General features: G+C 51.4%; 56 protein-coding genes (1 of these 56 running past the window's edge). 26 read left to right on the top strand and 30 right to left on the bottom strand.

Translation table 11 applies throughout. The features are described from left to right. Positions 1-560, bottom strand: partial view of a NarK family nitrate/nitrite MFS transporter gene (locus FDW96_RS06985; RefSeq protein ID WP_042307965.1) — the 5' portion only. It extends 832 nt beyond the left edge of the window; only the first 560 of its 1,392 coding nucleotides appear in the window; the start codon lies at positions 558-560; its stop codon lies off the left edge, out of view. Between the two features lie 339 nt (positions 561-899). Here FDW96_RS06985 and narX point away from each other — a divergent pair, with 339 nt between their 5' ends. Further along, positions 900-2,696 (top strand): nitrate/nitrite two-component system sensor histidine kinase NarX, encoded by a 1,797-nt coding sequence (gene narX / locus FDW96_RS06980; RefSeq protein ID WP_042307964.1) that lies wholly within the window; start codon positions 900-902, stop codon positions 2,694-2,696. Further along, positions 2,689-3,339: a two-component system response regulator NarL gene (gene narL / locus FDW96_RS06975; protein WP_038641125.1), complete on the top strand. Its 651-nt coding sequence runs from the start codon at positions 2,689-2,691 to the stop codon at positions 3,337-3,339. The genes narX and narL overlap by 8 nt, the downstream gene beginning before the upstream one ends. Positions 3,340-3,360: 21 nt before the next feature. Here narL and FDW96_RS06970 read toward each other — a convergent pair whose 3' ends face one another. Next, positions 3,361-4,704, bottom strand: coding sequence for a YchO/YchP family invasin (locus FDW96_RS06970; RefSeq protein WP_252362863.1), 1,344 nt, complete (start codon positions 4,702-4,704; stop codon positions 3,361-3,363). Between the two features lie 250 nt (positions 4,705-4,954). Here FDW96_RS06970 and FDW96_RS06965 point away from each other — a divergent pair, with 250 nt between their 5' ends. Continuing rightward, entirely contained in the window at positions 4,955-5,308 is a 354-nt protein-coding gene (locus FDW96_RS06965; RefSeq protein ID WP_061381224.1) for a DsrE/DsrF/TusD sulfur relay family protein, read from the top strand. Between the two features lie 260 nt (positions 5,309-5,568). Beyond that, complete coding sequence (locus FDW96_RS06960) at positions 5,569-5,814, top strand: DUF1883 domain-containing protein (protein WP_038641131.1); 246 nt, start codon at positions 5,569-5,571, stop codon at positions 5,812-5,814. A gap of 54 nt (positions 5,815-5,868) precedes the next feature. On the opposite strand, the gene FDW96_RS06955 is transcribed toward FDW96_RS06960, so the two are convergent. After that, the gene (locus FDW96_RS06955) at positions 5,869-6,564 is read right to left on the bottom strand and encodes a gamma-glutamylcyclotransferase (protein ID WP_038641133.1); all 696 of its coding nucleotides are present in this window, start codon (positions 6,562-6,564) and stop codon (positions 5,869-5,871) included. A gap of 196 nt (positions 6,565-6,760) precedes the next feature. Next, entirely contained in the window at positions 6,761-6,991 is a 231-nt protein-coding gene (gene chaB, locus FDW96_RS06950) for a putative cation transport regulator ChaB (protein ID WP_038641135.1), read from the bottom strand. Between the two features lie 274 nt (positions 6,992-7,265). On the opposite strand from chaB, the gene chaA reads away from it, so the two are divergent. After that, positions 7,266-8,366 carry a sodium-potassium/proton antiporter ChaA gene (gene chaA / locus FDW96_RS06945; RefSeq protein ID WP_042307955.1) on the top strand — a complete coding sequence of 367 codons (1,101 nt, stop codon included), beginning with the start codon at positions 7,266-7,268 and terminating at the stop codon, positions 8,364-8,366. Positions 8,367-8,422: 56 nt separating this feature from the next. Here chaA and FDW96_RS06940 read toward each other — a convergent pair whose 3' ends face one another. Both FDW96_RS06940 and FDW96_RS06935 read right to left on the bottom strand, forming a co-directional pair. Beyond that, positions 8,423-10,114, bottom strand: coding sequence for an amidohydrolase (locus tag FDW96_RS06940; protein WP_137365416.1), 1,692 nt, complete (start codon positions 10,112-10,114; stop codon positions 8,423-8,425). A gap of 28 nt (positions 10,115-10,142) precedes the next feature. Further along, a complete protein-coding gene (locus FDW96_RS06935; protein ID WP_137365415.1) occupies positions 10,143-10,733 on the bottom strand; it encodes a TetR/AcrR family transcriptional regulator in 591 nt (196 codons plus the stop codon). Positions 10,734-10,805: 72 nt separating this feature from the next. On the opposite strand from FDW96_RS06935, the gene bdcA reads away from it, so the two are divergent. After that, the gene (gene bdcA, locus FDW96_RS06930) at positions 10,806-11,519 is read left to right on the top strand and encodes an SDR family oxidoreductase (protein ID WP_137365414.1); all 714 of its coding nucleotides are present in this window, start codon (positions 10,806-10,808) and stop codon (positions 11,517-11,519) included. 46 nt (positions 11,520-11,565) lie between these two features. Here the strand turns inward: bdcA and kdsA are convergent, their stop codons facing one another. The 6 genes from kdsA to hemA are packed head-to-tail and all read right to left on the bottom strand — an operon-like array spanning position 11,566 to position 16,871. Further along, positions 11,566-12,420 (bottom strand): 3-deoxy-8-phosphooctulonate synthase, encoded by an 855-nt coding sequence (gene kdsA, locus FDW96_RS06925; RefSeq protein WP_038641145.1) that lies wholly within the window; start codon positions 12,418-12,420, stop codon positions 11,566-11,568. Between the two features lie 35 nt (positions 12,421-12,455). Further along, positions 12,456-13,265 carry an invasion regulator SirB1 gene (sirB1, locus tag FDW96_RS06920; protein ID WP_006684256.1) on the bottom strand — a complete coding sequence of 270 codons (810 nt, stop codon included), beginning with the start codon at positions 13,263-13,265 and terminating at the stop codon, positions 12,456-12,458. Between the two features lie 3 nt (positions 13,266-13,268). Then, a complete protein-coding gene (gene sirB2 / locus FDW96_RS06915) occupies positions 13,269-13,661 on the bottom strand; it encodes an invasion regulator SirB2 (protein ID WP_042307950.1) in 393 nt (130 codons plus the stop codon). Next, on the bottom strand, positions 13,658-14,491 hold the full coding sequence (prmC, locus tag FDW96_RS06910; protein WP_079223838.1) for a peptide chain release factor N(5)-glutamine methyltransferase: 834 nt from the start codon (positions 14,489-14,491) through the stop codon (positions 13,658-13,660). Before prmC ends, sirB2 begins: the two co-directional genes overlap by 4 nt. Then, positions 14,491-15,573 (bottom strand): peptide chain release factor 1, encoded by a 1,083-nt coding sequence (gene prfA / locus FDW96_RS06905; RefSeq protein ID WP_003020786.1) that lies wholly within the window; start codon positions 15,571-15,573, stop codon positions 14,491-14,493. The genes prmC and prfA overlap by 1 nt, the downstream gene beginning before the upstream one ends. A gap of 41 nt (positions 15,574-15,614) precedes the next feature. Continuing rightward, on the bottom strand, positions 15,615-16,871 hold the full coding sequence (hemA, locus tag FDW96_RS06900; RefSeq protein ID WP_137365413.1) for a glutamyl-tRNA reductase: 1,257 nt from the start codon (positions 16,869-16,871) through the stop codon (positions 15,615-15,617). A gap of 211 nt (positions 16,872-17,082) precedes the next feature. On the opposite strand from hemA, the gene lolB reads away from it, so the two are divergent. From lolB to dauA, 4 genes are all read left to right on the top strand, one after another. Then, positions 17,083-17,706: a lipoprotein insertase outer membrane protein LolB gene (lolB, locus tag FDW96_RS06895; RefSeq protein ID WP_003020792.1), complete on the top strand. Its 624-nt coding sequence runs from the start codon at positions 17,083-17,085 to the stop codon at positions 17,704-17,706. Continuing rightward, entirely contained in the window at positions 17,703-18,554 is an 852-nt protein-coding gene (gene ispE, locus FDW96_RS06890) for a 4-(cytidine 5'-diphospho)-2-C-methyl-D-erythritol kinase (protein ID WP_061381218.1), read from the top strand. Before lolB ends, ispE begins: the two co-directional genes overlap by 4 nt. 265 nt (positions 18,555-18,819) lie before the next feature. Continuing rightward, positions 18,820-19,767 (top strand): ribose-phosphate diphosphokinase, encoded by a 948-nt coding sequence (prs, locus tag FDW96_RS06885; protein ID WP_001518537.1) that lies wholly within the window; start codon positions 18,820-18,822, stop codon positions 19,765-19,767. Positions 19,768-19,891: 124 nt separating this feature from the next. Beyond that, positions 19,892-21,574, top strand: coding sequence for a C4-dicarboxylic acid transporter DauA (gene dauA / locus FDW96_RS06880; RefSeq protein WP_079223829.1), 1,683 nt, complete (start codon positions 19,892-19,894; stop codon positions 21,572-21,574). A 100-nt stretch (positions 21,575-21,674) separates the two neighbouring features. On the opposite strand, the gene FDW96_RS06875 is transcribed toward dauA, so the two are convergent. Then, positions 21,675-23,138, bottom strand: coding sequence for an aspartate aminotransferase family protein (locus FDW96_RS06875; protein ID WP_137365412.1), 1,464 nt, complete (start codon positions 23,136-23,138; stop codon positions 21,675-21,677). Positions 23,139-23,153: 15 nt separating this feature from the next. Continuing rightward, positions 23,154-24,539 carry a diaminobutyrate--2-oxoglutarate transaminase gene (locus FDW96_RS06870; RefSeq protein WP_042307938.1) on the bottom strand — a complete coding sequence of 462 codons (1,386 nt, stop codon included), beginning with the start codon at positions 24,537-24,539 and terminating at the stop codon, positions 23,154-23,156. A gap of 608 nt (positions 24,540-25,147) precedes the next feature. On the opposite strand from FDW96_RS06870, the gene lysC reads away from it, so the two are divergent. Then, the gene (lysC, locus tag FDW96_RS06865; protein WP_137365411.1) at positions 25,148-26,509 is read left to right on the top strand and encodes a lysine-sensitive aspartokinase 3; all 1,362 of its coding nucleotides are present in this window, start codon (positions 25,148-25,150) and stop codon (positions 26,507-26,509) included. Positions 26,510-26,632: 123 nt separating this feature from the next. Here lysC and ychH read toward each other — a convergent pair whose 3' ends face one another. Then, positions 26,633-26,914 carry a stress-induced protein YchH gene (gene ychH, locus FDW96_RS06860; protein ID WP_003833480.1) on the bottom strand — a complete coding sequence of 94 codons (282 nt, stop codon included), beginning with the start codon at positions 26,912-26,914 and terminating at the stop codon, positions 26,633-26,635. Positions 26,915-27,188: 274 nt separating this feature from the next. On the opposite strand from ychH, the gene pth reads away from it, so the two are divergent. Together pth and ychF are read left to right on the top strand one after the other, a co-directional pair. Next, positions 27,189-27,773, top strand: coding sequence for an aminoacyl-tRNA hydrolase (gene pth, locus FDW96_RS06855; protein ID WP_016153302.1), 585 nt, complete (start codon positions 27,189-27,191; stop codon positions 27,771-27,773). A 115-nt stretch (positions 27,774-27,888) separates the two neighbouring features. Further along, positions 27,889-28,983: a redox-regulated ATPase YchF gene (ychF, locus tag FDW96_RS06850; RefSeq protein WP_137365410.1), complete on the top strand. Its 1,095-nt coding sequence runs from the start codon at positions 27,889-27,891 to the stop codon at positions 28,981-28,983. Between the two features lie 90 nt (positions 28,984-29,073). On the opposite strand, the gene FDW96_RS06845 is transcribed toward ychF, so the two are convergent. The 5 genes from FDW96_RS06845 to ycgZ all read right to left on the bottom strand — a co-directional run bounded on the left by FDW96_RS06845 (position 29,074) and on the right by ycgZ (position 30,847). Beyond that, positions 29,074-29,622, bottom strand: coding sequence for a LuxR C-terminal-related transcriptional regulator (locus tag FDW96_RS06845; protein ID WP_227255169.1), 549 nt, complete (start codon positions 29,620-29,622; stop codon positions 29,074-29,076). Further along, entirely contained in the window at positions 29,576-29,869 is a 294-nt protein-coding gene (locus tag FDW96_RS06840; protein ID WP_137365409.1) for a hypothetical protein, read from the bottom strand. The genes FDW96_RS06845 and FDW96_RS06840 overlap by 47 nt, the downstream gene beginning before the upstream one ends. A 122-nt stretch (positions 29,870-29,991) precedes the next feature. Further along, complete coding sequence (locus FDW96_RS06835) at positions 29,992-30,258, bottom strand: biofilm/acid-resistance regulator YmgB/AriR (protein ID WP_038641176.1); 267 nt, start codon at positions 30,256-30,258, stop codon at positions 29,992-29,994. A gap of 34 nt (positions 30,259-30,292) precedes the next feature. Beyond that, a complete protein-coding gene (locus FDW96_RS06830; protein ID WP_042307926.1) occupies positions 30,293-30,565 on the bottom strand; it encodes a hypothetical protein in 273 nt (90 codons plus the stop codon). 45 nt (positions 30,566-30,610) lie between these two features. Further along, complete coding sequence (gene ycgZ, locus FDW96_RS06825; RefSeq protein WP_042307924.1) at positions 30,611-30,847, bottom strand: regulatory protein YcgZ; 237 nt, start codon at positions 30,845-30,847, stop codon at positions 30,611-30,613. A gap of 311 nt (positions 30,848-31,158) precedes the next feature. Between ycgZ and FDW96_RS06820 the strand changes: the two genes are divergently transcribed. The 3 genes from FDW96_RS06820 to FDW96_RS06810 all read left to right on the top strand — a co-directional run bounded on the left by FDW96_RS06820 (position 31,159) and on the right by FDW96_RS06810 (position 34,927). Continuing rightward, complete coding sequence (locus tag FDW96_RS06820) at positions 31,159-32,370, top strand: diguanylate phosphodiesterase (RefSeq protein WP_137365408.1); 1,212 nt, start codon at positions 31,159-31,161, stop codon at positions 32,368-32,370. Between the two features lie 220 nt (positions 32,371-32,590). Next, positions 32,591-33,322, top strand: coding sequence for a MerR family transcriptional regulator (locus FDW96_RS06815; protein WP_042307920.1), 732 nt, complete (start codon positions 32,591-32,593; stop codon positions 33,320-33,322). Positions 33,323-33,652: 330 nt separating this feature from the next. Continuing rightward, the gene (locus FDW96_RS06810) at positions 33,653-34,927 is read left to right on the top strand and encodes a Glu/Leu/Phe/Val dehydrogenase (protein WP_042307917.1); all 1,275 of its coding nucleotides are present in this window, start codon (positions 33,653-33,655) and stop codon (positions 34,925-34,927) included. A 48-nt stretch (positions 34,928-34,975) separates the two neighbouring features. Here FDW96_RS06810 and FDW96_RS06805 read toward each other — a convergent pair whose 3' ends face one another. From FDW96_RS06805 to FDW96_RS06780, 6 genes are read right to left on the bottom strand one after another with little or no spacing between them, the layout of a single operon-like run. After that, positions 34,976-35,671 carry a helix-turn-helix transcriptional regulator gene (locus FDW96_RS06805; RefSeq protein WP_137365407.1) on the bottom strand — a complete coding sequence of 232 codons (696 nt, stop codon included), beginning with the start codon at positions 35,669-35,671 and terminating at the stop codon, positions 34,976-34,978. 18 nt (positions 35,672-35,689) lie between these two features. Then, positions 35,690-36,205 (bottom strand): fimbrial protein, encoded by a 516-nt coding sequence (locus tag FDW96_RS06800; protein ID WP_137365406.1) that lies wholly within the window; start codon positions 36,203-36,205, stop codon positions 35,690-35,692. Between the two features lie 13 nt (positions 36,206-36,218). Continuing rightward, on the bottom strand, positions 36,219-37,148 hold the full coding sequence (locus tag FDW96_RS06795; protein WP_137365405.1) for a fimbrial protein: 930 nt from the start codon (positions 37,146-37,148) through the stop codon (positions 36,219-36,221). A gap of 27 nt (positions 37,149-37,175) precedes the next feature. Further along, positions 37,176-39,686: a fimbria/pilus outer membrane usher protein gene (locus FDW96_RS06790; protein WP_137365676.1), complete on the bottom strand. Its 2,511-nt coding sequence runs from the start codon at positions 39,684-39,686 to the stop codon at positions 37,176-37,178. Positions 39,687-39,715: 29 nt separating this feature from the next. Next, entirely contained in the window at positions 39,716-40,393 is a 678-nt protein-coding gene (locus FDW96_RS06785; RefSeq protein ID WP_137365675.1) for a molecular chaperone, read from the bottom strand. Between the two features lie 51 nt (positions 40,394-40,444). Continuing rightward, the gene (locus FDW96_RS06780; protein ID WP_137365404.1) at positions 40,445-40,975 is read right to left on the bottom strand and encodes a fimbrial protein; all 531 of its coding nucleotides are present in this window, start codon (positions 40,973-40,975) and stop codon (positions 40,445-40,447) included. A gap of 357 nt (positions 40,976-41,332) precedes the next feature. Here FDW96_RS06780 and FDW96_RS06775 point away from each other — a divergent pair, with 357 nt between their 5' ends. The 6 genes from FDW96_RS06775 (at position 41,333) to FDW96_RS06750 (ending at position 48,045) form a co-directional block, all read left to right on the top strand. Then, positions 41,333-41,995 (top strand): winged helix-turn-helix transcriptional regulator, encoded by a 663-nt coding sequence (locus FDW96_RS06775; RefSeq protein ID WP_170974689.1) that lies wholly within the window; start codon positions 41,333-41,335, stop codon positions 41,993-41,995. Between the two features lie 39 nt (positions 41,996-42,034). Further along, a complete protein-coding gene (locus FDW96_RS06770) occupies positions 42,035-42,685 on the top strand; it encodes a winged helix-turn-helix transcriptional regulator (RefSeq protein WP_252362856.1) in 651 nt (216 codons plus the stop codon). Positions 42,686-43,009: 324 nt separating this feature from the next. Continuing rightward, positions 43,010-44,080: a dihydroxyacetone kinase subunit DhaK gene (gene dhaK / locus FDW96_RS06765; protein WP_061381208.1), complete on the top strand. Its 1,071-nt coding sequence runs from the start codon at positions 43,010-43,012 to the stop codon at positions 44,078-44,080. A gap of 11 nt (positions 44,081-44,091) precedes the next feature. Then, positions 44,092-44,724, top strand: coding sequence for a dihydroxyacetone kinase subunit DhaL (gene dhaL / locus FDW96_RS06760; RefSeq protein WP_137365672.1), 633 nt, complete (start codon positions 44,092-44,094; stop codon positions 44,722-44,724). A gap of 10 nt (positions 44,725-44,734) precedes the next feature. Beyond that, positions 44,735-46,165 carry a dihydroxyacetone kinase phosphoryl donor subunit DhaM gene (dhaM, locus tag FDW96_RS06755; protein ID WP_137365403.1) on the top strand — a complete coding sequence of 477 codons (1,431 nt, stop codon included), beginning with the start codon at positions 44,735-44,737 and terminating at the stop codon, positions 46,163-46,165. 167 nt (positions 46,166-46,332) lie between these two features. Further along, positions 46,333-48,045, top strand: coding sequence for an alpha,alpha-trehalase (locus tag FDW96_RS06750; RefSeq protein ID WP_137365402.1), 1,713 nt, complete (start codon positions 46,333-46,335; stop codon positions 48,043-48,045). 45 nt (positions 48,046-48,090) lie between these two features. On the opposite strand, the gene FDW96_RS06745 is transcribed toward FDW96_RS06750, so the two are convergent. Next, positions 48,091-48,345, bottom strand: coding sequence for a GlsB/YeaQ/YmgE family stress response membrane protein (locus tag FDW96_RS06745; protein WP_006684222.1), 255 nt, complete (start codon positions 48,343-48,345; stop codon positions 48,091-48,093). A gap of 197 nt (positions 48,346-48,542) precedes the next feature. Here FDW96_RS06745 and FDW96_RS06740 point away from each other — a divergent pair, with 197 nt between their 5' ends. Then, positions 48,543-49,277 (top strand): flagellar brake protein, encoded by a 735-nt coding sequence (locus FDW96_RS06740; RefSeq protein WP_042307898.1) that lies wholly within the window; start codon positions 48,543-48,545, stop codon positions 49,275-49,277. A gap of 11 nt (positions 49,278-49,288) precedes the next feature. Here the strand turns inward: FDW96_RS06740 and emtA are convergent, their stop codons facing one another. Beyond that, positions 49,289-49,900, bottom strand: a complete 612-nt coding sequence (emtA, locus tag FDW96_RS06735) for a membrane-bound lytic murein transglycosylase EmtA (RefSeq protein WP_042307896.1) — start codon at positions 49,898-49,900, stop codon at positions 49,289-49,291. 98 nt (positions 49,901-49,998) lie between these two features. On the opposite strand from emtA, the gene ldcA reads away from it, so the two are divergent. Together ldcA and FDW96_RS06725 are read left to right on the top strand one after the other, a co-directional pair. Next, positions 49,999-50,913: a muramoyltetrapeptide carboxypeptidase gene (gene ldcA / locus FDW96_RS06730; RefSeq protein WP_137365401.1), complete on the top strand. Its 915-nt coding sequence runs from the start codon at positions 49,999-50,001 to the stop codon at positions 50,911-50,913. A 97-nt stretch (positions 50,914-51,010) separates the two neighbouring features. Then, entirely contained in the window at positions 51,011-52,744 is a 1,734-nt protein-coding gene (locus FDW96_RS06725) for a potassium/proton antiporter (protein ID WP_042307893.1), read from the top strand. Positions 52,745-52,845: 101 nt separating this feature from the next. On the opposite strand, the gene dadX is transcribed toward FDW96_RS06725, so the two are convergent. Both dadX and FDW96_RS06715 read right to left on the bottom strand, forming a co-directional pair. Next, the gene (gene dadX, locus FDW96_RS06720) at positions 52,846-53,916 is read right to left on the bottom strand and encodes a catabolic alanine racemase DadX (RefSeq protein ID WP_061381204.1); all 1,071 of its coding nucleotides are present in this window, start codon (positions 53,914-53,916) and stop codon (positions 52,846-52,848) included. Between the two features lie 12 nt (positions 53,917-53,928). Then, positions 53,929-55,227, bottom strand: a complete 1,299-nt coding sequence (locus tag FDW96_RS06715; protein WP_042307891.1) for a D-amino acid dehydrogenase — start codon at positions 55,225-55,227, stop codon at positions 53,929-53,931. A gap of 322 nt (positions 55,228-55,549) precedes the next feature. On the opposite strand from FDW96_RS06715, the gene FDW96_RS06710 reads away from it, so the two are divergent. Continuing rightward, positions 55,550-57,082 (top strand): SpoVR family protein, encoded by a 1,533-nt coding sequence (locus tag FDW96_RS06710; RefSeq protein ID WP_006684212.1) that lies wholly within the window; start codon positions 55,550-55,552, stop codon positions 57,080-57,082. The last annotated feature ends 589 nt before the right edge of the window (positions 57,083-57,671 follow it).

Below are 57,671 nucleotides of genomic sequence, written 5' to 3'. Positions count from 1 at the left end.
AGCGGAGCAACCAACTGCATTACGCTGACACCCATATTGCCCAGACCACCGTTCAGACCCAGTGCACCGCCCTGTTTTTGTTTTGGAAAGAAGAAGCTGATATTCGCCATGCTTGATGCAAAGTTCGCACCGGCAAAACCGCACAGCAAGGAGATAATAATAAAGGTACTAAATGGCGTGGTGGTATCCTGCACCGCAAAACCTAACCATACGCATGGGATGATCAGGATGCCGGTGCTGAATGCTGTCCAGCGACGTCCACCAAACAGGGGAACCATAAAGGAGTACGGCACACGCAGCAGCGCGCCGGAAACCGACGGCAACGCCGTCAACATGAACAATTGCTCCGTGGTGAAATTAAAGCCAACTTTCGGTAAGTTCACCGCCACGGCGCTAAATAACATCCACACGCAAAACGCCAGCAGTAAGCAAGGGACGGAAATCCACAGGTTACGGCTGGCGATTCGTTGACCACGCTGTTGCCAGAAGACAGGATCTTCCGGCCGCCATTCTGTAATTACAGCTCCAGATGCCCTTTCCGGGGCAGATGAGTGACTCATAGACACCTCTGATACTTGTTTCGATGCCTGCAACCTTAGGGTTTACAGCTGGAGGTAAGTTGATATAAATCAAAGGAAAAGGTGTCATTATTCATGCCTAAAATTTGTCATCACCCTAAATGAGTACATTACTTCGGTAAAAAAGATGTGGTTTTTCACGCTTCTGTCGTCTTCTACTCCCCCTGACCCATGCCCCCCCCCTCAGCTGGCAATTAAGAGGTAGCCCGTTTGAGGTATGGGTATACTCCAGTGTATCGCCGAGAATAACGCCACTGCCTGCAGCAGAACCGTTATTCAAAAGGGTTTCTGTTCTACGAAGACCCGAAGGAACAAGTCACCATGTTTAAACGTTGTCTCTCCCCGCTTACGCTGGTCAACCAGGTGGCGCTGATTGTTTTATTGTCTACTGCCATCGGCGTGGCAGGTATGGCTGTCTCCGGTTGGCTGGTTCAGGGCGTTCAGGGTAGCGCCCATGCAATTAACAAAGCCGGCTCGCTGCGTATGCAGAGTTATCGTCTGCTGGCGGCGGTACCCCTGGAAGCCGACGATCAACCGCTACTGGATGAAATGGAGAAAACGGCGTTTAGTCCAGAGTTAACGCGGGCCGCACAGCGCGATGGACAACAGGCGCAGTTAAAAGCATTACAGGATTACTGGCACACTGAGCTGGCGCCAGGGCTTGCCCACGCGCAAACGCCTGATGCGGTGGCGCAAGATGTAACGCGCTTTGTCGTTGGGCTGGATAAGCTGGTTACCGCCTTCGACCATACCACCGAATTGCGGATTGAACGCGTCGTCCTGTTACATCGCCTGATGGCGGCATTTATGGCCTTACTGCTGGTCTTCACTATTATCTGGCTACGCGTACGCCTGCTGGAGCCGTGGAAACAGCTATTGGCGATGGCGCGAGCCGTCAGCCAACGTGATTTTACCCAACGTGCGCATATCAGCGGGCGTAATGAGATGGCGGCTCTGGGCTCGGCGCTGAATAATATGTCGGAAGAGCTGGCTGAAAGTTATGCGGTACTGGAACAGCGTGTGCAGGAGAAAACGGCCGGGCTGGAGCATAAAAATCAGATCCTCTCTTTTCTGTGGCAAGCCAACCGCCGTCTACATTCTCAGGTGCCATTGTGCGAACGCCTCTCTCCGGTGCTGAACGGCCTGCAAAATTTGACCCTGCTGCATGATATTGAGCTGCGGGTTTATGATCTGGAAGATGAAGATAATCATCAGGAATTTACCTGTCAGTCCAATGTCAGTTGCGATGAGAAAGGATGTCATCTATGCCCACGCGGTACGCTGCCCGCGATAGACGGTGGTATCACGCTGAAATGGCGGCTGACCGACGCACATACCCAGTATGGTATCCTGCTCGCTACGTTGCCGAACGGACGCCATCTCAGCCACGATCAGCAACAACTGGTCGATACCCTGGTTGAGCAACTGACCGCAACGCTGGCGCTCGACAGACATCAGGAACGCCAGCAGCAGTTGATCGTGATGGAAGAGCGTGCCACCATTGCGCGCGAACTCCATGATTCTATTGCACAATCGCTTTCATGCATGAAGATGCAGGTTAGCTGTTTGCAGATGCAGGGCGATGCGCTGCCCGAGAATAGCCGCGAACTGCTTAGCCAGATTCGTAATGAACTGAACGCCTCGTGGGCGCAACTGCGTGAGCTGTTAACGACCTTCCGTTTACAGCTCACCGAACCCGGATTGCGACCCGCGCTGGAAGCCAGCTGTCAGGAATACAGCGCCCGCTTCGGTTTTGCGGTTAAGCTGGATTATCAGTTGCCGCCGCGCCTGGTCCCTTCGCATCAGGCGATTCACTTATTGCAAATTGCTCGTGAAGCCCTGAGCAACGCCCTGAAGCACTCCCATGCCGATGAAGTCGTCGTGACGGTGGTGCAAAATGGTAAGCAGATCAAACTCACAGTACAAGATAACGGCTGCGGCGTACCGGAAAACGCCGAACGCAGTAACCACTACGGCATGATAATAATGCGCGACCGTGCGCAGAGCTTGCGCGGCGATTGCCGTGTACGCCGTCGTGAGACAGGCGGTACTGAAGTTACTGTCACTTTTATTCCCGAAACAAACTTCACAGAAGTCCAAGGAGATACCCATGAGTAATCTGGAACCGGCAACCATCCTGTTGATCGACGATCATCCGATGCTGCGAACCGGTGTAAAACAGCTTGTCAGCATGGCGCAGGATATCACCGTTGTCGGTGAAGCCAGCAATGGCGAACAGGGTATCGAGCTGGCTGAATCTCTTGATCCCGATCTGATCCTGCTGGATCTCAACATGCCTGGTATGAACGGTCTGGAAACCCTCGACAAGCTGCGTGAAAAGTCCCTGTCTGGCCGCATCGTGGTGTTTAGCGTATCCAATCATGAAGAAGATGTCGTTACCGCACTGAAACGCGGCGCGGATGGTTACCTGCTGAAAGATATGGAGCCGGAAGATTTACTGAAAGCATTACAGCAGGCCGCCGCTGGTGAAATGGTGCTGAGTGAAGCCTTAACGCCGGTTCTGGCCGCCAGCCTGCGCGCCAACCGCGCAACGTCTGACCGTGATGTCACCCAGTTGACGCCGCGCGAGCGCGATATTCTCAAGCTTATTGCCCAGGGCCTGCCTAACAAGATGATTGCCCGCCGCCTGGACATCACCGAAAGCACGGTAAAAGTTCATGTGAAGCACATGCTGAAGAAAATGAAGCTCAAATCACGCGTAGAAGCGGCGGTTTGGGTGCATCAGGAACGCATTTTCTGATAACGCAGTCGTGCATCATGGTTAACGAGGATCATTTGCCGAAACGCTGATAAACGGTTCGGTCAGTGATAGCGTGATCTCATTGGAAGAGACACGCTGGCCCAGTTCATCTTCTACCACTACCGACAGCCGCCAGCGGTTTGTCGCCCCTTCTCTACTGTCCCACTTCGGCATAATAATCGTCCAGCCCTGTGCGCTTCGGGTACTGCTGCCAGCGGTTAAGCTCAGCGCCTGAGTATCACCCTGCCATGCAAGATGGCGAATCCCATGCAGGCTGCGCACTTGTACCTTCAGCGCCACCGTTTCTCCAGGCTTGAGATCCCAGGGCGGCGTGGCCAAAAATACCGACAGGGTTTTACGCTGGCGATACTCCATCGTCGGCAAACTATTCCGCTGCGGATCGTCATAACGACTGCCGCGCAGCGAGCGGCTGTTTGCCACTTCGCTGACCATCAGCTGTTTTTTTAACGGAACGCCGAAACGATAATTCAGCGTTAATCCAACGTTATTCTGACTGACGCCATTTTCACCCTGCTTATGCTGGGCAGTCATCGTAATCAGCGGCACCGGCGTATAACTCAGCCCGAGGTTCACCGCCACCGGATTATGATACCCGGTTCCTGAATGAAACAGATCCACCCGGTCGCCAAAATACTGTTCAACGCTGACGCTGGTATTGAGATGTTGATAGAACGGCATCCGCATTTGCGCGGTCAGGTCGTAGCCGCGGGCCATCCGTTGTTCCTGCGTGGTGGAACGCTCCTGCCATGAGGAAAACGGTTGATAGTAGTTAGCGGATAAACGTAAATACTCGCCCCACGCTTCTGCACCTAAGCCGCCCCGGGGCAGATTTTCATCCAACAGATTGTCATAAAACGTGTTGTAACCCAGTAGCCAGCCGTCGTGTACCCAGCGCTGCCCAATTCCCGCATTACTGACTAAGCCCTCATCCTGTTGCGTTAAGCCTAACTGGCTCCAGGTAAGATAGCGTTGATTGTCCTGCCACGGAATAAACCAACTTCCCCGACTGCCGGTAAAGCTGCCCTCTTTATCAACCTGCAACCCGACGCTGGCGTTTCCCCAGGGAGAGAGCCAGGATTCCAGTTGTTGATTCACCTGTTCGCTAACCGTGTCACGTACCTGACCAAACGCGAACTGCTTCGCCTGTTCGCCGGTATCAAGGCCGTTATCGGTCATACTGGCTTCACCAAATGCTTTCACCATTTCGGCAAAATGCTTTTCGCCTGCCCGCGATTCCGGCGCCATACCGAGATCGGGCAAGCCATCGCTATTGTTATCGAATGGGTTTTCAGCCTGGTGAACAAAAGAGGATTGTGCGTTGGCATTACCCCCTGCCAGTGGCAAGAGTGCAAATACGGCGAGAGGAAAATAAATAATACGGCTCAAATCGTTAGTTATTTCTTAAATCAATTAATTAGGCACACTTAACCTAAACCATAACGTCTTCAGCAATTAATTGCAGCTTTTATCCCTGTTTTCGGGATTTTCTGACCCGAATAATAAGGGGCCCTCACATGCTTTCTTTTCGATATCTGGTACAGGGAGTACCATACACACCAGGAATTATCCCTCCCATCCGACAACAGGAGTCAAAATGCAAAAGATAGTGATCGTCGCGAACGGTGCGGCCTATGGAAGCGAATCGTTATTTAACAGCCTGCGTCTGGCCATCGCCTTGCGTGAACAAGAAGCCTGTCTCGATCTGCGTCTGTTTTTAATGTCGGATGCGGTTACGGCGGGATTACGCGGTCAGAAGCCGGCGGAAGGATACAATATCCAGCAAATGCTGGAGATCCTGACAGCGCAAAATGTTCCGGTAAAACTGTGCAAAACCTGCACTGACGGTCGGGGGATCACCGACCTGCCTTTAATTGATGGTGTAGCCGTGGGCACGCTGCCAGAACTAGCCCAATGGACGCTGGCTGCAGATAAAGTATTGACCTTCTGACAGCGCTTGCAGGCACGCGCACTGAAAGTGCCGGAAATTTCCGGATTTAATCTTAGATGGGCGCGGTTTCGTTGAACGTTAGCACGCCCTTTCAACCGTTTTGAGGAATTTTGTCACTTTTGTTTAATCGTTATGCCATTTTTTGATCAAAATCAGCATCCTGTTGCTCCCCCTTTGGTGTTATGCAATGAGTGAAATGTGAACAACATCACGCAGCACTTTCGACAGAAAGTACGTTGTTTTCAAGAACGGGGTGAAAAATGGCATTAGTGAAAGCGAGTTTAAAGTTATTTGGTGGCGATACGGTGGTAGTGCGCTGTTCCGAGCGCTGCCACATCCACCTGATGAGCGAGAAAAATCACGTCAAAGACACGCAGTCCGACATCTTAAGCGTGCAGGATCGTGATAACGCATGGTTGACCGTACCTTATACCGGCGTCTGGAACGTGCTGATCGACAGCCACAGTCAGTCGCTTGAGCATTCGATTAGTTTTATTGCAGCGTAATCGTGAAATGCCCGATAAGCACCTGGCTGTCGGGCACACTACACTCCGCCGACGCTATGCAAAACCTGGTCGTATAATCCCTTCCGGCAGGTTCTCTCCCAACAACCGTTTGACCGTAATCACCAGATCGTTAAGACAATCATCCTGCATTCCCAGCTTCACCAGTTCTTGTTCCAGAGAGAACAGATATTGGGCATTGGTGCCTAAAGGTCCACTGGCCGCAGCGATAAGCGGCGCAATCACCTGCGCGCGTGTATCCGACTCAAACAGTGGATGGCGCGGATCCATAATAAAGACTAGCGCGTTCACCGTCCGTCCGTCATCCAGCGCCAACTGACACCAGGTCGGCAGGTAGCAACCGGTGATCATTTCACGCTTCCACAGCAGAGAAAGTTCTTGTTCCAGCGACGCGTCCGGTAAGCGATAAGCCACACCTGTAGTGCGTCCCCCCTCTTTCAGAGCCAGCATCCGTCCCGGCTGACAGGCCGTTCCACGCCCCGCCGTCAGACGCAGGCAAAATGCACGGTGCCAACCGACCAATGTCCCGGTACAGGACTCTTCAAATTCTAAGGCCGGGTTCCACATCAACGATCCATAACCGAAGATCCACACCGGTCCATCATCTGGTCGACAAGCAAGCGTGGCGGCCAGTGAGGCTGCCCGTTGTTCCGCTGACCAGAGTAGTGATTCTTCAATAGCGCCAAATGCCGTCTTACAGTCGGCATTCAATAAAAAATCACGCGTTAACACCTTACACCTCCGCCACTGCTGCTTCCCTGCGACAACTTTTTTGACGCCTTCCAGGCCTTTTTACTGCTCATTTTGAAACCAATAGCTGGACAATAGGCAATTCACCGCTCGCTTGCAAGCCAGCAGCGACGCGGCGTAGCACGATTCGCTAACGGCTGATTCGGGCTAATTGATAAAGGCATTATAATTGATACTGTTACGTCTTTTTATGCCATTTATCATCATCACCTTTTTGATAATCATTTTTCACCGCGGCCCATGCCACCTTGTGTGCCGTCTCTTCTCGGGTAGCATCATCGCGACGATCAGATTTATCTTTGTACTGTTCCCAGGCGCTGTTGAAGGCTTCTTTATAGATGTCCTGAGCATGGGATGGCAGAACATGCTGTACGCTGTCAGGCAGATCGCTTTTCGATTTATAGGGCATTGTGAACTCCTCTTTTTGGGCTAAACCTTAAGTGTGGTTAACAATGCTGCGATGCGCCAATAATGAACATTTTTAAAATATTTCCTCATCTAACCTTCTGTTAATTAAATACTCTATAAACAAGAAGTTTGTTTTTGACCACTTAGAGAAGAAAAATAAGCGATGCGGTAAAATTTCGTAAAATGTCACCTACAAAACCGCTTTTTCTGTTATTTTTTACATTCTTTAATACTTTTATAATTATAAATACCTGCAGAGATGGAGAATTAGCTTAATGACACAAGTACATGAGGCGGTAAAAACCCGCCACAAGGAGACCTCTCTCGTCTTCCCGATTTTGGCGCTGGTAGTACTGTTCTTATGGGGGAGCAGTCAGTCACTACCAGTGGTCATCGGCATTAATGCGCTTGCCCTTATTGGTATATTAAGTAGCGCATTCAGCGTTGTCCGTCATGCGGACGTATTAGCACATCGACTTGGCGAACCCTACGGCTCGCTGATCCTCAGTCTGTCCGTTGTTATTCTTGAAGTCAGTTTAATTTCCGCATTAATGGCGACCGGCGATGCCGCGCCTACGCTAATGCGCGACACGCTGTATTCGATCATTATGATCGTCACCGGCGGTTTAGTCGGTTTTTCATTACTGCTGGGCGGCCGCAAATTTGCCACTCAGTATATGAACCTGTTTGGTATTAAGCAGTATTTAATCGCCCTGTTTCCGCTGGCCATTATTGTGCTGGTGTTTCCAATGGCGTTACCGGGAGCCAATTTTACTACCGCCCAGGCGCTACTGGTGGCACTCATTTCTGCGGCAATGTACGGCGTTTTTTTGCTGATTCAAACAAAAACGCACCAAAGCCTGTTCATTTACGAGCATGAAGATGAGGGTGACGACGACGACCCGCATCACGGTAAGCCGTCGGCGCACAGCAATATATGGCACGCTGCCTGGCTCATCATTCACCTGATCGCCGTTATCGCCGTCACCAAGATGAACGCCAGTCCGCTGGAAACCTTGCTGACTGAACTCAATGCCCCCGTGGCATTTACCGGTTTCCTGGTGGCGCTGTTGATCCTCTCGCCTGAAGGGCTGGGGGCGCTGAAAGCGGTTCTGAACAATCAGGTACAGCGGGCAATGAATTTGTTCTTCGGTTCAGTATTAGCCACTATTTCACTCACCGTACCGGTAGTGACGCTGATCGCCTGGGCAACAGGCAATGATTTGGTGTTTGCTTTGGGCGCGCCAGAGATGATTGTCATGGTCTCGTCGCTGGTACTGTGCCATATCTCTTTCTCCACCGGACGTACCAATGTACTTAACGGTGCGGCGCATCTGGCACTATTTATCGCCTATCTGATGACGATATTTGCCTGATTATCATTTTAGCGGAACCTACGGCCCTGCTTCAGGGCCGTTTTCTTTTACCGCGTTTATTGCTCCGGATAAACCTGTTGGCCATCGACAAACGTTAATAACGATTCCGTTTGATGCAATTTGTCTGGCGGAATAGCCATAATATCTTGATTCAGCACCGCAAAATCGGCGAGCTTACCGGCCCGCAAACTTCCCCGTTGCTGTTCGGCAAAAGCGAGCCAGGCGGCATTTCGGGTATACATTTTTAACGCATCTTCCCGGCTTAACTGGCGTGAGTCATGGCGTATCGAGCCGTCGAGTGCTTTACCTGTGACATGATACTCAATGGCATGCCACACTCCCGCAACGCCAATCCGCGTCGCATCTGTACCGCCGGCAACGATTACCCCCTGCTCTAACGCGGGTTGAACTGGCGATGAGAGTGCCGCCACCGTTTTATCATTTGCGCGTTCGATGGCGGGAGATTCAAAATATGGCCCCATCTGGACAGAATAGGCCAAGCCGAGTTTCTTCATGCGGGCAATTGTTTCTGGCGTACCGGTATTGAGATGCGCAATAGACCAGCGTAACGGAGCAATGTCATACGATTTAGCCACCTCGCTAATGAGATCTAAAATCGCATCTGCACTGTCATCGGTATAGGCATGTATTTCTACGGCAACCCCTTCCTGGGCGGCAAGCTGGAGCACCTTAAATTGTTCTTGTTGGGATTGTGCAGAAGACTTAAATCCAGATGACATCCGTACGCCGTCATTCATTGCCATCACCAGGCTTTCACCGAAGCCCAGAAAGGCTATTCTGCCGTCATCGTGTATTGCCGGGCGAAATGCCAGACGTTGTTTAAACCATTCCGTTTCATTACCAGGCGGTGCGGATAAACGATATCCAACGCGTATCCTGAGAGGTTGCTGCTGCTGAAGTTTAAAGAAATCACGATAAGCTTGCTCATGCCCGGCAGAAGGATCGATAAACCCGACCACACCGCGTTTATTTAAATAACGAACAAAGGCGTTAAGGTTCTTTTCAACATCGGAAGTCTGGCTAATCTGGGCGAAAAGCTGGTTAAAACTGCCAATGGTCCCGCGCAATTTCCCCGTTGCCAGCCCTTTGTCATCGCGTTCTATCACGATCCCTGCCGGAACATCCGGCTGTGAACTATTAAGTTTTAGGGTCTCGATAGCCTTTTGATTTAACAGGGCATAGTCATAAAGGCTTTGTATATACGCAGGATGATGAGGCACCGCCTGATTCAGTTCCTGAACCGTCGGATCCCGTTTTTCAGCAAATTGTTCAGGTATCCATGAGCCAGCCACCGCCACCCATTGCGCAGTATTTTTCTGTGCCGCAGATTGCGACAATTTATTTAACGCATCGGGTAAATTTTTAGTATCAAACCAGTAGGTTTCAAATAAAAACGTCCTCCCACCCCGAATGCCATGCAGATGCGCATCAATTAATCCCGGAATAACGGTTTGCCCCGTAAGATTGATTTCCTTCGTGTTCGGTCCGGACCATTTTTTCACCGTTTCATTATTACCCACCGCAATAATATGCCGCCCTTTTACCGCCAGCGCCTGCGCGTTGGGTTGTTGTTCATCCATGGTAATCAGCTTGCCGTTATACAAAATAACATCGGCCTTGTCCTGAGAATGCACCAGAAATGAAGTTCCAATCAGAATTGTGGCCAACGTTGCGTTGCGAATAGCCGGAGGGGGAGTATTAAAGCGGAGTCCCAGTTTACCCATCATATTTATCTACCTTTTCACGTGATGAAAATCAGGAAAGCTGATGCAGCACCGCCAGGCTGGCGATGTGTGCGCTGGATAGCAAACGTTCGAGCGTATGCCCACAACGGGCTTTTCCCGACAGACCGAGCATCGTGGTACTGACATAATCGGTCAGGCTGTCAGCCACTTCGGGATGGCGCGCGGCGATAAAGTCATGAATTTTATATTCAGCAACCGAGTAGAAAGTCCTTGCCACCTGCCGCGCCTGCGGATCGTTGCTATGCGTGCCCTCCAGAACCAAACAACCTGGCGCATGCGGATCCGCGGCATAGCGTCGCGCCGCCTCTTCAAGCAATGCAGCAAGGCACTCGGCAACCGGCCTATCAGAACGCAAAATGTCATCAAACGGGATCGCATCGGTTTGTACATAGCGACCAAGCACGCGTTCATAAAGACCGATTTTGTTCCCAAAAGCGGCATAGAAACTCGGGGGCTTGATGTTCAGGGCCTGCGTAACATCCGCTACGCTCACAGCGTCGTATCCATGCGCGTGAAATAAGGGCTGTACTTTGGCAACAGCCAGTTCCGGATCAAAATTACGTGGTCGCCCTGGGGCGCGCGAACATTTTGTAGTGCTCATTACAAATCCATTGACAGAAAACCATGCGCCCATTATATATCGATCACTACATAATTGTTCAAGGAGTATCTCATGTCCCTATTTAACGGCAAGTCAGTTCTGGTTCTTGGCGGCAGTCGTGGGATTGGCGCGGCTATTGTGCGCCGTTTCGCCGCAGATGGCGCAGCGGTGACCTTTACCTATTCAGGCTCAGCAGACGCAGCAAAAGCGCTTGCGGATGAAACAGGGGCCCACACGGCGCAAACCGATAGCGCCGATCGCGATGCCGTCATTAGCCGGGTACGGGAAAGCGGCCCGCTGGATGTGTTAGTGGTGAATGCAGGAATTGTACTGTTCGGCGACGCACTGGAGCAGGATCCCGATGACGTTGAGCGCCTGTTCCGCATTAATATCCATGCCCCCTGGTACGCGGCAGTCGAGGCGGCACGACAAATGCCTGATGGCGGACGGATTATCATTATTGGTTCAGTAAACGGCGATCGTATGCCAATTGCCGGTATGGCTTCCTACGCGTTAAGTAAGTCTGCTCTGCAAGGCCTGGCACGAGGGCTGGCGCGTGATTTAGGCGCACGCGGTATTACGGTCAACGTGGTGCAACCGGGTCCCATTGATACTGACGCTAATCCAGCAGAAGGTCCATTGAAAGAGCTGATGCACAGCTTTATGGCACTAAAACGACACGGTCGACCAGAAGAAGTGGCCGGAATGGTTGCCTGGCTGGCTGGTCCGGAGGCCGGGTTTGTGACGGGAGCTATGCATACCATTGATGGGGCGTTTGGCGCCTGACAGTAATAACAGGCCGGCGACAAGTGCCCCGGCCTGTTCAGCGAACTTAGTTCTCAGTATCGAGTTCGTCGAAGCTTTTCACCAGATCATCAATCGCTTTGATCTGCGTGAGGAACTGTTCCAGTTTCGCCAGCGGCAGTGCGGATGGGCCATCGCATTTCGCATTGGCTGGATCCGGATGCGCTTCAATAAACAAGCCTGCCAGACCTACCGCCATGCCCGCGCGCGCCAGTTCGGTCACCTGACCACGACGGCCGCCGCTTGCGGCGCCAAACGGGTCGCGGCACTGCAGCGCATGGGTGACGTCGAAAATCACCGGCGAATTGCCAGAGACCTTTTTCATCACGCTAAAGCCCAGCATATCCACAACCAGGTTGTCATAACCGAAGTTTGCGCCACGGTCACACAGGATAACCTTATCGTTACCGCCTTCATGGAATTTATCCACGATATTACCCATCTGACCCGGGCTTACGAACTGCGGTTTTTTCACGTTGATAACAGCGCCGGTTTTCGCCATCGCTTCCACCAGATCGGTCTGGCGAGCGAGGAATGCCGGCAGTTGAATCACATCCACCACATCAGCAACAGGCTGTGCCTGGCTGGCTTCGTGAACGTCGGTGATCACTTTTACGCCAAAAGTTTGCTTCAGTTCCTGGAAGATTTTCATCCCTTCTTCAAGGCCCGGTCCACGGTAAGAGTGGATGGAAGAACGGTTGGCTTTATCAAAGGAGGCTTTGAACACGTAAGGGATACCCAGTTTTTGAGTAACGGTTACGTAGTGCTCACAAATGCGCATCGCCAGGTCGCGGGATTCCAGCACGTTCATTCCGCCAAACAGCACGAACGGCAGGTCATTTGCCACGTTGATGTCGCCAATGCTAACCACTTTTTGTTTCATAGGATCGCCTTAAACGGTAGGTAAAGTGTCATTAATCAATGCAATACAATTTGTTTGTGCGAAATGGTATTAATCTGCGCACGAATCATTTCGCTGATCGGGTCTTCCGGACACTGCTCAACGAAATAACTTAAATCTGTCAGCGCAACATGTTCACACTCCAGTTGCGCATATATCAATCCCCGATCGCGAATTTCATACGGATCTTCAGGATTAAACTGCAATAATGCTTCACTGGCACGCAGCGCCAGTTCCATTTGCCGCTCTTCCATCAGCGATGATTTCAGCGTGTCGAGCAGTTTGCGGATCACTTCTGCGTTATCCGCTTCATCCAGATCTTCATTAAACAGTTCCGCGACCGGGCTGATGTTCCCCTTCAGCCACACTTCCAGCGTGTGTTCATTTAACGTTTCGCCATTGAACGGATTGATTAGCCACATTTCGCCATCGAGCGATTCAATGCGCAGGATGAGTTGTGTCGGGAAAATCACCGGTACCAGCGGCAAATCCAGTCGGTTGGCAATCCACAATAAGATCGCGCCCAACGAAACAGCACTGCCCTGACGATTTTTCAGAACCTGGTCGAGCCATAGTGCATCAGAAAGACGATAGACGCCGTGGGTGTCCGTAAACCCCCATTCGCCGTAAAAAAGTGCCAGCAGTTTTTCCAGTTGCTCATCCTGAGACAGGAGCTGGCTAATTTCTTCTTGCGCCAGACTGACCAGACGTTCCAGTTCGTCATAGACAGTTTGTGTTGGAAAATCCAGACGGATAGACTCCGACGCCAGGATCATCCCATCACACAATGGCGCTTTATTAAATTCGAAATCAGCTAACGACCTCATGAATTACCCCAGTAACGGTATTTTTGTGGTGGCGAGTTTAATGATGATGTACAGCACCACCAACGCCAGCGGAAATGCGACTAATCGCGCCTGCTGGCTGCGCGCCCGACGGTAATCGAGCGCAATAAAACCCAAAACGATGTAAATGATAACCCCAAACAGCTTTTCAGTCAGCCATGTCCCTTGTTCGGTGAATGGCAGGACGTGCGTTTTAACCATTAACGCTACGCCGCTGAGTAGTAAAACGGTATCCACCACCGGCGGCACAATGCGCGTCCAGCGGGCACGGGCTAGACGCGCGTCGGTGTAACGCCACCAAAAACGCAGCGTCAGCAGACTAACAGAAAGCGCAATGCTGATGAGATGAACGTTGAGTAACAGACTGATGGTACTCATGATGGGAGGCGTCCAAGCGTAATTCGCTCGTTACCGCCGTAATCACGGCAGGTTTCAACCGCCAGATAACCCGCGCGAGTAAAGGCATCGCGCACGGCCTCGCCCTGCTGCCAGCCATGTTCCAGCAAAAGATAGCCGCCGGGCGTTAACACGTGCTGAGCCTGGTCAATAATATGGACGATATCCGCCAGCCCCTGATCGCCCGCCACCAGCGCCGACAGCGGCTCAAAGCGCACATCGCCCTGTGCCAAATGCGGATCCTGTTCGTCGATGTACGGCGGATTGCTGACAATCATGTCAAACTGCTGCCCCTGCAAAGCGCTAAACCAGTCGCTTTGCAGCACGTTAACATTGTCGATAGCCAGGTGCTGTGTATTGCGCATAGCCAGCGCCACAGCATCCGGCATCCGATCAACCGCCGTCACGGTGCAATCCGGACGCTCGGTTGCCAGCGCCAGCGCAATCGCGCCCGTACCGGTTCCCAGATCGAGAATGCGACATGCAGAGGATGGCAGGCGAGCCAGCGCCTGCTCCACCAGACACTCGGTATCCGGACGCGGAATCAGCGTGGCCGACGATACAAACAGCGGCAGCGACCAGAACTCGCGCACGCCGGTTAAGTGCGCCACGGGTTCGCCCCGCTGACGCCGCTCCAGTAACGTATTGAGCTGCTGACGCTGCGCCTCGGTTAACAGCGTTTCACCGAAAGCCAGAATAAAGGTGCGCCCCTTGCCGGTAACGAACTCGAGTAAAATCTCGGCGTCACGGCGCGGGCTTTCGCTTGCCTGTAATTGGCTTATCGCTTCACGCAGCCAGTGCTGATAGTCCATTAATCCTGCTCGGACAACGCCGCCAGTTGATCGGCCTGGTATTCCTGGACAATTGGCTCAATGAGCATATCCAGTTTACCTTCCATCGCTTCATCCAGACGGTAGAGCGTCAGGTTAATGCGGTGATCGGTTACGCGCCCCTGCGGGAAGTTATAGGTGCGGTTGCGATCGCTGCGATCGCCGCTGCCCAGCAGGTTGCGACGCTCAGAGGCTTCCGCCTGTTGACGTCTTGCCACTTCGGCCGCACGAATGCGCGCTCCCAGCACCGACATCGCTTTCGCTTTGTTTTTATGCTGTGAACGTTCGTCCTGGCATTCCACCACGATGCCGGTTGGCAAGTGGGTAATACGGATTGCAGAGTCGGTGGTGTTAACGTGCTGACCGCCAGCGCCTGATGAGCGGAAGGTATCAATACGCAGATCGGCCGGGTTGATGTCCGGCAGTTCAGCATCCGGCAGCTCCGGCATAACCGCAACCGTACAGGCGGAGGTATGAATACGGCCCTGTGATTCCGTCGCCGGTACGCGCTGCACGCGATGACCACCGGACTCAAATTTCAGTCGGCCGTAAACGCCTTCGCCGCTGATCTTGGCAATAACTTCTTTAAAACCGCCATGCTCGCCTTCGCTGGCGCTCATGATCTCAACCCGCCAGCGGCGCGATTCAGCGTAACGACTGTACATACGGAACAGATCGCCAGCAAACAGCGCGGCTTCATCACCGCCGGTTCCCGCCCGCACTTCAAGGAAGGCGTTACGTTCGTCATCAGGATCTTTCGGTAACAGCAGAACCTGCAGATGTTGTTCCAACTGTTCACATTTCTCTTTTGCTTCGCGCAGTTCATCCTGCGCCATTTCACGCATTTCAGGATCGTCGAGCATCATCTGAGCTGTCTCGATATCTTCCTGAACCTGTTGCCAGTCCGTAAAACAGCGCGATACATCGCTTAATTGCGCATATTCGCGCGACAGTGCACGAAAGCGGTCCTGGTCTGCGATAGTACCCGCATCGCCGAGCAGCGCCTGAACTTCTTCATGACGTTCATGCAGGGCTTCCAGTTTGGCAACGATAGAAGGCTTCATAGGCGTAAATGCACCCTGTAAAAAATAAGATTGGTGTGTTGCTACTCCAGCCCGAGGCTGTCGCGCAGAATATTCAGGCGTTCACTATCCCCGTCACGGGCGGCCTGTTGAAGTGATTTGGTTGGTGCGTGGATCAGACGGTTAGTCAGTTTCCAGGCCAGATCCTGCATAATGGCTTGCGCATCACCGCCCTGTTGAAGAGCGGCCAACGCTTTGGCGGTCAGTTCATCACGGATCTGTTCTGACTGACTGCGATACTCGCGGATAGTGTCGCTTGCGCCCTGGGCACGTAACCAGGCCATAAACTCACTGGTTTCCTGCTCCACAATCGTTTCGGCTTCCACGGCCGCCGCTTTGCGCTGGGCCAGGTTATGCGAAATGATGCTTTGCAGATCGTCAACGCTGTACAAGTAGGCGTTGGACAATTTGCCCACTTCCGGCTCGACATCGCGCGGTACGGCGATATCCACCAGCAGCATAGGCTGGTTACGACGGTTTTTAAGCGCACGCTCTACCATTCCTTTACCGATAATCGGCAGCGGACTGGCGGTTGAACTGATAATGATATCGGCATCCTGCAAGCGGGCATCGATATCGCTCAATGAAATCACTTCAGCGCCGACTTCATCCGCCAGCACCTGCGCGCGTTCACGCGTACGGTTGGCGATGATCATCTTCTTCACTTTGTGTTCGCGCAAATGACGCGCCACCAGCTCGATGGTCTCGCCTGCGCCGACTAACAGTACGGTCACTGTGGAGAGCGATTCAAAGATCTGCCGCGCCAGCGTACAGGCAGCAAAAGCCACGGAAACAGCGCTGGCGCCGATATCAGTTTCGGTACGGACACGTTTAGCGACAGAGAACGATTTCTGGAACATACGCTCCAGCGCACTGGCGTTCTGGTGGCCTTTCTGCGAATCCGCAAAGGCTTTTTTAACCTGTCCCAAAATCTGCGGCTCGCCGAGCACCAGCGAATCCAGACCACTGGCAACGCGCATCAGATGGCTGACGGCGTCATTGTCCTGGTGCCAGTACAGGCTATTGCGCAGGTCTTCTTCATTAAGATTATGGTATTCGCACAACCAGCGAATCAGCGCTTCTTGCAGGTTGTCCTGCTCTTCCACGCTGAGGTAAATCTCTGTGCGGTTACACGTCGACAGCACTACCCCGCCCTGCACCATTGGCAGCGCTTGCAGGCTGTCCAACGCCTGATCGAGCGTATCCGGCGAAAACGTTACGCGTTCTCGCAGCGATACAGGTGCCGTTTTATGGTTAATACCAAGCGCTAAAAGGGTCATGTGAGCGGGAATAGTACCAGCGTTGATAAGGTTAGACTGGGTGCATCATACAGGATGCGTGCGGTCAATAAAAGAGACTGCCCCCTTTTGGAGTAATAGCTTAGCGCACAAATTTAAGCGATTTAAGATAACTTGAACGTAGACGATGTCAGATGGTGGCGCTAGCATTGAGAGTTATAACTGCAACGTATCTCAAGGATTTGTCATCATTATGACCCTGCCTGATTTTCGCCTGATTCGCCTGCTGCCCCTTGCAGCCCTGGTTCTTAGTGCCTGTACCCTCAACGCGCCGAAAGGTCCCGGCAAAAGCCCCGATTCCCCACAGTGGCGCCAGCACCAGCAGGAAGTACGCGCCCTGAACCAATATCAGACGCGCGGTGCGTTCGCTTATATCTCCGATCAACAGAAAGTGTATGCCCGCTTTTTCTGGCAGCAAACCGGACAGGATCGCTATCGTCTGCTGCTGACCAACCCGCTGGGCAGCACGGAACTGGAACTCAACGCGCAGCCGGGCAACGTTGAACTTGTCGATAACAAAGGTAAGCACTACACCGCCGACGACGCCGAAGAGATGATTGGTAAACTGACCGGCATGCCTATTCCGTTGAACAGTCTGCGCCAGTGGATCCTTGGTCTGCCAGGTGACGCCACCGATTACAAGCTCGATGACCAATATCGTCTGAGTGAGGTGAACTACAGCAAAGACGGTAAAAGCTGGAAAGTGGTCTATAGCGCCTACGATAGCAAAACGCAGCCTGCGATGCCGGCCAATATGGAGCTGTCCGACGGCTCCCAGCGTATTAAGCTGAAAATGGATAACTGGATTGTGAAATGATGAGCCATTGGCCCTCTCCGGCAAAACTGAATCTGTTTTTATATATCACCGGGCAGCGTGCGGACGGTTACCACACGCTACAGACGTTATTCCAGTTTCTCGACTATGGCGACGAGATTGGCATCAATCTGCGCCACGATGGCGAAATACACCTCCTAACCCCGGTGGAAGGCGTTGCGCATGAAGATAACCTGATCGTGCGCGCGGCGCGTTTGCTGATGAAGACAGCGTCGACAAGCGATCGCCTGCCCGCAGGAAGCGGCGCGGACATCAGTATCGAAAAGCGTCTGCCGATGGGTGGCGGCCTGGGCGGCGGTTCGTCAAATGCGGCCACCGTTCTGGTGGCGTTGAATCATCTCTGGCGGTGTGGGCTTTCGGTTGATGAACTGGCGGCAATCGGCTTGACGCTGGGGGCGGATGTTCCCGTGTTCGTGCGCGGCCACGCGGCTTTTGCCGAAGGCGTGGGAGAAATTCTGACGCCGGTCGATCCACCTGAAAAATGGTATCTGGTCGCTCATCCGGGAGTCAGTATTCCAACGCCGGTCATTTTTAACGATCCTGACCTCCCGCGTAACACGCCAAAAAGGTCAATAAAAACGTTACTAAAATGTGAATTCGGCAATGATTGCGAGGTTATCGCAAGAAAACGTTTTCGCGAGGTTGATGCGGCGCTTTCCTGGCTGTTAGAATACGCGCCGTCGCGCCTGACTGGTACAGGGGCTTGTGTCTTTGCTGAATTTGACACAGAGTCTCGTGCTCGCCAGGTGCTTGAGCAAGCCCCGGAATGGCTCAAAGGCTTTGTGGCGAAAGGCGTCAACCTCTCCCCTTTGCATAGAGCGTTACTCTAAATCATTCGGGTTTCAGGAAGATGGCGAGATGACGGAACACCTGGCGCATACAACAGTATGTGCTGGTGTGAGGAATTAACGCCAACGCACATGAAACCCGAAGGATGAAGAGTAAACCGGGCAAGCTGAGTTGCGGTGACAACGTCACCCTGTTCCAGACGTTGCATCGCGCTCTTTAATACACCGCATGGAGAGGATACTGCCTGGCCCGCACAGTTTTCGGCAGATTCTTTCCACCAATGGACGCATGCCTGAGGTTCTTCTCGTGCCTGATATGAAGCTTTTTGCTGGTAACGCCACCCCGGAACTAGCACAACGTATTGCCAACCGCCTGTACACTTCACTCGGCGACGCCGCTGTAGGTCGCTTTAGCGACGGCGAAGTCAGCGTACAAATTAATGAAAATGTACGCGGTGGTGATATTTTCATCATCCAGTCCACTTGTGCCCCTACTAACGACAACCTGATGGAATTGGTCGTTATGGTTGATGCGCTGCGCCGTGCTTCCGCAGGCCGTATCACCGCCGTTATTCCTTACTTCGGCTATGCACGTCAGGATCGTCGCGTACGTTCCGCTCGTGTACCGATTACCGCTAAAGTCGTCGCTGATTTCCTGTCCAGCGTTGGCGTTGACCGCGTCCTCACCGTTGACCTGCATGCTGAACAGATCCAGGGCTTCTTTGACGTACCGGTTGATAACGTATTCGGTAGCCCGATCCTGTTAGAAGACATGCTGCAACTGAACCTGGACAACCCGATCGTGGTTTCTCCGGACATCGGTGGCGTCGTGCGTGCCCGTGCTATCGCTAAACTGCTGAACGATACCGATATGGCTATCATCGACAAACGTCGTCCGCGTGCGAACGTTTCTCAGGTGATGCACATCATTGGTGACGTTGCAGGTCGTGACTGCGTACTGGTTGATGACATGATCGATACCGGCGGTACGCTGTGTAAAGCAGCAGAAGCACTGAAAGAACGTGGTGCAAAACGCGTATTTGCTTACGCAACCCACCCGATCTTCTCAGGTAATGCGGCAAACAACCTGCGCAACTCAGTGATTGATGAAGTCGTTGTCTGTGACACTATTCCACTGACTGACGAAATCAAAGCGCTGCCAAACGTGCGTACATTGACCCTGTCGGGTATGCTGGCCGAAGCGATTCGTCGTATCAGCAACGAAGAATCCATCTCTGCTATGTTCGAGCATTAATCGAGCCCGGCTCAAAAACCCGCTGCGGCGGGTTTTTTTATCTGTAATACTTATTTGTATGACTTTTGCCTACTTCACCTGCCATTTAGTTGACAGATGATGCGCTCATGGATGAAACATTATTGTGAACAGATTATTTTCCTCACATGTGATGCCTTTCCGCGCCCTCATCGACGCTTGTTGGAAAGAAAAATATACCGCTTCTCGCTTTACCCGTGACCTGATCGCCGGGATAACGGTGGGGATCATTGCCATTCCGCTGGCAATGGCCCTGGCAATAGGGAGTGGCGTTGCGCCGCAGTACGGTCTGTATACCTCCGCCGTCGCTGGGATTGTTATCGCCCTCACCGGGGGGTCGCGCTTTAGCGTCTCTGGCCCAACCGCCGCCTTCGTGGTAATCCTGTATCCGGTCTCGCAACAGTTTGGGCTGGCAGGCCTGCTGGTTGCCACGCTCATGTCCGGGATATTCCTGATCCTTTTCGGCCTCGCCCGCTTTGGTCGCCTGATCGAATATATTCCCGTGTCGGTTACGTTAGGCTTTACGTCGGGTATTGGTATCACTATCGGTACCATGCAGATTAAAGATTTTCTTGGCCTGCAAATGGCCCATGTACCGGAGCACTACCTGCAAAAAGTTGGTGCGCTGTTTATGGCCTTGCCGACCATCAACGTCGGCGATGCCGCCATTGGCGTGGTGACGTTGGGGATCCTGATTTTCTGGCCTCGTTTGGGGATCCGACTACCGGGCCACCTTCCTGCACTGCTGGCAGGCTGTGCGGTAATGGGGATTGTGAACCTGACCGGTGGACACGTTGCGACCATCGGTTCCCAGTTCCACTACATTCTGGCTGACGGCTCACAGGGTAACGGTATCCCGCAGTTGCTGCCGCAGCTGGTATTACCGTGGAATATGCCCGAGTCAAACTTTACCCTGAGCTGGAGTTCATTACAGGCGCTGTTACCGGCAGCCTTCTCAATGGCGATGCTGGGGGCAATTGAATCTCTGCTGTGCGCCGTCGTCCTCGACGGCATGACCGGCACCAAGCATAAAGCCAACAGCGAGCTGATTGGTCAGGGGCTGGGTAACATTGTTGCGCCGTTCTTTGGTGGTATCACCGCCACGGCGGCAATTGCCCGTTCTGCGGCCAACGTCCGCGCCGGGGCAACCTCACCCATTTCGGCGGTCATCCACGCGATTCTGGTGATCCTGGCGCTATTGGTTTTAGCACCGCTGCTTTCCTGGCTACCGCTTTCCGCCATGGCCGCCCTTCTGCTGATGGTGGCATGGAACATGAGTGAAGCCCACAAAGTGGTGGATCTGCTGCGTCATGCGCCAAAAGACGACATCATCGTCATGCTGATGTGTATGTCGCTGACGGTGCTGTTCGACATGGTTATCGCCATCAGCGTCGGGATCGTTCTCGCCTCTCTGCTGTTTATGCGTCGAATTGCGCGCATGACGCGGCTGGCGCCGGTCAACGTTGATGTAGCAGACGATGTTCTGGTGCTACGCGTCATCGGCCCGCTGTTCTTTGCCGCGGCGGAGGGATTATTTACCGATCTCGAGTCGCGCATTGCGGGTAAACGCATTGTGGTATTGAAGTGGGACGCAGTCCCGGTGCTGGATGCCGGTGGTCTGGATGCCTTCCAGCGCTTTGTTAAACGTCTGCCGGAAGGTTGCGAATTACGTATCAGTAACCTGGAGTTCCAGCCGCTACGTACTATGGCCCGCGCGGGTATTCAGCCTATTCCAGGACGCCTGACGTTCTTCCCGAATAAAGACGCCGCACTGGCGGACATCAGCTGACGCCCAGCCCGACCCGGCGAAGCGCCCCGGGCTACACATGACAGGCAAAAAAATGGCTCCCGTGAGTGGGAGCCATTTTTATATCAAGCTTATTTATTGCTTACGCTTTCAGCAGTTGCTCAGCCGTCGCCTTCACGCTCGCCAGCAGGACTTTCACATCCTCCAGGCACACCGTTGGATTCAGCAGCGTCAGCTTCAGGCAGGTGACGCCATCAGCTTCGGTGACGCCGACGTTGGCGCTACCGGAAGCCAGCAGCACGTCGCCAATACGCTGGTTGAGCAGCGCAATGAACGCAATGTCATCGCTTTGCGGACGGAAGCGGAACAGCACGCTTGCCAGCTGCGGCTCCATCACCAGTTCCAGATGCGGCTGCGTTTTCACAAACTCAACCACATCGCGCGCCAGCGTCACGCCGTTATCAATGATTTCGGCATACTGCTTTTTGCCCAGCGCTTCGAGGCCCATCCACAGCTTCAGTGCGTCAAAACGACGCGTGGTCTGCAGCGACTTCGATACCAGGTTCGGTACGCCGTGTTCTTCATCGAAATCAGAGTTCAGGTACGCCGCCTGATAGCGCATCAGCTCATAGTGACGCGCGTCTTTTAACAGGAACGCGCCGCAGCTGATGGTCTGGAAGAACTGCTTGTGGAAGTCCAGGGTAACGGAATCCGCTAGCTCAAGGCCGTTCAGGAAGTGACGATACTTCTCAGACAGCAGTAACGCCCCGCCCCATGCCGCATCCACGTGCATCCAGATCTGGTGCTCTGCCGCCAGCGCCGCAATATCCGCTAACGGATCGATAGCGCCTGCGTCGGTGGTGCCGGCCGTGGCGACAATCGCCATCACCTGCTCGCCGTTGGCTTGCGCCTGGGCCAACTTGGCTTTCAGGTCAGCCAGGTCCATGCGTGAGAACGCATCGGTCTTCACCTGAGTGACGGAACGGTAACCCAGTCCCATCAGCGCCATGTTTTTCTGCACGGAGAAGTGTGCGCTTTCAGAGCAGAACACTTTGATTTTGCTCAGGTCGCCGGTCAGACCATTCTGCTGAATGGAGTGTCCCTGGCGAGCAAAGAACGCGTCGCGCGCCAGCATCAGCCCCATCAGGTTACTCTGGGTGCCGCCGCTGGTGAACACGCCCGCGTCGCCCGCCGCATAACCTACCTGCTCACGCAGCCATTCGATCAGTTTGATCTCAATGATGGTCGCGGATGGGCTCTGGTCCCAGGAGTCCATGCTCTGGTTGGTGGCGTTGATCAGCACTTCCGCCGCCTGGCTAATCACCAGGCTCGGGCAGTGCAGGTGCGCCACGCACTGCGCATGGTGAACCAACAGGCTGTCTTTGAGAAAGTATTCAACCGCACGCTCAATAGCGGCCTGGTTGCCCAGGCCCTGAGACGTAAAGTTCAGGTTGATACGTTCGCGCAGCTGTTCAACGGTTTTGCCCTGATACATCTCAGGCTGTTGCAACCATTCAACGACCGCTTTCGTACTCTGCTCGATAGCGTCCTGATAGGCGGCAATACTCTGCGCCGAGCCGGACAGAATCGGGTTTACGTCTGACATTCGATCCAACTCCGTTTAAACCGGCTTTACGCCAGCGCCCAACAGGGCGTTTTCGAATTTATCGAGGAACACTTCCAGCTCAGCGTTAGTGATCAGCAGAGACGGCAGCAGGCGCAGTACACAACCGTTACGGCCGCCACGCTCCAGAATCAGCCCGTTTTCGAAGCATTTTTTCTGCAGCAGCGCGGACAGTTCGCCATCGGCCGGGTAGCAGCCCATGTGATCCTGCGCTTCGTTCGGCTTAACAATTTCAATACCGATCATCAGACCCAGACCGCGTACCTGGCCAATCACCGGATAGCGTTTCTGCAGGTCGGTCAGTTTGCCTTTCAGCCACTCGCCCTGAGCGGCAACTTTATCGGCAATCTTGTCGTCTTTGAGGATTTTCAGTGTTGTCAGACCGGTGGCCATCGCCAGCTGGTTGCCGCGGAAGGTACCGGTATGGTGGCCCGGAGCCCACGCATCGAACTGCTTTTTAATGCCCAGTACCGCCAGCGGCAGACCGCCGCCAACCGCTTTGGACATCACGATGATGTCTGGCTCAATACCGGCGTGTTCGAAGGCGAACAGCTTACCGGTACGCGCGAAGCCAGCCTGAACTTCATCGATGATCAGCAGAATGCCGTGTTCCTGAGTCACTTTACGAATACGCTGTAACCATTCGACCGGCGCCGGGTTTACGCCGCCCTCGCCCTGCACGGCTTCGAGGATCACCGCAGCCGGTTTACGCACGCCGCTTTCAACGTCGTTGATCAGGTTTTCGAAGTAGTAAGTTAATGCTTTCACGCCAGCTTCACCGCCAATACCCAGCGGGCAACGGTACTGATGAGGATACGGCATAAACTGCACTTCCGCCATCATGTTGCTGACGGCTTCTTTCGGCGACAGGTTGCCAGTCACGGACAGCGCGCCGTGGGTCATCCCATGGTAGCCGCCGGAGAAGCTGATAATGCTGGAACGGCCGGTCACTTTCTTCGCCAGCTTCAGCGCCGCTTCAACGGCATCTGCGCCAGACGGCCCGGTGAACTGCAGGCAATACTCTTTGCCCTGGCCCGGCAATAAAGACAGTAAATAAGATGAAAATTCATCTTTTAACGGCGTGGTAAGATCAAGCGTATGTAACGGTAAGCCGCTTGTGATGACACTTTGAATGCTCTGGAGCACTTCAGGATGATTGTGACCGAGCGCCAGGGTACCGGCACCTGCAAGACAATCAAGATATTGATTATTTTCTACGTCAGTAATCCAGACGCCCTGCGCTTTGGCAATCGCTAATGGCAGTTTACGTGGATAGCTGCGGACATTAGATTCAAACTCAGCCTGTCTTGCTAAAAAGGTATCATTGCTCTGCGGTAATGAATTAGCACTTAAAGTATCAATACGGACTTTATCCGTCATCATATCACTCCTACAACCAGGTGTAGATTAACGCCTGATTGAATAAATGGTTATAAGGATTACCTGTAAAAAAGCGCGGCTAATATATGTTGTTTTAGCGTGGGACTCAATCATTTATTTTCCGCCAACTTAAATGAGCATTTTTACCTTAAATTTCAAAGAATAAAGCACATCCAGCATTACGAAATCATAAACAAATATAGCTATTTATTTTACAAAATTGTTGCCAACCGCAATGTAGACGATGTTATAAAAACCATGAGGTTTTCATGTTTTTATTATTTTTTTACATGTTTTTACCATTAATAATGTACGCATTTATTCACTACGACATGATTTTTCACTTATTTTTCGTTAAATCGAATAAAAAAGTCGATCCGTAAATATAAATCACTTAGTATGGCGCGCTTATTTACAGGCTATGTAGATAAAATTAATGCGCAGCACCCGGTAACGCGTACAGGCGACACGCGTTATCGACAACAGGTATTCCCTGGGTTGTCAGCAGAAATGTTCGCGGGCGGACATTTCGTAAGGCGAACGTCGTTCCCTTATGCCGAGAATGAAAATTTTCTAGCCATACTTTTATGGCGCCCTGATATGAGATTGTTATGACTCGCATTTATCCACCATCCGTCGTTGCCAAATTTGGCGGCACCAGCGTCGCTGATTTTGATGCGATGAACCGCAGCGCCAGCATTGTTCTTGCTGATCAAGATGTCCGTTTAGTCGTTCTGTCTGCTTCAGCAGGCGTGACAAACTTACTGGTCGAGCTTTCTGAAGGTCTGGAAACGCATCAACGATTAGATAAGCTTGAGACGTTACGCGCCATCCAATACAACATTATTTCCCGCCTGAAGCAGCCGTCCGTTATCAGCACGGAAATCGATAATCTTCTCAACAATATACGCCACCTTGCAGAAACGGCGACGGTTTCACCATCCGATGCGCTAAGCGATGAGTTAGTCAGCCACGGCGAACTGATGTCCTCTTTGCTGTTTACTGAAGTATTACGTGAACGACACGCCGAAGCCGGGTGGTTTGACGCCCGCAGCGTGATGCGTACCAACTCGAACTACGGCTGCGCTGAACCGGATCTCAGCACCCTGCACCACCAGGTGGAGACTCATCTGCGCCCGCGTCTTGAGCAGGCTATTATGGTTACCCAGGGATTTATTGGTCGCGATGCAGGCGGACATACCACGACGCTGGGACGCGGCGGGAGTGATTACACCGCCACGCTACTTGGTGAAGCACTGCACGCCGCACGCGTGGACATCTGGACCGACGTTGCCGGGATCTACACCACAGATCCGCGCATTGCGCCACGGGCCAAACGGATCGACCATATCTCATTTTCCGAGGCCAGCGATATGGCCGCCTACGGTGCGAAGGTTCTTCACCCGGCTACACTGCTCCCGGCAATGCGGAAAAGCATTCCGGTCTTTGTTGGCTCAAGTAAAGATACGGCCGCCGGTGGTACGCTGGTGCACAACACCACCGATAATCCACCGCGTTATCGGGCGCTCACCGTGCGCCGTAAACAGACGCTATTGCGATTACACAGTCTGCAGACACAACCGCCCTGTGCTTTTCTGGCGCAGGTATTTGCTATTTTATCCCACCATGCGGTGGCTGTGGATTTGGTCACGACATCAGAAAATTGTATTGCGCTGGCGCTGGACGCCACTCATGCGACATCGGGTGAGGACCATATACTAACCACGGCATTGTTTACCGCATTGTCCTCCCACTGTCGGGTGGAAGTGGAAACCGGACTGGCATTAGTCACTTTGGTGGGCAATAAACTGACCCAGGCTGCGGGGGTGTGCAAAGACGTTTTTGCCTGGCTCGAAGAGCATACGGTTCGCATGATTTGCCACGGCGCATCAAACGATAACCTGTGCATTCTGTTACCGGCTGACGCGGCGGATAGCGTGGTTAAGACGTTACATTATCGATTATTCGAATAACGCCTCTTCAATTGCGCAGCGATGATGAGTGCATTTTATCCGGGATATGCATGAACAGGCAGAGGACTGGTTTTCAACCAGGACTCTGTCTGCAAAGAGTGGCACTCGCAGCGGAGAGACTATTTAGTTGTGACGATGATTGGTATCACCGCGACGGCAGCGTTTGTCATAATGACGTACCCACCAGTAACGGTCACTGATTTGTTCGTGCCCGCCGACTCTGGCCCCCGCTAACCAGAGAACACCGCCGACAAAAATACTGAGCACAGCACCATGCGCGAAAAACTGTGGCAAATTAAATTGCGGCAGTTGGTTTAAAATAGAGTAACCAACGCCACCCACCATCACCACCAACCCTAAAGCCATGAGCACGTTACCGAGTAACGAAGCGTTTTTGCGTTTCATGTGTCACCTCCGGAACTTTGGGTTGTTACAGGGAATACCCCTAATCCTTATGTGTAAAGTATAGACAACACTGCCGTTCGCAAGTGCGGGAGCGATCACAATTACAAACACCCGCGCAACAAAACTTTACAAATAAGCTACTGAACACACTCAATTTCTAATAGTCCAGTTTCGCAATTATTCGATTTTCGAGGATAAGCATGCTGTTTTTTGTCAAGCGCAGCGCCAGACAGTAAACTACCCGTCGTTTATAGATACACTCAGGACAAAACACGTGACGATTAAATTGATTGTCGGTCTGGCGAACCCCGGCGCAGAGTATGCGGCAACGCGGCACAACGCCGGCGCATGGTATGTTGATCTACTGGCAGAGAGATTACGCGCTCCCCTGCGCGATGAGCCGAAATTCTTCGGCTACACCTCCAGGGTTACGCTAGAAGGCGAAGATGTCCGCCTGCTGGTGCCGACCACATTTATGAATCTGAGCGGCAAGGCCGTTGGCGCGATGGCTAGTTTTTATCGCATCAATCCCGATGAAATTTTAGTTGCACATGACGAACTAGACCTGCCGCCAGGTGTTGCCAAATTTAAGCTTGGCGGTGGTCATGGCGGACATAATGGCCTGAAGGACATCATAAGCAAGTTAGGCAATAACCCTAACTTTCATCGTTTACGCGTTGGAATTGGTCATCCGGGCGATAAAAACAAAGTTGTCGGGTTTGTTTTAGGCAAACCACCTGTTTCTGAACAGAAGTTAATTGATGAAGCGATTGACGAAGCGGCCCGTTGTACCGAGATTTTGTTCAAAGATGGCCTGACAAAAGCAACGAGCCGGTTACATACCTTTAAAGCGCAATAAGCAGCGATGTGCGGCATTTTGCTCGCGTGCTGTGTATAATAGGCAGAGTTATTTACTTTTCTACAATCTGTTTTCTATAACAGATTGAATATCAAAAGATTAAGGTGATTTAAACATGGGATTCAAATGCGGTATCGTCGGTTTGCCAAACGTAGGCAAATCCACCCTGTTCAACGCGCTCACAAAAGCGGGTATTGAAGCGGCAAACTTCCCGTTCTGTACTATCGAGCCGAACACGGGTGTTGTCCCGATGCCCGATCCGCGTCTGGATCAGCTGGCCGAAATCGTCAAACCGCAGCGTATCCTGCCGACCACGATGGAATTCGTTGATATCGCGGGCCTGGTAAAAGGCGCCTCCAAAGGTGAAGGTCTGGGTAACCAGTTCCTGACTAACATCCGCGAAACCGAAGCGATCGGCCACGTGGTGCGCTGCTTCGAAAACGACAACATCATCCACGTTAATAACAAAGTGGATCCGGCTGACGATATCGATGTTATCAATACCGAACTGGCGCTGTCCGATCTGGATACCTGTGAACGCGCTATTCACCGCGTACAGAAGAAAGCCAAAGGCGGCGACAAAGACGCCAAAGCAGAACTGGCTGCCCTGGAAAAATGTCTGCCACAGTTGGAAAACGCTGGCATGCTGCGTACGTTGAAAAATCTGACTGACGAAGATAAAGCGGCCATCAAATACCTGAGCTTCCTGACGCTGAAGCCGACCATGTATATCGCCAACGTCAACGAAGACGGTTTTGAAAACAACCCGTACCTCGACAAGGTGCGTGAAATCGCCGCTGCCGAAGGTTCCGTGGTGGTAGCTGTTTGCGCCGCCGTTGAAGCCGACATCGCTGAGCTGGATGACGCCGACCGTGAAGAGTTCATGGCCGAGCTGGGTCTTGAAGAGCCGGGGCTGAACCGCGTGATCCGCGCAGGCTATGAGCTGCTGAATCTGCAGACCTACTTCACCGCGGGCGTGAAAGAAGTACGTGCATGGACCATCCCTGTCGGCGCTACCGCTCCGCAGGCGGCAGGTAAAATCCACACCGATTTCGAGAAAGGATTCATCCGTGCACAGACTATCGCATTTGAAGACTTCATCACCTACAAAGGTGAGCAAGGCGCGAAAGAAGCCGGTAAGATGCGTGCGGAAGGGAAAGATTACATCGTGAAAGATGGCGATGTGATGAACTTCCTGTTCAACGTCTAATTCACGTTTAACTCTGTAATTCCAAAATCCACGCCACGGCGTGGATTTTTCATTTTATGGATTTTTTAGAGTTCACATCCTGTGATTTACTCAGGCATGTTTCAGCCAGTTCCTGAATATTGGGGTTTGCAGTATTCCCTGAAAATCAATCAACCCCGAACAGCCAAGTTTCTTGATCAGATTTTGCCTGCTCAGGTAAATCGTTTTTAAGTGCAGGTTAAGCAAGCCAGAAATTTCAGAAATAGTCCGCCCTTCCCCTAATTGCGTTAAGATAAATTTATCCCGTTCAGTCAGGACGATATTTATTTCAGATTGCTGGTCGTGTTCAGTATCAATGCTGATAATTTCAGCGATAAATTTTTTGATTGAGGCTACGCCACTGTCTACAGGAAGCCTGTAGAACGAAAGTTCATTGAGATACTGATACAGATGACCATCAATCAGAAGCACCAGCCGATGCGTCCTGAGATCATAGTTTTGCTTTTTGACAGTGTTGAAGTAGTTAATCGTAAAGAAAACAAGACGCACGTTCTTATCTTTATATTCTATATCAGCGAGAATAATCTCCAGGCCTTGTCTGATATAGACATCATCAATCCACAATTCTGCATGTCTGGCGTGTTCTTGAACTGTATTCATTATTTATGACCTCTAAAAAATCACAATTAATCTGACGGGGTTCAGAACGAATACCTGGTTGAAGGTGACGCATAATCTGCATATAGAGATCGGTTAATATAGCATTCTTCTCATTCTTCAGCTGTACACTAAGTGCCTGAACAAGAATGTCATCACTGACATAACCCATTTTCAACATCACATTGCGCTCTAAATTCTTATATAAAGCACACTGGAAAATATAATTTTCCGGAATTGAATTAATCATATCAAGCCCATAATAATGCAGTCTAAGAATGAGAAGATGCTATGTGTAGTCTTAATTTAAAGTATACAAATACTCAGCACATACTATGGATGCCGGAGCTTCATGATTATAAAATAACTTTATTAGACGTCGTCAGCGGTATAGCGCAAAACTATTTCCAATGTTTTTCTGATGATATCAGCCTGAACAACATCGGTTGTCGATTCCAGTGAAGCGATCAGGCTTAAAATGATATTTTTATTATTAACATTATCACCAGCTAAAATCACATTTGTTACTGCCTGTCCCAATACAACGGATTCATCTGCTAATAGCTCACCGGCATTACGGAAGTAACTCGACAAAGCCTTATCTGCTATTGCTCTGTGAACATTCATTTCCTGAAGCATAGTCACCTCGCTTGTATAGTATGAAAAATGGTCTCTAATGTAATTTAGGCTTTTTACTGCCACTGAATACACTCTCATCACCAGTTCTTTCCGGTTTGGGGTTCATCCTTGCCGGATTAGAATCTGTGAAATCATGAATTATGCTGTCAATAAGATGTCTACGCCCGGCATCCGCTTCACTCACCTTCATAAGACGTAATTGCTTAATCAATGCGGGTAGTGATATTGCCGTGTTCATGCGCAAAATCTGTATAACAGCTAAACCTGTAATTTCGTGTTTCAAGCGTTCATGGTCAGTTTTCTTCATAACTACTTCACTACTTTCCCCATTTATATGTTTTAGGGTGTCCCTTTATTCGAAGAGCAGGCCGATTAGGGCATTGTAATGCTTCTGTTCGTCCTCACCAGATGCTTTTTCAAGACGGTTCAAAAGCTTGGCACAGAGTGACTTTCGGCTCAGGTTACGTCCATCTTTCAATATCTCAGTGACGATCTCTCCCAATGTTTCCTGCTGTGTAGGAAGATGCGCTTTTGCAAAGTAACGAGAGATTGCGTGTGCTGAATCAGTGAGAACTCTGTGCTGCTGCATATGTTGCTCCTGTAACAAAATGCTGGTGAGTATTAAGTTTTATAACAGTAGCAAAGTTGTACCAAAAATGTGTACATTGAGATAAGTCAAATTTTAACATAAAGTGCTATATTTTATTTATCAATATGTTACAAGGAAGAGGGAAAGCAAGATATCTCCACTCATTGTACAACCTCTATGAACCAGGGCAATTACGATTTTTGTTGAACCTTATTATGTGAAATTACAGTTAAAATAATGTATTGAAAATCAGGACATAACCGCGTTTGTCTGATACTGTCCTCACCTCATCCCTTAATCCCGGACTTTCCATGCTCACGACCATTATTTACCGTAGCCATCTACGTGATGACGCCCCCCTCTATGCGATTGAGGATATGGTGGTGGCCGCAAATCTGAAAAACAGGCGATCTGATGTTACGGGGATCTTGCTCTTTAACGGTCGGCATTTTTTCCAACTACTTGAAGGCCCAGAGGAGCAGGTGAAGGAGATTTATCGTTGTATCTGTAACGACCCACGGCACTACAATATTGTCGAACTGATGTGCGATTATGCCCCAGCGCGCCGGTTCGGGAAGGTCGGGATGGAGTTATTTGATTTACAAAAACATGAACGGGCTGAGGTCTTACAAGCTGTACTGAATCAGGGAACGTCAAAATTCCAGCTCACGTATGATGACCGGGCATTGCAGTTTTTCCGGACATTCGTACTGGCGACAGAAAAATCGACTTATTTCGAAATCCCTGCTGCCAATTTCTGGGATTTTATTACTGATAATAGTGGTACCACCCTTAATAAAGCAGAGCTTGCGTCAAATACCGACTACACCTTTGCCTTTCAACCAATTATCGATCCTCTCTCACAACGCGTTATCGCTCTGGAAGCGCTGATTCGTGGTAAAGATGGGGAAACTCCGGCAGCGTACTTTGACAAATTAAGCACGGAAGAGCTGTACACAGCGGATCTGGAAAGTAAAAAGACGGCATTTGCCATGGCCAGCGCGCTGAACCTTGGTGAAAAAATGTTGTCAGTCAACCTGTTACCCATGACGCTGGTGAACAGACCCGACGCTGTTAACTTTCTGATTCATGAAATAGCCGCAAATGGGCTGGTCCCTGAACAAATCATCGTGGAATTTACCGAGAGCGAAGTCATCTCACGCTTTGATGCTTTTGCACAGGCGGTAAAATCACTTAAAGCATCGGGGATTTGTGTGGCAGTTGATCATTTCGGCGCGGGTTATGCCGGGCTATTGCTCCTGTCTCGTTTCCAGCCGGACAGAATAAAGATAAGCCGTGAACTCATTGCTGATGTCCATAAAAGTGGCCCGAGGCAAGCTATCATTCAGGCGATCATTAAATGCTGTACTTCACTTGAGATTCAACTTTCCGCCGTTGGCATTGAAAAACCCGAAGAATGGATGTGGCTTGAATCCGCCGGGATCGAGCTTTTCCAGGGTAACTTATTTGCAGCAGCCTTGCTGAATGGTACCCCTTCAGTAGCATGGCCTGAGAAAAAATAAACTCGCTTAGGGTAAGCTGTAACTTAATGACATTATGAAAAATTTTTGTTACCCCGCTCCGCTATTTGATGTTGAATGCAGTAAGATTCTCACGCGTGATAGTAAAGTAAATCTTAATTTTGCTAGAATGCTCTGTATGTTTTGTACAATTTGATGCATGTTGTACAAAGTGACAGGAACCGCATATCGGTGACGGAGAATCAGGCGTGTTGGGGGAACTATGGCTTATTACAGCATTGGCGACGTCGCAGAGCGTTGCGGGATAAATCCTGTGACCCTTCGGGCATGGCAACGACGCTACGGTTTACTCAAACCTCAACGAAGTGAAGGCGGCCACCGACTCTTTGATGAAGAGGATATTCAACGTATTGAAGAAATCAAACGTTGGATTAGCAATGGTACGCCTGTTGGGAAAGTTAAAGCATTACTGGAAACCAGTACCCGTGAAACTGACGATGACTGGAATCAGCTGCAGGAAGAGATGATGAGCATTCTGCGGATGGCGCATCCGCCGAAACTGCGGGCCAAAATGCTCTCTCTTGGCCGCGCGTATCCGGTAGATGCGTTGATTGACCGAGTCTATCTTCCTGTACGCCAGCGACTCATACTTGATCATAATACCTCTCGCATAATGAACAGTATGCTTGACGGCGCGCTGATCGAATATGTTGCGGTACTCCTGTCAGAAACGCGTCGCAAGTCAGGGAAAGATGCCATTCTGATGGCCTGGGATGTTGAAGACAGAACCCGTTTATGGCTGGAAGCCTGGCGCTTATCGCAATCCGGGTGGCATATCGCCATTCTTGCAGAACCTATTGAAACACCACGTCCTGAGCTATTCCCCGGACAAACACTTTTTGTCTGGACCGGTACGACGCCAACCAGAAGACAAAATGAACTGCTGCAACACTGGAATGAGCAAGGATACAAAGTCATTTTCCACGGGCCTTGACCCGACAGACGCCCAGCTCGACGCAATAAAGCAAATACATTTTATTATCATATTGTTTACTTTTAGAGGTGCGTCATAAATCTGACAAAATGTGTTTTTTGCAAAACACGCATATCAAATCACCCATACCGCAATAAAAACCGCAAAACAGTTAAAGAAAAACATAATTATTCATTTTCCAGATAAAGCCCATACTATCCATACCGATAAACCGTGTTGGCTGGACAGGCCACATGTCGAAAAAAATGTTAAATTTAGGTTTATATGGTGAGATTCACTGTATACCACGGCCAAATTAAGAACATATTACTTTTATAACTAAGGTTTATCATGGATAAGTTATCTTACGCTTCAGATAGCAGCACATCTGCCTGGAATACCTACCTGCAACAAATCGAGCGTGTGGCCCCTTACCTGGGCGAACTTTCCCATTGGGTGGATACCCTGCGTCACCCAAAACGCGCATTGATTGTCGATATCCCGGTACAAATGGATGACGGGACTATCCGTCATTTTGAAGGGTATCGTGTGCAACATAACCTTTCGCGCGGTCCGGGCAAAGGTGGTGTGCGTTTTCATCCTGATGTTGATCTTAATGAAGTGATGGCCCTGTCCGCATGGATGACCATCAAATGCGCGGCATTGAATCTGCCGTACGGCGGTGCCAAAGGGGGTGTGCGCGTCGATCCGTTCTCACTGTCTGAGGGCGAACTGGAGCGTTTGACCCGTCGCTATACCAGCGAAATCGGCATTATTATAGGACCGCAGAAAGACATACCTGCGCCGGATGTGGGTACAAACGGTAAAGTGATGGCCTGGATGATGGATACCTATTCCATGAACCACGGCACCACCGTGACCAGTGTTGTCACCGGTAAACCTATTCACCTCGGCGGCTCGTTAGGCCGTGATAAAGCCACCGGTCGCGGCGTTTTTGTCAGCGGTCTGGAAGTGGCCCGTCGTGCTAATATCGAAGTTGAAGGCGCTCGCGTTGCAGTGCAAGGTTTTGGTAACGTCGGCAGTGAAGCCGCCCGTCTTTTCGCGGCAGCTGGCGCACGTGTCGTTGCTATTCAGGATCACACCGCGACGCTGTTTAACGCTACCGGTATCGACATGTCCGCGCTGTCAGCCTGGCAACTGGAACACAAGCAGATTGCAGGTTTCCCGGGAGCTGAAACCATCGCCAGCGAGGCGTTCTGGAGCCTGGAGATGGACATACTGATCCCTGCAGCGCTCGAAGGTCAGATCACGCGTCACCGCGCTGAAACGCTGACCTGTAAACTGGTACTCGAAGGCGCCAACGGTCCAACCTATCCTGATGCCGATGATGTTCTGGCTAGCCGTGGTATTGTGGTTGTACCTGACGTGGTTTGTAACGCTGGCGGCGTTACCGTCAGCTACTTCGAATGGGTTCAGGACATGGCAAGCTTCTTCTGGAGCGAAGAAGAGATCAACCAACGCATGGATAAAATCATGACCGATGCGATGGTACACGTATGGGAAAAAGCGGCCGAGAAATCCTGCTCTCTGCGTACCGCCGCCTATATTGTTGCCTGCGAGCGTATTTTACTGGCACGTAAAGATCGCGGAATTTATCCGGGCTAAGACCCTGAGTAATCTTGAGCATAAGCCACCTGCTAAGCAGGTGGCTTCCTATCTGCTGCTCACTGGGAGCATGTACAATTCTGCATCAGGTGCAATTGGCCGTGTTATTGTTTCTTCACTCGCTGCTGGTATCTCCGCACTGAACACCCTCTTTTCCTGCGCAGCGATGAGGAATTGTAATAATTCGCAATCCGACCTCAACCTAAATTTATTCATTAAGGCTCGACGGTGCGCCAGCACAGTTTTCTGACAAATATGCATATGCAAACCAATTTGCTTTGATGTGAGCCCTGACAATAATAAACGAATTAACTGATGCTGCTGCGCTGTGAATGTTTTATGTGGGCAACCCAAGCAAGAGCGCCCCTTATTGGTAAAATTTGCATTTTTCACTAAGGACCAGTGATGTTTAATCACCGCCCCCATCTGACTGGCCGAAGTATCGTGTGGAATAAAAATAATATGGTTGATACATGAAGGCACTTCGCCACGCGCAGGAATATGCTCCCTGTCAATTAAACCCACAATAAGCCCTGGCGATCGGGTAAAGAACTCTGAATGGCAAAGATAATGTTCACCGGGGCTGAGCATTAAAATCATCACATCATCAACTGCCCTATTTTTAGAGTCAAAATTGTGAATACTCAGAGTTTGCCTGGCCAATTCCAGTGAAAATATTTCTCTAAGTAATGCGATTAATCCCAATTTATACATATTGTCATCACAGCGGATGCTGATGTTCATTAAGGCGCCTGCTTTAGTTTATTGGTAGGTCATAGAAATAGTAATCGCAGAGTTGATGGTTCCAGGTGTTACCTGCCCTTGCTCACTATAAATTCTGGCGCGCAAACGCCATGTATAACGCTGATTGGAAATATTTGCAGTTAATGATTTTCCGTCGCCAAGGGGCACGCCATCGCTCGCCTGTAACTGGATTGCGACGGGTGAGGCGGTACCGCTATTCCGGTACATATCATTGGGATGGTCACTATCGGCGTTGCCGTTAAACAATACCGTAACGCGACTTGTCCCGGCAGGACACTGTTCAACACTTAACTCAAAAGCGACCCACGGCGTGGTCGAACTCGCGGTGTATAACGATGAAGCGGTAACAGATTGCCCAGGCGTTAAATCAACAGTTTTGGTCACACTGTCACTGCTCACCTGACAGGGCGCAGTTTTGACATTGCCGTTGATATTGAGCGTCACCGGATCGCCTATGCCCCATGCCGGTGATGCGAGCACCATCGCTATGGCCGTCCTTTTTCCAGGTAACATTCTTTATTCCCTGTTATTGGTAAGTAATATTCAGCGTCGCGGTTGCATTGGCGCTTCCCGGTCTGACGACTGACCTGGTCTGGTAGTAACGCGCCACCAGCGGAAATGTTTCCTGCCCGCCCGCTGAACGCTTCAACGCAATGCGATTATTCAGTTGCAACGGAACGTTGTTATAAAGCATTTGTATCCCTACCCCGTCTGCAGTTCCCGGCGTTCCCTGACCGTTCAGCGCCAACACGCTCGTATCGCCTGTCACATCGGGGTTTTGCGTACCCATGAGTTCCACGTTAATGTTGGCGGACGCATCACAGTTAAGTCCAAGGTTCTGGCTATCGCTACGCGGCGGGTTAAACCCCGATTGGTTAGAGAATTCACTGGCATTAATGTCGCCAAGGTTAAAATTCAGCATCTGGCTGGTAACAGAGCATGCTAATACCGTTACCTGAGTATTTGCATCGAGGGAAATTTGCGTAAAATAATTATCCGGTGTGACGAACCATCCCTGCATTATTACTCCCGGCGTTAAATATCCAGGGGTTATTTTCCCGGTTTTAATTAACATCACATCGTAAAAACCGAGATTATAAACGTAAGCCGTACCGTTGGATGGCAGCACAAAGCTACCAGGTGAAACTGATACGCGTATCCCCACACCATCGAGGTTAGTGTTAAATACATTATTTATTGGCGAGTTTGTTGCCGATAAATAATTAAACGTATAACCGCCACTGCATGACGTTGGCTTGTCGGGAGCATCCACTTCAAGCTTTGCATACCCGGAAAGTCTGGCCCGCGCAATTTCGCTACCTACCGGCGCATCGCGTTGCACGAGAATATTGCCCATGGTAACTGTGCCAAATAGCGTCGCATTGACGGAACAATTATCAGCATAGCTTAAACCGGGGAGTAACAATAAAATACACAGAACGTAAATTCGGTTCATCTTAATAGACTCAATAAATAAAGTGAGTTACCGACACAGACTGTCAGTCACGGTAATACCACGATAATTTTCTTCGCTGTTCAGCGTATATTTAGCCGTACAGTGCTGTTGGTTGTCATTGCCCCAGACAACGTCCAGTATGCTTTGTGGCTGCATGCCGCTTAAATAAACCTGGCCGTCATCCCCTACAATGAAGCTTTGCCCCTGAACACCTCTGACCGTCACCATCGCACCAAATGGGACAGGCTTTCCGTTATCACGGCGTAACGTGAGCAATACACGCAATCCTACGTTGGCCACAAAATCTGTGCGAACTATCGCGCCACGTGTTGGCACCACGGTTTTATTAGTCAGCTCCAGCTCAACGTCATCTGCTACAGTTGCCGTCTCCAGTCCGATATCATTTTTGCGATAGGGAGAGACGTTACTGGCAACGGTGTATCCACGAAAATCAGTGCGTACGCCACTTTGGTTTTTTATACCGACATTCGCAGCGCCCGGCGCTTTAATCAAGACGTTGGTTTCACCCAATGGCTGTGAAAATGTGACACCATCCGCGTGGGCGAGTACGCCCCCCGCTAGCGAATAATTCACCCGTTGCAGGTTGCGATCGTAACTGTAACCCCCGCTGACTTCAGCGTACCCGCCTTTATAATCAGCGTTCAGGCTGCCGGTATAACCAGCATCCTCAGAACCATAACCCTGCCGAATACTCCAGTTCAGAGCATTTCCCTCCAGCGCCATCCCGCTCAAGCCGACGCTGTGCGTTGTCCCGCTGTTACGACTGGTATTCATGCTATAGCTGGCCCAGGAATTGTTCGAAAAGCATTCCAGTGGAAGGCTAATATTCAGTGCCACCAAACGCTCGCTGTCGTAGCGAGCATTGCTGCCCGAATAACCGTTTTTACTCTGCGTCCAGCCAATCCCATAGCTTATTCCGTGCCAGGTGTTGTTATAACTCAGGCTCCATGACTGCAATGGTTTTGCGTAATGCCAATAATCTTCCCGCACCGCGCTGAGCGAAAGGGAGCCACCTGACGCTCCCAGAGACTGGTTGATGGTCGCCTCCATGCGATTACGGCGTTTCTCTATCGATGAGCTGCTGGTCCCATAAGAATCAAACGTGTCTTGCATCCCGGAATAGCCAGCCGTTGAATAACGATATCCGGCAATCGAAAAGTTTGTCCCGGTTACCACGCTATTTTTGCTGTAACGAATGCGCCAGGATTGTCCCTGCTGTTGTCCCGTATTCTGTGGCTGGGACCAGGACTGGCTAACATCAGCCGAAACCGCCCCCACCACGCCAAGATTTTTCCCGATACCTACTGCAACAGAACGATAATTATCTGCCCCCTGGACGCCGCCATAAGCCGTGAATCCTGCCGGCAAACCATAAATTAGCGTTCCCTGAACAAAGGATGTCTGCTCAACCCGACTGTCATATGAGCGATAACGCCCAGCGGTCAATGCATATTTAAGACGCCCTTCCCGCTGCAGTACGGGCAATGAAGCAAACGGAACGGTAAAATGTTGTTCACTACCGTCTGCTTCTTTGATACTCACGTCGAGATCGCCCGCGCCTCCTGTCGGGTACATATCGGTTATTTCAAACGCACCTGGGGAGATGTAGTTTTGGTAAATTTGATAACCATTTTGTCGAATGATCACCTGCGCGTTTGTACGGGCGATTCCTCGCACCACCGGCGCATAGCCTTTCAGCGAATCTGGGATCATCTCATCATCAGAGGCAAGCTGGCCGCCGCGAAAAGGAATACTGTCAAAAACGTCGGCTGGCGAAGAACTGTCGCCCAGCACCAGTTGCGCTTTCAGCGGAATAATATTGCGCTGTACGTAGCTATAGACGGTGTCCCAGTGAGCATTTCCCTGGCTGTCTTTATTCCAGGTGCTGTAGTTACGTAACCGCCATGGGCCAATGTTAATTCCCGGACGCAGGTTAACGTATTGACTGTTGCTGTTGTTTCCTGTGTCTTTTGTCCGGCTGTTATCCCCACTGAGACTGTAATTGAGCATCATGGCTGTAATACCTTCATCCCACTGTTCTGGCGCAACATAACCGCGCGCCGGTGAAGAAAGCGCGGCCTGCGGAATACTCAATAACAACTTCTGGGAAGAAAATAACAGTTCGCTGGAAGCCTGAGGAATAGCGGATAGATCAGCGCAATTCTCGTTCCTGACAAGCCCTGGATATAACGCTGTCTTCACACCGTAGCCCTCCAACAACTCTGTAGAAAGACACGGTTCCAGCATTCCCCCTTCCCGTCTGGTAAACACTACATCACGGGTATCAACATTCTCTCCATTAAGAAGAATATCAACATGATATGTTCCTTCCGCCTGTTGTCCTGTCTCAAAGCCGGAAAGATCAACATCGCCATTTGTGGATCCTGTACGCTCCAGCAACGCAGGGTTAAAATAATCACGACCTTTTACTTCATTAAGTACATTGGCGACGGTTAATAAAATACACAGCAACAATCGGACCGGAGGCGGATTAGATATCATTTTGGCTATCATCATTGACATAATCTTCCCGTCCGGACTGAGTTTTAGAGTGAAGCGTGATACGCCTCACTTATTCCGCCGTAATCATTAATAATTCTGTAGGTTATTACTCCACCGGTAATACCTGTCGGTAGTGCGAAACTCGCGCTGCGTCCGGGCGCGACAAACGTGACGTCTTCGATTCTTTTACCTGCCACGGTAATTTCATTAAAATTAATAAAGTATGCGGATGGGTTCGTCACCTGAATATATTTACCGTTCGATTTCCAGTGTAGTTTTTCTACCTGCGCATCTGGTGTTGACTGGGTTAATCCTGGCGGCCTGTAGATCAGTTTTATTCGCGTTTTGATAGCTATTTGTAATGTATTATCTTTACGTTCTGCAGACGGTATCGATTTAATATTGAGCCAGAACAGAGATTCTTTATCTTCTGGCAAATTACCTGCGCGAATAATGCGCATTACGTTTCGCTGTCCTTTATCCAACCGATAAAGCGGTGGAGTAATGATAAACGGTGCTTTTGCCACGTCGTTGCTTTGCGTTTCAATCCACGATTGAATTAAGTAAGGAACCGCATCAGGGTTATTAACGCTCAGCGAAGCCTCTTTCTTTCCACCATCGTAAATGACTCGGGTACCACCGATTGAAACACCCGCATGCGCAGTAGTAATACCGATCGCCACAACAACCAGGGGCAACATACAAGAACGTAATACTCTCATCATAAACCTCTGAAAGGGCCGTTTGCCGGCCCTTAAAACTGCACAGGTAAATCAGTTGTAGTTAACAGTGAAATTAGCCACCGCGTTAGCCGCGCCAGGAAGAACAGGCACAACGGTTGCCACATAGGCGGCATAGAAATCCAGATTATTATCCGCGGTACTGGATAACATGTAGGTATAACCGTTGTCCTGATTAAGTCCCAAGTTCATACTGTCTGCCGTCTTAAGACGTATTGCCACGCCGCTTGCCGCCCCGGAACCTTGAGTGATGGCCAACAAGCTACTGTCATTACCGTCATGTGCACCGTCAAATTTCACCTTTGCTGCGGCCACGCTGGCCGGGCAATCTTTCAGCCGTAGCGTAAACTTTGTGGTGGATGCTTCATCGCCAGTACTGGTGAATGCTGTTTTAGAAACACGTCCCAGGTCGACCATCAACGTATTGCTACTACCAATATCAACGGTACAGGCCGAATCGAGGATTTCACCATTAAAAATAACCGTACCATCATAGGCCATTACGTTTGAGGCCATGAGAATGGCCGCAGCAGACAACGTCTTCGCTATCACATTCTTATTCATAATTGCTTTCCTTAACTTTTATTTATAGTGCTGCATCGTTATTTACCCTGATGCAAATAACGCCCCATGCTTTATTATTGCCATCACTTTGAAAGCATTGAGAGAAATAACAATTAGCGCAAATTAACAAGGATTGGATTAGGCCTCCAGGTGAGGAAGGCCGATCCTTATTAGATGCTATTGCTCTTCTGCTTATGGGCAATTTTGATATAGATACACATATTTGCTCAAGTTATTTTTCGGTGTAATTTTACACCGAGCGATGGATTCCATTATCTCCCTCTCATTACCATAATTATTAAAACCAACAACATCTTATATTGTTTTTAACAGCATATTCACTGAGGAGGGCGACTCATGCCTGAAACAAAAATAATCATTGAATCAAGCATGTATCATGCCTTACCGATAAAGCCGGTGGAGCACATAATAAATATCATTGAGAAGCTAAAGCCGAACGCCAACATTTATGAAACAAAATACAGACAAATAATTAACTACAAAAGCAATAATTCTCATCAATGTTATTTGCTATTGAATGGCACGATTGCGATCTTCAGGCAACGCGACGGCTTTATGCTGAATTCTGAAGTCGCGCCATTTATCTTCGGGTTAAGCAATCAGCTTGCAGAATCGGAATATCTTTTTATGCGGTGTGAAGAGTGCTCAACCGTAGCGGTCATTCCTCTGGAAACAGCTAATGAGATTATTGCCAATGAGGATTTGTGGGAGAGTCTGTCCAGGTTACTCATTTATACGGCCGGGCGTGTTTATGACCATTGTACTCGCATTTCCGCCCCAACCTCTTACGATATTATTCGCTCACAACTTTATGAGTTGATGCGCGAATCTGACGAGTTTCGGCAGCACATTACCGCTGCAAACTATATTCAGAGCCGCACGTTTCTGTCGCGCAGCAGTATCATGAAAATTCTGGCCGAATTAAAAAAAGGCGGTTATATCGTTACCGAGCGCGGCGTATTGAAACAAATACAGCAAAATATTCCCCTGAAGTATTAACGGTACGCTATGCTGCACAACGTAAACGAATGAAAATCTATGCGGGATAACCCCATCATGCCTTATGAATCGCCGATAAACCTGCTCAAACAACCCTCGCCCTATGCTCCGGAATTGTTGCGACAATTGGCAGAAGAATGCGAGTTCAGGCGCTACCCCAAAGGTAGCCGCTTCGTATTTATCCAATATGGAGAACATATGTGTCAGTTTATCCGCCAGGGTACGGTAAGTATTGAAAACCTGGAGAATAATCTGGCCTTAGGCATCGCTTCTGCGCCAGTGTCTCTCGGCTTCACCAGTGCATTATCAGAGAAACTATTGCTCCGCGCCCTTGAGGAATGTGAAGTTGCGACTGTCCCGCTGGAAACCGTTATGGCACGCATTGAAGCAAAACAGCTTTGGGAGCTCATGGCCCGGCATATGATCATCGTGACAAATAAACTGTTTATTCAAAATGAGATGGTAGCGGCCCCCACCACTTATGATGTGCTGTGCTATCAGCTACAGGCTCTGGCCAAAGAATCAGACAACATTCGCCAGCAGATTGCCGCCTATCAGTACATTCTGGACAGGACGCACCTTTCACGTAGTAGTGTGATGAAAATGCTCGCAGCCTTAAAAAAAGGGGGATATATCGAACTTGAGCAAGGAAAACTGGTGGCGATCAACCACCTGCCTGCGCGGTTTTAACTTTCATCCTCCACTTTTCTGTTCGTTCACGCCCTTTATTCTGATGAAGCAGCCTATCGCCCCTTTCTGCGGCCCCTAAAACAAAAGGATGCCCAACGTCGCATTTTTGGCGAATTTCACGCCACATCGTTTCAATATGGAACGTATTGAGGTGGCAATGTTTCGTATTGAAACGCTAACTCACACAATTTTTTTTTGCATACCTGTGTGCAAAATTACCTTATCGGCAGCGAGCGGTCGCCGTAGCGTTGTACAAACCGATACCCTACATCAGATGGCTGCAGAATTTTGGCAGCATCCAGGACTGTCTGCGGAGCATAAATAATGAAAAAATTGATTAACCGTGTTGAAGACGTACTGAATGAACAACTCGCCGGACTGGCGAAAGCTTACCCTTCCCTGGCCTTGCATCAGGACCCGGTCTATGTCACTCGCGCAGATGCGCCGGTGATGGGCAAAGTGGCACTACTCTCCGGCGGCGGCAGCGGACATGAACCAATGCACTGCGGTTATATTGGGCAGGGCATGCTCGCCGGGGCCTGCCCGGGTGAAATTTTTACCTCACCTACGCCGGATAAAATGTTCGAATGCGCCATGCAAATTGACGGCGGTGAAGGCGTCCTGCTGATCATCAAGAATTACACCGGTGACATTCTTAACTTCGAAACCGCCACCGAGTTGCTGCACGACAGCGGTATAAAAGTCACGACCATGGTGGTGGATGACGACGTCGCGGTGAAAGACAGTCTGTATACCGCCGGTCGTCGTGGCGTGGCGAATACCGTATTGATAGAAAAACTGGTCGGCGCGGCCGCCGAACGCGGTGACTCGCTGGAAGCCTGTGCGGCACTCGGGCGTCAACTGAATAACCAGGGGCACTCCATTGGGATCGCCATTGGTGCCTGTACCGTTCCGGCCGCCGGGCAACCGTCGTTCACGCTGCAGGATAACGAAATGGAATTTGGCGTGGGTATCCACGGGGAACCGGGCATTGACCGCCGAGCCTTCACGTCTCTCGACCAAACCGTAGATGAAATGTTCAACACGCTGCTGGAAAACGGCAACTATAGCCGCACGCTGCGTCATTGGGACAACGTCCAGGGCGCATGGCAGGAAGGCAAAGAAAGCAAACGGGCGTTGCAAAGCGGCGATCGCGTCATTGCGCTGGTCAATAATCTCGGTGCAACACCGTTGTCAGAACTCTTCGGCGTGTATAACCGCCTCGAAAGCCGTTGCCAGGATGCGGGGATCGTCATTGAGCGCAACCTGATCGGTTCTTACTGCACCTCTCTGGATATGACCGGCTTTTCAATCACCCTGTTACAGGTGGATGACGAAACGCTGAATTTATGGGATGCACCGGTTCACACCCCTGCTCTCAACTGGGGTAAATAAGGAGATTCATGATGTCCCTCACCAGAACGCAAATTGTTAACTGGCTCTATCACTGCGGCGAAATATTCACTACCGAAAGTGATTTTCTCACCGGACTGGACCGGGAAATCGGCGATGCCGACCACGGTCTGAATATGCACCGTGGCTTTAGTAAAGTGGTCGAAAAACTGCCGTCCATCGCCGATAAAGACATCGGTTTTATTTTAAAAAATACCGGCATGGTATTGCTCTCAAGCGTTGGCGGAGCCAGCGGCCCGCTGTTCGGTACCTTTTTCATCCGCGCCGCCCAGGTCACTCAAGCCCACCAGAGCCTGACGCTGGACGAGTTGTATCAAATGATCCGCGATGGCGCAGAAGGCGTCGTTAGCCGTGGTAAAGCTGAGCCTGGCGACAAAACCATGTGCGACGTCTGGCTACCGGTGGTCGAATCTTTACGTCAGTCCTGCGAGCAAAAGTTAAGCGTACAGGCAGCGCTGGAAGCTGCAAGCCAACAAGCGGAAGCTGCGGCGCAAAGCACCATCACCATGCAGGCACGCAAAGGCCGCGCCAGCTACCTTGGTGAACGCAGCATTGGTCATCAGGATCCTGGCGCAACGTCCGTCATGTTTATGATGCAAATGCTGGCTCAGGCGTCCAGAGAGTAAGGATAAAGCGATGGTAAACCTGGTTATTGTGTCTCACAGCGCCCAACTGGGCGAAGGCGTCGGCGCGTTAGCCCGACAAATGTTAATGGGCGATGGCTGCAAACTCGCTATTGCCGCAGGCATTGACGATCCCGAGAATCCGATTGGCACCGATCCTATTAAGGTGATGGAAGCCATCGAGTCCGTGGCTGATACGGATCACGTGTTAGTGATGATGGATATCGGCAGCGCGTTACTGAGTGCGGAAACCGCCCTTGAGCTGCTTGACCCTAGTATCGCCGCGAAAGTCCGTCTGTGCGCCGCCCCGCTGGTTGAAGGCACGCTGGCCGCGACGGTTAGCGCCGCTGCGGGTGCTGATATCGAGCGGGTCATCCGTGATGCCATGAACGCCCTCGACGCCAAATGTGAGCAACTGGGTTTACCTTCGCCCTCGGCAGCAAAGTCCACTTCTGCTGAACACTCCCCCGACACAGATGCCCGTTCGATTGCCATTGTGGTGAAAAACCCCAACGGCATCCACGTTCGTCCGGCCTCGCGACTGGTATCTACGCTGTCTGGCTTTAATGCCGACATGTGGCTGGAGAAAAACGGCAAGTGCGTCGTCCCTGATAACCTCAATCAGATAGCCTTACTGCAGGTGCGTTGTAACGACACGCTGCGCCTGATTGCCAAAGGAGAACAGGCAGAAGATGCGCTGGCCGCATTCAAACAGCTGGCGGCAGAGAATTTTGGCGAATCGCTTGAGCCAACGCAGGCGAAAAACGCGGCGACTCAGGTCCCGTCACGAGCGACGGGGACGGTATTTTGTTACGCGCCATTCTCACCCGAAATAAGCCAGCAGCCTGCTGCATCATTGCAGACTGAGCAGCAGCGATTACAGGCCGCCATCCAGAGCACGCTGAATGATTTAAGCGAGCTAACCGCGCTTGCTGAAGAGAAGTATTCCGCCGATATCGCCGCGATCTTCTCCGGTCACCACACGCTGTTGGACGATCCTGAGCTGTTCGATATGGCCTGCGACGTAATGCGTGAAAAGCAGTGTAGCGCCGCCTGGGCCTGGCAGCAGGTGCTGAGCGAACTCAGCCAGCAGTATTTACAGCTCGATGATCCCTACTTACAAGCACGATACATCGACATTGAAGATTTACTGTCTCGTTCGCTGCAGCATTTGACTGGAGTGACGGCGCAAATCCCGACGTTCACCCGCCCGACAATCCTGGTCGCTGACGTCATTTATCCGTCTACGGTATTGCAACTCGATCCGCTGACCATCAAAGGGATCTGCCTGCGTGCCGGTAGCGAGGCTTCTCACCCGGCGATTATCGCCCATGAAATGGGACTTTGCTGGATGTGTCAGCAAGGGGAGACACTCGATAGCATAAAGATGGGAGATACCCTCACTCTTGACTGCGTGGCACATCGGATAACCCATACAGGTTAATGTCATCAGCACACCCTTCTCGACAGGGTGTGCATCTTCTGCGTTCGTAGGGAAATGTCTGTTTATTCGCAAAATGGGGAGCCGATCACGCGCAACGGTCGATCCTGAACTAAGGTTTTCTCATGGTAAATGCCGCTGCTTCGGCACGCCGCTAAGGAGATTAACCGATGATAACACCAGAAATTCGCCATCCCGGCCTGCTTTCTGTCGCGATAAAACTGACGCTTGCCAGTACCCTTTTTGCCTTTACCTCTTTTACCGTCAATGCGGAGGACGCGCCAGCAACGACACCGCAACCGCCTGATATTCTGCTTGGCCCTTTGTTTAACGATGTACAAACGGCCAAACTTTTCCCTGACCAGAAAACCTTTGCTGACGCGGTTCCCAATAGCGATCCGTTAATGATCCTCGCCGATTATCGAATGCAAAAGAATCAATCTGGATTCGATTTACGTCATTTTGTCGGGGTGAATTTTACCTTACCGAAAGAAGGTGAGAAATACGTCCCACCAGCCGGGCAATCGCTGCGCGAGCATATTGATGGGCTGTGGCCAGTGCTAACCCGCTCGACAACCGATGCTGAAAAATGGGACTCGCTGCTACCGCTTCCGGAGCCATATGTGGTACCAGGCGGACGTTTTCGCGAAATATATTATTGGGACAGCTATTTCACCATGCTGGGGCTTGCCGAAAGTAATCACTGGGACAAGGTTTCCGACATGGTGGCAAACTTCGCTTACGAGATTGATGCCTGGGGACACATTCCAAACGGCAACCGCACCTATTATCTGAGCCGTTCTCAACCGCCGTTCTTTGCTTTTATGGTTGAACTGCTGGCGCAGCACGACGGGGATGATGCGCTGAAAAAATACCTTCCACAAATGCTCAAAGAGTACACCTACTGGATGGAAGGCGTCGAAACGCTCCAGCCCGGTCAGCAAAATAAGCGCGTCGTTAAGCTGGATGACGGCACCATTTTGAACCGCTACTGGGATGACCGCGATACGCCGAGGCCAGAGTCATGGGTGGAGGATATCGCCACCGCCAAAAGTAACCCGAACCGCCCGGCTACCGAAATCTACCGCGACCTGCGTTCCGCCGCCGCATCTGGCTGGGATTTTAGCTCCCGCTGGATGGATAACCCCAACCAGCTAGGCACCTTGCGTACCACCAGCATCGTGCCGGTCGATCTCAATGCGCTGATGTACAAAATGGAAAAAATGATCGCCCTCGCCAGTAAAGCCGCCGGCGATGATGCCAAAGCCGCGCAGTACGAAGGCTTCGCCAATGCCCGGCAAAAAGGGATCGAAAAGCACCTGTGGAACGACAAAGAGGGTTGGTATGCCGACTACGATCTGAAGAGCCATAAAGTACGTAATCAGCTTACTGCCGCCGCCCTGTTCCCGCTGTACGTTAATGCGGCGGCAAAAGATCGCGCCAGTAAGGTCGCCGCGGCAACCCAGGCGCATCTACTGCAGCCCGGCGGCCTTGCTACCACCTCGGTGAAAAGCGGCCAGCAATGGGATGCGCCAAACGGTTGGGCCCCGCTCCAGTGGGTCGCAGCATCCGGGTTGCAGAATTACGGTCAGGATAACGTCGCTATGGACGTCACCTGGAGATTTCTCACCAACGTGCAGCACACTTACGATCGCGAAAAAAAGCTGGTTGAAAAGTATGACGTGAGCACCACAGGCACTGGCGGTGGCGGCGGTGAATATCCGTTGCAGGATGGGTTCGGCTGGACCAACGGCGTTACCCTAAAAATGCTCGACCTGATTTGCGCCAAAGAAAAACCGTGTGACAGCGTCCCCGCATCGCGTCCAGCCCCGGCTGGGACAGCATCAACTGAGCTTCAAAAGCAGACACAACCGACGCCATAACGAACTTTCAATTACAAAGAAACGGCCCCCGCAGGGGCCGTTCAGTTAATCTCGTCGCACAAGCCGGAAAACACCCAACACAACAATCGCGCCGACTACGGCCACCAGGAAGCTGTGGAGATTAAATCCGCTGACATCACCGCCGATACCAAACATCGTTGCCAGCCATCCGCCGACCACAGCACCGACGATACCGAGGATACAGGTCAGGATAAAACCGCCGCCATCGCGCCCCGGCATAATCAGTTTGGCGATAACACCCGCAATCAGACCAAAAACAATCCAGGCAATAATTCCCATTTTCAGGCCCTCTTTCCAGTGAATGTGCGCTCGTTATTCCCGCGCCAGTGCATTAAGTATAGGCAAGCTGTTGGATGACGCTTTTACGCGCAGACTTAATTCATTGGCTTTAGTAAAAAATTCATCCATTTGTCTTAAGTTCTGTCGTTTGATGCCGATAATCCAACGATAAACCCGGCATCCAGGAGTCATTAGGTGTGAGTATCTACAATGAGCAGTTCCTGAAGCAAAATCCGTTAGCGGTGTTAGGCGTACTCAGGGACTTAAATTCGCAGCAGGTTCCACTGCGTATCTCCTGGTCTGGTGGCCAGTTCATCAGCAAAATACTGGCAGTCAGCCCGGACGAACTGGTCATGGACTTTGGCAGTCAGGAATATGAAAACCAGGCCGTGCAGCGGGCCAGCCAGATCTCAGTTATCGCCGAAACGCAGGGTGCCAAAGTGGAATTCACCCTGCCACAGCTTAAAAAAGGCGAGTATCAGCGGCTACCGGCATTTATCTCAACGCTGCCGCCTTCACTGTGGTTTATTCAGCGCCGGGAATATTTCCGTATCGGTGCGCCGCTGCACCCCCCCTATCGCTGCGCGGCAAAGATGCCGGACAACAGCATTCTGCATTTTCGCCTGTTCGATTTGTCTCTCGGCGGCATGGGTGGACTGTTAGAAACGGCAAAACCAGAGGGACTGGTAGAAGGCATGCGCTTCTCACACGTTGAACTGAACATGGCGCAATGGGGGGTGTACCACGTTGACGCCCAGCTCATTTCTATTAGCGAACGCAAAGTTATCGACAGCAAAAACGAAACCATTACCACTCCCCGCCTGAGCTTTCGTTTTCTCAACGTCGGCCCGGCGGTGGAGCGGAACTTACAGCGGATTATTTTTTCCCTTGAGCGCGAAGCCCGGGAAAAAGCAAACAAGGTGCGCGATTAACATCACCTGAATTACATCGCATCCAGCGCTTGTTGAAGCTTCCAGATATAGCGCGGGGCCTGCGGCGCCGGATGATTATCAGCCACATAATCGATAAATTCATCCGGACTGAGATCGTTGATCTTATTGATCGCTTTTTTCCTGTCGGAGGAGAACGTTCGCAGTAGCGCGCCCGCCCCGTTGGCGTACGACACCACCACCGCATATTGCATCACCTGCGGATCTTCAATTCCGGCCAGCGGTCCGGTTTCAAGAATACTCAGGTAGGCGGCGCCCATCGAAATATTACGCTCAGGATTTTTCAGCTCGCTGGTCGACGGCTCTCCGCTCCATCCCATACGACGATAAACATCACGCCCTGACGTAGACGCTTTTAGCTGCATCAGACCAATCGCATTCGATTTACTGACCGCATTCGGATTTCCGCCAGATTCAATGGCGATGATAGCGGTAATCAATTGTGGGCTGACACCCCAGGCCGCACCGGCTTTTTCACTGATCGGCATCCATTGCATTGCGCGTTTGACCGGAACTTCAGCATTCCATGGCGGATTTTTGTAATCCTGTTTTGAACTACAGCCCGCAAGTAATACAACCAAAAAAGCAAACCATCTCAATTTCACGTCATCTATCCTTATAGCCGGAACCTGTCGCTGAGGTGACAACGACATACCTACGCGGCATGATATACATTTGGTTTTAGTTGTAGCAAGGAAATGCCATGTCCCGGTTTCACTTAATTGCCCCTTCGGGCTACTGTATCAACCAGCAGGCTGCATTACGTGGGCTTGCGCGGCTTACTGAGGCCGGTCATCAGGTCGACAATTCGGCTGTCATTACGCGCCGCTGCCAGCGTTTTGCTGGCACCGAAGCAGAGCGTCTGGCTGATGTGAACTCGCTCGTAAATCTGCAAACGCCCGATACCATTGTCATGGCGGTACGCGGAGGCTATGGCGCCAGCCGTTTACTGGAAGGTATCGACTGGCAGGGGCTGGCTGCCCGTCAGCAGCAAAACCCGCTGTTGCTCTGCGGGCACAGCGATTTTACGGCGATTCAGTGCGGTTTGCTGGCGCAAGGGAATGTGATTACCTTCAGCGGCCCAATGCTGGCGGCTAACTTCGGGGCCGAGGAGATGAACACGTTTACCGAGTACCATTTCTGGCAGGCTTTGCGTCATCCCCAATTTACCCTCGAATGGCAGAGTAACGGCCCGGCATGTACGACCGAAGGTACGCTATGGGGCGGAAATCTGGCGATGATCATTTCGCTGATGGGCACGCCGTGGATGCCCGCTATCGAAAACGGTGTGTTGGTGCTGGAAGACATTAATGAGCACCCATTCCGTATTGAACGCATGCTGCTGCAACTATACCACGCAGGAATTCTGGCGCGGCAGAACGCCATCATTCTTGGCAGTTTTAGCGGCAGTGCGCCCAATGACTATGACGACGGTTACAGCCTTGATTCGGTTTGCGCTTTTCTCCGCGCCAGATTGTCAGTTCCGTTAATCAGCGGTCTCGATTTTGGTCATGAACAGCGCACCGTCACCCTGCCTTTGGGGGCGAATGCGATGCTGAAAAACGATAAAAATGGCGCTCAGCTCACCATAAATGGTCATCCGGTACTTAAATCGTAAAAAAAGCCACTAACAGGGCTAAGTAAAACGCTGTTTCTGTCGTTATTATGTTAGGGTTTGTTAATACGAAACAGCGTAATTCAGGAGTAAACGAACGTTGGATGCCGCAGCAATTATTAGCCTTTTTATTTTGGGTTCCGTTCTCGTCACCTGCAGTATCTTACTCAGTTCATTCTCATCACGTCTTGGCATCCCTATTCTGGTGATATTTCTCGCTATCGGGATGTTAGCCGGTGTGGACGGTGTCGGCGGTATTCCTTTTGACAACTACCCTTTTGCCTACATGGTGAGTAACCTGGCGCTGGCGGTTATCCTGCTCGACGGCGGCATGCGCACCCAGGCCAGCTCTTTTCGCGTCGCGTTGGGTCCGGCACTATCACTGGCGACCGTCGGGGTACTGATTACCTCCGGACTTACCGGCATGATGGCCGCATGGTTGTTTAATCTGGATCTCATTGAGGGACTATTGATTGGCGCGATAGTCGGTTCCACCGACGCGGCGGCGGTCTTTTCCCTGCTTGGCGGTAAGGGGCTTAACGAACGTGTTGGCTCCACACTGGAAATTGAATCCGGGAGTAATGACCCGATGGCGGTGTTTTTGACTATCACGCTTATCGCCATGATCCAAAACCACGAGACCGGTTTAAGCTGGATGTTCGCGGTGCATATTCTCCAACAGTTTGGCTTAGGGATTGTGCTGGGACTCGGCGGCGGCTACCTGCTGCAGCAAATGATTAACCGCATTTCGTTGCCTGCCGGGCTGTATCCGTTACTGGCCTTAAGCGGCGGGATCCTCATTTTTGCTCTGACTACCGCGCTGGAAGGCAGCGGTATTCTGGCGGTTTACCTGTGCGGTTTCCTGCTGGGTAATCGCCCGATCCGCAACCGATTTGGTATTCTGCAAAACTTCGATGGCCTGGCCTGGCTGGCGCAAATAGCCATGTTCCTGGTGCTGGGGCTACTGGTCACACCGTCCGACCTGCTGCCTATCGCGATTCCGGCGCTGATTTTGTCCGCGTGGATGATTTTCGTGGCACGTCCGCTGTCGGTCTTCGCCGGACTGCTGCCGTTCCGTGGCTTCAATCTGCGCGAGCGTATTTTTATCAGTTGGGTAGGCTTGCGCGGGGCGGTGCCGATCATCCTTGCCGTCTTCCCGATGATGGCGGGCCTGGAGAATGCGCGTCTGTTCTTTAATGTGGCCTTCTTCGTGGTTCTGATCTCCCTGCTGTTTCAGGGAACGTCGCTTTCCTGGGCGGCTAAAAAGGCCAAAGTGGTGGTTCCGCCGGTCGGCTGGCCCGTTTCACGTATTGGTCTGGATATTCACCCGGATAACCCTTGGGAGCAGTTTGTTTATCAGCTCAGCGCGGATAAGTGGTGTGTGGGAGCCGCATTGCGCGATCTGCATATGCCGGAAGAAACGCGAATTGCCGCCCTGTTTCGTGACAATGTATTGTTTCATCCGTCGGGCAGCACGCGCCTGCGTGAAGGCGACGTGTTGTGCGTCATTGGTCGCGAGCGCGATCTCCCCGCTCTCGGCAAGCTATTCAGCCAATCGCCGCCGGTATCGTTAGACCAGCGCTTCTTTGGGGATTTTATTCTCGAAGCCAGCGCAAAATATGCCGACGTGGCGCTGATATATGGCCTCGACGATGGCACAGAGTATCGCGATAAACAGCAAACGCTGGGTGAAATTGTTCAGCACCTGTTAGGCGCCGCGCCGGTCGTCGGTGACCAGGTGGAATTTGCTGGCATGATCTGGACGGTGGCCGAGAAAGAAGATAATGCGGTGCTGAAGGTTGGTGTTCGCGTTGCTGAAGATGAGGATGAGTAACGGAGCTGTTTTTGCCGGGTGGCAGCTGCGCCTACCCGGCATACAAAATACACTGCTTCTCCAGGCCTGAAAGCTGCGCGCCATCAGGCAATTTTACAAAGTTACACCGTCACAACCGGTACGCGCAGCGCCAGCGAACACATCAGCTCGTAGCCCACCGTACCCGCAGCAGCGGCCACATCGTCAATTTTAATCTCTTTGCCCCACAGCTCTACCGGCGTGCCGATCCCCGCCTGAGGACATGGCGTCAGGTCAACCGCCAGCATATCCATTGAGACCGTTCCGACCGTTTTGGTACGCACACCGTCCACCAGTACTGGCGTGCCGCTCGGCGCATGGCGCGGATAACCATCTGCATACCCGGTCGCCACAATGCCGATGCGTTGCTCTCCACTGGCGGTGTAACGCCCACCGTAACCGACCCGATCGCCGGCTTTCAGCGTTTGTATGCCTATAATTTCGCTGCTTAACGTCATCACAGGTTTGAGACCTGTATTCGCGATGTCTCGCCACTGTCCAGACGGCGATGCACCGTACAAGATGATGCCAGGGCGAACCCAGTCATAATGCGCTTCAGGATGCCACAGCGTGGCAGCTGAATTGGACAGTGATCGTCTGCACTCCAGCCCTTCTGTCGCCTGCGCAATACGCGTCATTGCTTCCTGAATGCCATCCGTGTGTTCTGCATCCGCGAAGTGCGACATCAGCGTCATTTCACCGACGTTGGGCATTGCCCGCAGCTGTTGCCAGACCGTGGAAACTCTGTCCGGTAAGAAACCCAGACGGTTCATGCCACTGTTCACCTTCAGATAAACATCGAGCGGTGCATTCAGACGCGCATTCTGCAATGCTTTAAGCTGCCAGTTACTATGCACACACGTTGTCAGACGATATTTGTCATATACCGTCAGGTCGTCGGCGTGGAAAAAACCCTCCAGCATTAATATCGGGCCTTTCCATCCCCGCTCGCGCAGGGTTATCGCCTCTTCAAGATTGAGCATGGCAAAACCGTCGGTTGTGCCCAGCGCATTCCATACTCGTTCAATGCCGTGTCCGTAGGCATTGGCTTTCACTACCGACCAGACGCGGGCATCCGGTGCGGCCTGGCGCGTAATGGCCAGATTTTGTTTCAACGCCTGCAGGTCAATGCTGGCCAGTATCGGGCGGGTCATCTCTCGTCCTTATCAGTTATGTGCGCCGTGTAAATGCCGTGGACGAGAGGGGGTAAACCCCGGACTGTAACGCGCCACGCTCAAATCGTCGTAAGGAATGGCTGGGGTACGGCCAGACAAAATATCGCTCAGCAACTGGCCGGATCCACAGGCCATGGTCCAGCCCAGCGTGCCATGACCGGTATTGAGTAGCAGATTCTTAAAGCGGGTTCGTCCCACGACCGGCGTACCGTCCGGGGTCATCGGGCGCAGTCCGGTCCAGAATGTGGCCTGTTCCACATGACCGCCGCGCGGGAAAAGATCGCGTACGACCATCTCCAGCGTTTCGCGGCGTGGCTGCAGCAATTCGGTATTGAAGCCAACAATCTCCGCCATGCCGCCAACGCGAATGCGGTTATCAAAGCGAGTAATGGCGATCTTGTAGGTTTCATCAAGGATAGTAGAAACCGGTGCCCCGTCATCCTGCGCCACTGGAATGGTCAAGGAATAACCTTTCAGCGGATAGACCGGAATATCCACGATCCCTTTGAGCATCGCCGTGGAGTAAGAGCCAAACGCCATCACATAAGCATCGGCTTTAATGATTTCCTCGCCACACTGCACGCCATATATTTGCTCACCTTCGCTGAGCAGCTTATCAACTGGGGTGTTAAAGCGGAACGTAACGCCCGCTTGCTCGGCCATCTGCGCCAGGCGCTGGGTAAACAGTTGGCAGTCACCGGTTTCGTCGTTCGGTAAACGCAGACCGCCGGTCAGCTTGTGCGCGACTTCTGCCAGTGCCGGTTCGACTTCAGCCAGGCGGTTTGCTTCCAGCAACTGATATGGCACGCCCGCGTCTTCGAGCACGGCGATATCGCGGGTGGCGTTCTCATACTGTTGAGCCGTACGGAACAGCTGTAACGTTCCGCCCTGACGTCCTTCATACTCAATGCCGGTAGAAGCGCGCAGCGCTTTCAGACAATCACGGCTGTATTCCGCCAGCCGCACCATACGTCCTTTGTTTTCCATGTAGTGGCTGGTGTCGCAGTTGCGCAGCATTTGCCACATCCATTTCAACTGGAACTGGGTCCCGTCGAGACGGACGGCCAGCGGGGCATGGCGCTGAAACATCCATTTAATTGCTTTAAGCGGTACGCCTGGCGCCGCCCATGGTGCTGCATAACCTGGCGAGATTTGTCCGGCATTTGCCGCACTGGTTTCCAGTGCCGGACCGGGCTCACGATCAATGACGGTGACATCGTGTCCAGCCTGACTTAAGTACCAGGCGCTGGTCACGCCAACGACACCACTTCCCAGTATGACAACTCGCATAGCCACTCCGTTAACAGTAAAAGAACAATCATCTAATTACATCTTGATAACTCAGTTGAAAATATTATTCAACATATGGCTTTTTTATGGTGACTTATCTCACATATAGCGGTGATTGCAGGGAACTCACTGCTTTGGAATCTCATGCTGTGCGTTATTTTTATCCAGCATAAAATTTTGCGGACATGCCTTTTTTCCACGCCTCGCTATCGTGAAATCGCAAAGAAAAAATTTCTGCCGCAGCACGTTTTTTAACACCATGATCTATGCTTGAAATGAGGTACTCCAGACAGAGAGTGCCGCCAACAATGAGGGTGCGCGAATGGCTACGATTGATTCCATGAACAAGGACAGCACACGGTTAAGCGATGGACCCGACTGGACGTTTGATCTGCTGGATGTCTATCTGGCGGAAATAGACCGCGTGGCGAAACTCTACAGACTGGATACCTACCCGCACCAAATCGAGGTGATCACCTCCGAACAGATGATGGATGCCTACTCCAGCGTCGGGATGCCAATCAACTATCCGCACTGGTCGTTTGGTAAGAAGTTTATTGAAACCGAGCGCTTGTATAAGCATGGTCAGCAGGGACTGGCCTATGAAATCGTCATTAACTCCAATCCATGTATCGCGTATCTGATGGAAGAGAACACTATCACCATGCAGGCGCTGGTGATGGCGCATGCCTGCTACGGACATAACTCTTTCTTCAAAAATAACTACCTGTTCCGTAGCTGGACGGATGCCAGTTCCATTGTCGACTATCTGATCTTCGCACGAAACTACATTACCCAGTGTGAAGAGCGTTACGGTGTAGATGAAGTCGAAAAGCTCCTCGACTCCTGTCATGCGCTGATGAACTACGGTGTGGACCGTTACAAACGACCACAAAAAATCTCGCTACAGGAAGAGAAAGCCCGGCAGAAAAGCCGTGAAGAGTATCTGCAAAGCCAGGTGAATATGCTGTGGCGCACGCTGCCGAAGAAAGAGGAAGAGAAAACCATTTCCGAAGCTCGGCGATATCCTTCCGAGCCGCAAGAAAACCTGCTGTATTTTATGGAGAAAAACGCGCCGCTGCTGGAATCCTGGCAGCGTGAGGTGTTACGCATCGTGCGCAAGGTCAGTCAGTATTTTTATCCGCAGAAACAAACGCAGGTGATGAACGAAGGCTGGGCCACCTTCTGGCATTACACCATCCTGAACCACCTTTATGATGAAGGTAAAGTTACCGAACGTTTTATGCTGGAGTTTCTGCATAGCCACACCAACGTGGTATTCCAGCCGCCATACAATAGCCCGTGGTATAGCGGGATAAACCCTTACGCGCTGGGCTTTGCGATGTTCCAGGATATCAAGCGTATCTGTCAGTCCCCCACCGAAGAAGACAGATACTGGTTCCCGGATATTGCCGGTTCCGACTGGCTGGAAACCCTGCATTTCGCGATGCGCGATTTTAAAGATGAGAGCTTCATCAGTCAGTTCCTGTCACCAAAAGTGATGCGCGATTTCCGCCTGTTCACCGTGCTGGATGACGATCGCCACAATTACCTGGAGATTTCCGCTATCCATAATGAGGAAGGATATCGTGAAATTCGTAGCCGACTGTCGTCGCAATATAACCTCAGCAATCTGGAGCCGAATATTCAAATCTGGAATGTTGATCTGCGTGGCGACCGGTCACTCACCTTGCGTTATATTCCGCATAACCGCGCCCCGCTGGATAAAGGCCGCAAAGAGGTGCTGAAACATGTGCACCGGTTATGGGGTTTTGACGTGATGCTGGAGCAGCAGAATGAAGATGGCAGCGTGGAGCTGCTGGAGCGTTGCCCGCCGAGGATGAACGGTCTGTAAAAACAAAACCCCTCGAATGAGGCAATACCGTTCAGTTAAGAATGTATGGTGAACATGTGATTCTTGATCAGGGTTCCGTTCACCGCAGCCGTATCACTTCTCTAAAGCACTGATACCCGTGAACGTGCAAGGGAGGCTCACCGCCGCCTCCCTTGCATCCCAGGCTCCCGGCGGGAAAATCGTCGCTGCGCGATTCATTCGTCTTATGCCGTCTGCCTGTCGGGTCGGGGCCGAGCCTGCGTCCATGCAGGCCGTCCCCTCTGTCCGCATCCCTGCGGACAGACCAGGTCAGCCGTCAACGCCTCATCGATTTTCAGCCGGACCGGGGTCATCGCTTCAACGCTCTGACTTTCAGTAAAATCTTTTTTGCTGTTCAACATATTCAAATAAAAACACAGGAGGTCAGGTGTGGCTGGTCCGGCTGAAAATTGCCGACGTGTTTCCGTAAGGCCGGGAGAGCCAGCATGGATGCTGGCTCAGGGCGCGCTTTGCAGGGATGCTACCTCGCGCCCGGCCCGATAGCCTGGAGGAATAAGCGGAGGGAATTGCGCAGCAACAATTTTCCTGCCGGGAGCCGGGATTGTAAAGG

The sequence above is a fragment of the Citrobacter sp. TBCS-15 genome, assembly GCF_005280815.1.
GTDB lineage: Bacteria > Pseudomonadota > Gammaproteobacteria > Enterobacterales > Enterobacteriaceae > Citrobacter > Citrobacter werkmanii.
This window is presented reverse-complemented; position numbering and strand designations above follow the sequence as displayed.

Coding starts and splice junctions, on each gene's coding strand:
- FDW96_RS06870 (WP_042307938.1), bottom strand. CDS start 24,539: ATGATGACGGATAAAGTCCGTATTGATACTTTAAGTGCTAATTCATTA.
- FDW96_RS06805 (WP_137365407.1), bottom strand. CDS start 35,671: ATGAACATCAGCATCCGCTGTGATGACAATATGTATAAATTGGGATTA.
- FDW96_RS06810 (WP_042307917.1), top strand. CDS start 33,653: ATGGATAAGTTATCTTACGCTTCAGATAGCAGCACATCTGCCTGGAAT.
- FDW96_RS06840 (WP_137365409.1), bottom strand. CDS start 29,869: ATGATTAATTCAATTCCGGAAAATTATATTTTCCAGTGTGCTTTATAT.
- dhaK (WP_061381208.1), top strand. CDS start 43,010: ATGAAAAAATTGATTAACCGTGTTGAAGACGTACTGAATGAACAACTC.
- FDW96_RS06795 (WP_137365405.1), bottom strand. CDS start 37,148: ATGAACCGAATTTACGTTCTGTGTATTTTATTGTTACTCCCCGGTTTA.
- dadX (WP_061381204.1), bottom strand. CDS start 53,916: ATGACCCGCCCGATACTGGCCAGCATTGACCTGCAGGCGTTGAAACAA.
- narX (WP_042307964.1), top strand. CDS start 900: ATGTTTAAACGTTGTCTCTCCCCGCTTACGCTGGTCAACCAGGTGGCG.
- kdsA (WP_038641145.1), bottom strand. CDS start 12,420: ATGAAACAAAAAGTGGTTAGCATTGGCGACATCAACGTGGCAAATGAC.
- ycgZ (WP_042307924.1), bottom strand. CDS start 30,847: ATGCAGCAGCACAGAGTTCTCACTGATTCAGCACACGCAATCTCTCGT.
- lysC (WP_137365411.1), top strand. CDS start 25,148: ATGACTCGCATTTATCCACCATCCGTCGTTGCCAAATTTGGCGGCACC.
- FDW96_RS06785 (WP_137365675.1), bottom strand. CDS start 40,393: ATGAGAGTATTACGTTCTTGTATGTTGCCCCTGGTTGTTGTGGCGATC.
- FDW96_RS06750 (WP_137365402.1), top strand. CDS start 46,333: ATGATAACACCAGAAATTCGCCATCCCGGCCTGCTTTCTGTCGCGATA.
- sirB2 (WP_042307950.1), bottom strand. CDS start 13,661: ATGAGTACCATCAGTCTGTTACTCAACGTTCATCTCATCAGCATTGCG.
- FDW96_RS06815 (WP_042307920.1), top strand. CDS start 32,591: ATGGCTTATTACAGCATTGGCGACGTCGCAGAGCGTTGCGGGATAAAT.
- FDW96_RS06820 (WP_137365408.1), top strand. CDS start 31,159: ATGCTCACGACCATTATTTACCGTAGCCATCTACGTGATGACGCCCCC.
- prfA (WP_003020786.1), bottom strand. CDS start 15,573: ATGAAGCCTTCTATCGTTGCCAAACTGGAAGCCCTGCATGAACGTCAT.
- FDW96_RS06835 (WP_038641176.1), bottom strand. CDS start 30,258: ATGCTTCAGGAAATGAATGTTCACAGAGCAATAGCAGATAAGGCTTTG.
- bdcA (WP_137365414.1), top strand. CDS start 10,806: ATGTCCCTATTTAACGGCAAGTCAGTTCTGGTTCTTGGCGGCAGTCGT.
- dhaL (WP_137365672.1), top strand. CDS start 44,092: ATGTCCCTCACCAGAACGCAAATTGTTAACTGGCTCTATCACTGCGGC.
- FDW96_RS06830 (WP_042307926.1), bottom strand. CDS start 30,565: ATGAAGAAAACTGACCATGAACGCTTGAAACACGAAATTACAGGTTTA.
- FDW96_RS06800 (WP_137365406.1), bottom strand. CDS start 36,205: ATGTTACCTGGAAAAAGGACGGCCATAGCGATGGTGCTCGCATCACCG.
- FDW96_RS06845 (WP_227255169.1), bottom strand. CDS start 29,622: ATGAATACAGTTCAAGAACACGCCAGACATGCAGAATTGTGGATTGAT.
- FDW96_RS06710 (WP_006684212.1), top strand. CDS start 55,550: ATGGCTACGATTGATTCCATGAACAAGGACAGCACACGGTTAAGCGAT.
- FDW96_RS06965 (WP_061381224.1), top strand. CDS start 4,955: ATGCAAAAGATAGTGATCGTCGCGAACGGTGCGGCCTATGGAAGCGAA.
- FDW96_RS06775 (WP_170974689.1), top strand. CDS start 41,333: ATGCCTGAAACAAAAATAATCATTGAATCAAGCATGTATCATGCCTTA.
- chaA (WP_042307955.1), top strand. CDS start 7,266: ATGACACAAGTACATGAGGCGGTAAAAACCCGCCACAAGGAGACCTCT.
- FDW96_RS06715 (WP_042307891.1), bottom strand. CDS start 55,227: ATGCGAGTTGTCATACTGGGAAGTGGTGTCGTTGGCGTGACCAGCGCC.
- FDW96_RS06935 (WP_137365415.1), bottom strand. CDS start 10,733: ATGAGCACTACAAAATGTTCGCGCGCCCCAGGGCGACCACGTAATTTT.
- FDW96_RS06960 (WP_038641131.1), top strand. CDS start 5,569: ATGGCATTAGTGAAAGCGAGTTTAAAGTTATTTGGTGGCGATACGGTG.
- lolB (WP_003020792.1), top strand. CDS start 17,083: ATGACCCTGCCTGATTTTCGCCTGATTCGCCTGCTGCCCCTTGCAGCC.
- FDW96_RS06875 (WP_137365412.1), bottom strand. CDS start 23,138: ATGTCAGACGTAAACCCGATTCTGTCCGGCTCGGCGCAGAGTATTGCC.
- chaB (WP_038641135.1), bottom strand. CDS start 6,991: ATGCCCTATAAATCGAAAAGCGATCTGCCTGACAGCGTACAGCATGTT.
- hemA (WP_137365413.1), bottom strand. CDS start 16,871: ATGACCCTTTTAGCGCTTGGTATTAACCATAAAACGGCACCTGTATCG.
- dhaM (WP_137365403.1), top strand. CDS start 44,735: ATGGTAAACCTGGTTATTGTGTCTCACAGCGCCCAACTGGGCGAAGGC.
- FDW96_RS06745 (WP_006684222.1), bottom strand. CDS start 48,345: ATGGGAATTATTGCCTGGATTGTTTTTGGTCTGATTGCGGGTGTTATC.
- FDW96_RS06770 (WP_252362856.1), top strand. CDS start 42,035: ATGCGGGATAACCCCATCATGCCTTATGAATCGCCGATAAACCTGCTC.
- prmC (WP_079223838.1), bottom strand. CDS start 14,491: ATGGACTATCAGCACTGGCTGCGTGAAGCGATAAGCCAATTACAGGCA.
- ychF (WP_137365410.1), top strand. CDS start 27,889: ATGGGATTCAAATGCGGTATCGTCGGTTTGCCAAACGTAGGCAAATCC.
- ispE (WP_061381218.1), top strand. CDS start 17,703: ATGATGAGCCATTGGCCCTCTCCGGCAAAACTGAATCTGTTTTTATAT.
- narL (WP_038641125.1), top strand. CDS start 2,689: ATGAGTAATCTGGAACCGGCAACCATCCTGTTGATCGACGATCATCCG.
- FDW96_RS06790 (WP_137365676.1), bottom strand. CDS start 39,686: ATGATGATAGCCAAAATGATATCTAATCCGCCTCCGGTCCGATTGTTG.
- FDW96_RS06940 (WP_137365416.1), bottom strand. CDS start 10,114: ATGATGGGTAAACTGGGACTCCGCTTTAATACTCCCCCTCCGGCTATT.
- ldcA (WP_137365401.1), top strand. CDS start 49,999: ATGTCCCGGTTTCACTTAATTGCCCCTTCGGGCTACTGTATCAACCAG.
- sirB1 (WP_006684256.1), bottom strand. CDS start 13,265: ATGAGGTCGTTAGCTGATTTCGAATTTAATAAAGCGCCATTGTGTGAT.
- FDW96_RS06780 (WP_137365404.1), bottom strand. CDS start 40,975: ATGAATAAGAATGTGATAGCGAAGACGTTGTCTGCTGCGGCCATTCTC.
- ychH (WP_003833480.1), bottom strand. CDS start 26,914: ATGAAACGCAAAAACGCTTCGTTACTCGGTAACGTGCTCATGGCTTTA.